The organism is Streptomyces tropicalis (assembly GCF_029269835.1).
In the GTDB taxonomy this organism is placed as follows: domain Bacteria; phylum Actinomycetota; class Actinomycetes; order Streptomycetales; family Streptomycetaceae; genus Streptomyces; species Streptomyces tropicalis.
Genome location: NZ_JARJBB010000012.1, coordinates 112,340 through 169,515, shown reverse-complemented (window position 1 = coordinate 169,515; position 57,176 = coordinate 112,340). Strand labels below are relative to the sequence as shown.

46 protein-coding genes and 3 pseudogenes (2 of these 49 running past the window's edge) are annotated in these 57,176 nt (G+C 74.7%); 26 read left to right on the top strand and 23 right to left on the bottom strand.

The window, feature by feature from the left end; genetic code table 11:
* Positions 1-373 carry the final stretch of a GNAT family N-acetyltransferase gene (locus tag P3H78_RS22670; protein ID WP_276110932.1) on the top strand. 401 nt of this gene lie to the left of the window's left edge, so only the last 373 of its 774 coding nucleotides appear in the window; the start codon falls outside the window, past its left edge; the stop codon is at positions 371-373.
* Between the two features lie 79 nt (positions 374-452).
* Here P3H78_RS22670 and P3H78_RS22665 read toward each other — a convergent pair whose 3' ends face one another.
* The gene (locus P3H78_RS22665; protein WP_438828016.1) at positions 453-923 is read right to left on the bottom strand and encodes a MarR family winged helix-turn-helix transcriptional regulator; all 471 of its coding nucleotides are present in this window, start codon (positions 921-923) and stop codon (positions 453-455) included.
* Between the two features lie 81 nt (positions 924-1,004).
* On the opposite strand from P3H78_RS22665, the gene P3H78_RS22660 reads away from it, so the two are divergent.
* Positions 1,005-2,111 (top strand): ABC-2 transporter permease, encoded by a 1,107-nt coding sequence (locus tag P3H78_RS22660; protein ID WP_276110931.1) that lies wholly within the window; start codon positions 1,005-1,007, stop codon positions 2,109-2,111.
* Positions 2,112-2,305: 194 nt separating this feature from the next.
* Positions 2,306-3,187, top strand: a complete 882-nt coding sequence (locus P3H78_RS22655) for a putative protein N(5)-glutamine methyltransferase (protein ID WP_276110930.1) — start codon at positions 2,306-2,308, stop codon at positions 3,185-3,187.
* Positions 3,188-3,248: 61 nt separating this feature from the next.
* On the opposite strand, the gene P3H78_RS22650 is transcribed toward P3H78_RS22655, so the two are convergent.
* Complete coding sequence (locus P3H78_RS22650) at positions 3,249-5,339, bottom strand: SpoIIE family protein phosphatase (protein WP_276110929.1); 2,091 nt, start codon at positions 5,337-5,339, stop codon at positions 3,249-3,251.
* Between the two features lie 343 nt (positions 5,340-5,682).
* On the opposite strand from P3H78_RS22650, the gene P3H78_RS22645 reads away from it, so the two are divergent.
* From P3H78_RS22645 to P3H78_RS22635, 3 genes are all read left to right on the top strand, one after another.
* On the top strand, positions 5,683-6,054 hold the full coding sequence (locus P3H78_RS22645; RefSeq protein WP_276110928.1) for a hypothetical protein: 372 nt from the start codon (positions 5,683-5,685) through the stop codon (positions 6,052-6,054).
* Between the two features lie 130 nt (positions 6,055-6,184).
* On the top strand, positions 6,185-8,200 hold the full coding sequence (locus P3H78_RS22640) for an NADPH-dependent 2,4-dienoyl-CoA reductase (protein ID WP_276110927.1): 2,016 nt from the start codon (positions 6,185-6,187) through the stop codon (positions 8,198-8,200).
* Between the two features lie 54 nt (positions 8,201-8,254).
* Positions 8,255-8,806, top strand: coding sequence for a PadR family transcriptional regulator (locus P3H78_RS22635; protein WP_276110926.1), 552 nt, complete (start codon positions 8,255-8,257; stop codon positions 8,804-8,806).
* A gap of 33 nt (positions 8,807-8,839) precedes the next feature.
* On the opposite strand, the gene P3H78_RS22630 is transcribed toward P3H78_RS22635, so the two are convergent.
* The 5 genes from P3H78_RS22630 to P3H78_RS22610 form a co-directional block, all read right to left on the bottom strand.
* The gene (locus P3H78_RS22630; RefSeq protein WP_276110925.1) at positions 8,840-9,781 is read right to left on the bottom strand and encodes a LysR family transcriptional regulator; all 942 of its coding nucleotides are present in this window, start codon (positions 9,779-9,781) and stop codon (positions 8,840-8,842) included.
* Positions 9,782-10,090: 309 nt separating this feature from the next.
* Positions 10,091-10,501 carry a PTS-dependent dihydroxyacetone kinase phosphotransferase subunit DhaM gene (locus P3H78_RS22625; protein WP_276110924.1) on the bottom strand — a complete coding sequence of 137 codons (411 nt, stop codon included), beginning with the start codon at positions 10,499-10,501 and terminating at the stop codon, positions 10,091-10,093.
* Positions 10,494-11,102 carry a dihydroxyacetone kinase subunit DhaL gene (dhaL, locus tag P3H78_RS22620; protein WP_276110923.1) on the bottom strand — a complete coding sequence of 203 codons (609 nt, stop codon included), beginning with the start codon at positions 11,100-11,102 and terminating at the stop codon, positions 10,494-10,496. Before dhaL ends, P3H78_RS22625 begins: the two co-directional genes overlap by 8 nt.
* Positions 11,103-11,167: 65 nt before the next feature.
* Positions 11,168-12,160, bottom strand: coding sequence for a dihydroxyacetone kinase subunit DhaK (dhaK, locus tag P3H78_RS22615; RefSeq protein ID WP_276110922.1), 993 nt, complete (start codon positions 12,158-12,160; stop codon positions 11,168-11,170).
* 403 nt (positions 12,161-12,563) lie between these two features.
* On the bottom strand, positions 12,564-13,172 hold the full coding sequence (locus P3H78_RS22610; protein WP_276110920.1) for a maltokinase N-terminal cap-like domain-containing protein: 609 nt from the start codon (positions 13,170-13,172) through the stop codon (positions 12,564-12,566).
* Between the two features lie 239 nt (positions 13,173-13,411).
* Here P3H78_RS22610 and P3H78_RS22605 point away from each other — a divergent pair, with 239 nt between their 5' ends.
* Entirely contained in the window at positions 13,412-14,050 is a 639-nt protein-coding gene (locus tag P3H78_RS22605; RefSeq protein ID WP_276110919.1) for a methyltransferase family protein, read from the top strand.
* Positions 14,051-14,115: 65 nt separating this feature from the next.
* Here the strand turns inward: P3H78_RS22605 and P3H78_RS22600 are convergent.
* Positions 14,116-15,544 (bottom strand): annotated as a pseudogene (locus P3H78_RS22600) (aldehyde dehydrogenase family protein).
* A gap of 31 nt (positions 15,545-15,575) precedes the next feature.
* On the opposite strand from P3H78_RS22600, the gene P3H78_RS22595 reads away from it, so the two are divergent.
* Positions 15,576-15,770, top strand: coding sequence for a hypothetical protein (locus P3H78_RS22595; RefSeq protein WP_276110918.1), 195 nt, complete (start codon positions 15,576-15,578; stop codon positions 15,768-15,770).
* Positions 15,771-15,810: 40 nt separating this feature from the next.
* Here P3H78_RS22595 and P3H78_RS22590 read toward each other — a convergent pair whose 3' ends face one another.
* The gene (locus P3H78_RS22590) at positions 15,811-16,707 is read right to left on the bottom strand and encodes a ribonuclease BN (RefSeq protein WP_438828015.1); all 897 of its coding nucleotides are present in this window, start codon (positions 16,705-16,707) and stop codon (positions 15,811-15,813) included.
* Between the two features lie 264 nt (positions 16,708-16,971).
* Here P3H78_RS22590 and P3H78_RS22585 point away from each other — a divergent pair, with 264 nt between their 5' ends.
* A complete protein-coding gene (locus P3H78_RS22585) occupies positions 16,972-17,355 on the top strand; it encodes a four-helix bundle copper-binding protein (protein WP_276110917.1) in 384 nt (127 codons plus the stop codon).
* A 97-nt stretch (positions 17,356-17,452) separates the two neighbouring features.
* Positions 17,453-19,045 carry a phytoene desaturase family protein gene (locus tag P3H78_RS22580; RefSeq protein ID WP_276110916.1) on the top strand — a complete coding sequence of 531 codons (1,593 nt, stop codon included), beginning with the start codon at positions 17,453-17,455 and terminating at the stop codon, positions 19,043-19,045.
* Between the two features lie 22 nt (positions 19,046-19,067).
* Here P3H78_RS22580 and P3H78_RS22575 read toward each other — a convergent pair whose 3' ends face one another.
* The 6 genes and pseudogenes from P3H78_RS22575 to P3H78_RS22550 all read right to left on the bottom strand — a co-directional run.
* The gene (locus P3H78_RS22575; RefSeq protein WP_276110915.1) at positions 19,068-21,113 is read right to left on the bottom strand and encodes a serine/threonine-protein kinase; all 2,046 of its coding nucleotides are present in this window, start codon (positions 21,111-21,113) and stop codon (positions 19,068-19,070) included.
* A gap of 58 nt (positions 21,114-21,171) precedes the next feature.
* Positions 21,172-22,755, bottom strand: coding sequence for a vWA domain-containing protein (locus P3H78_RS22570; RefSeq protein ID WP_276110913.1), 1,584 nt, complete (start codon positions 22,753-22,755; stop codon positions 21,172-21,174).
* A 93-nt stretch (positions 22,756-22,848) separates the two neighbouring features.
* On the bottom strand, positions 22,849-25,458 hold the full coding sequence (locus tag P3H78_RS22565; protein WP_276110912.1) for a hypothetical protein: 2,610 nt from the start codon (positions 25,456-25,458) through the stop codon (positions 22,849-22,851).
* A gap of 33 nt (positions 25,459-25,491) precedes the next feature.
* Entirely contained in the window at positions 25,492-26,913 is a 1,422-nt protein-coding gene (locus P3H78_RS22560) for a hypothetical protein (protein WP_276110911.1), read from the bottom strand.
* A 105-nt stretch (positions 26,914-27,018) separates the two neighbouring features.
* Positions 27,019-28,257, bottom strand: a complete 1,239-nt coding sequence (locus P3H78_RS22555; RefSeq protein WP_276110910.1) for a vWA domain-containing protein — start codon at positions 28,255-28,257, stop codon at positions 27,019-27,021.
* 17 nt (positions 28,258-28,274) lie between these two features.
* Positions 28,275-28,721, bottom strand: a pseudogene (locus tag P3H78_RS22550) (serine hydrolase); the annotation flags it as partial.
* Positions 28,722-29,006: 285 nt separating this feature from the next.
* Between P3H78_RS22550 and P3H78_RS22545 the strand changes: the two are divergent.
* Together P3H78_RS22545 and P3H78_RS22540 are read left to right on the top strand one after the other, a co-directional pair.
* Entirely contained in the window at positions 29,007-30,506 is a 1,500-nt protein-coding gene (locus P3H78_RS22545) for an acyl-CoA synthetase (protein ID WP_276110909.1), read from the top strand.
* A 4-nt stretch (positions 30,507-30,510) separates the two neighbouring features.
* Entirely contained in the window at positions 30,511-31,245 is a 735-nt protein-coding gene (locus tag P3H78_RS22540) for a GNAT family N-acetyltransferase (protein WP_276110908.1), read from the top strand.
* Here the strand turns inward: P3H78_RS22540 and paaK are convergent.
* Positions 31,217-32,509, bottom strand: a complete 1,293-nt coding sequence (gene paaK, locus P3H78_RS22535; protein WP_276110907.1) for a phenylacetate--CoA ligase PaaK — start codon at positions 32,507-32,509, stop codon at positions 31,217-31,219. The two genes, P3H78_RS22540 and paaK, sit on opposite strands and share 29 nt — an antisense overlap.
* A gap of 255 nt (positions 32,510-32,764) precedes the next feature.
* On the opposite strand from paaK, the gene P3H78_RS22530 reads away from it, so the two are divergent.
* From P3H78_RS22530 to P3H78_RS22520, 3 genes are all read left to right on the top strand, one after another.
* Positions 32,765-33,574: an alpha/beta fold hydrolase gene (locus P3H78_RS22530; RefSeq protein WP_276110906.1), complete on the top strand. Its 810-nt coding sequence runs from the start codon at positions 32,765-32,767 to the stop codon at positions 33,572-33,574.
* A 229-nt stretch (positions 33,575-33,803) separates the two neighbouring features.
* Entirely contained in the window at positions 33,804-34,046 is a 243-nt protein-coding gene (locus tag P3H78_RS22525; RefSeq protein ID WP_276110905.1) for a DUF397 domain-containing protein, read from the top strand.
* A gap of 515 nt (positions 34,047-34,561) precedes the next feature.
* On the top strand, positions 34,562-35,059 hold the full coding sequence (locus P3H78_RS22520; protein WP_276110904.1) for a hypothetical protein: 498 nt from the start codon (positions 34,562-34,564) through the stop codon (positions 35,057-35,059).
* A 91-nt stretch (positions 35,060-35,150) separates the two neighbouring features.
* Here the strand turns inward: P3H78_RS22520 and P3H78_RS22515 are convergent, their stop codons facing one another.
* Positions 35,151-37,145, bottom strand: a complete 1,995-nt coding sequence (locus P3H78_RS22515) for an N-acetylmuramoyl-L-alanine amidase (protein ID WP_276110903.1) — start codon at positions 37,143-37,145, stop codon at positions 35,151-35,153.
* Positions 37,146-37,415: 270 nt separating this feature from the next.
* The gene (locus P3H78_RS22510) at positions 37,416-38,558 is read right to left on the bottom strand and encodes an aminoglycoside phosphotransferase family protein (protein ID WP_276110902.1); all 1,143 of its coding nucleotides are present in this window, start codon (positions 38,556-38,558) and stop codon (positions 37,416-37,418) included.
* Between the two features lie 234 nt (positions 38,559-38,792).
* On the opposite strand from P3H78_RS22510, the gene P3H78_RS22505 reads away from it, so the two are divergent.
* Complete coding sequence (locus P3H78_RS22505; RefSeq protein WP_276110901.1) at positions 38,793-40,283, top strand: DNA-binding protein NsdB; 1,491 nt, start codon at positions 38,793-38,795, stop codon at positions 40,281-40,283.
* A gap of 66 nt (positions 40,284-40,349) precedes the next feature.
* Here P3H78_RS22505 and P3H78_RS22500 read toward each other — a convergent pair whose 3' ends face one another.
* Complete coding sequence (locus P3H78_RS22500; RefSeq protein WP_276110900.1) at positions 40,350-41,780, bottom strand: PP2C family protein-serine/threonine phosphatase; 1,431 nt, start codon at positions 41,778-41,780, stop codon at positions 40,350-40,352.
* 411 nt (positions 41,781-42,191) lie between these two features.
* Here P3H78_RS22500 and P3H78_RS22495 point away from each other — a divergent pair, with 411 nt between their 5' ends.
* From P3H78_RS22495 to P3H78_RS22475, 5 genes are all read left to right on the top strand, one after another.
* On the top strand, positions 42,192-42,605 hold the full coding sequence (locus tag P3H78_RS22495) for an SsgA family sporulation/cell division regulator (protein WP_276110899.1): 414 nt from the start codon (positions 42,192-42,194) through the stop codon (positions 42,603-42,605).
* A 202-nt stretch (positions 42,606-42,807) separates the two neighbouring features.
* Entirely contained in the window at positions 42,808-43,326 is a 519-nt protein-coding gene (locus P3H78_RS22490) for a hypothetical protein (protein ID WP_276110898.1), read from the top strand.
* A 77-nt stretch (positions 43,327-43,403) separates the two neighbouring features.
* Entirely contained in the window at positions 43,404-44,246 is an 843-nt protein-coding gene (locus tag P3H78_RS22485; RefSeq protein WP_276110897.1) for a DUF4097 family beta strand repeat-containing protein, read from the top strand.
* 75 nt (positions 44,247-44,321) lie between these two features.
* On the top strand, positions 44,322-45,320 hold the full coding sequence (locus tag P3H78_RS22480) for an ATP-binding cassette domain-containing protein (protein WP_276110896.1): 999 nt from the start codon (positions 44,322-44,324) through the stop codon (positions 45,318-45,320).
* On the top strand, positions 45,317-46,099 hold the full coding sequence (locus P3H78_RS22475; RefSeq protein ID WP_276110895.1) for an ABC transporter permease: 783 nt from the start codon (positions 45,317-45,319) through the stop codon (positions 46,097-46,099). Before P3H78_RS22480 ends, P3H78_RS22475 begins: the two co-directional genes overlap by 4 nt.
* Positions 46,100-46,204: 105 nt before the next feature.
* Here P3H78_RS22475 and P3H78_RS22470 read toward each other — a convergent pair whose 3' ends face one another.
* Together P3H78_RS22470 and P3H78_RS22465 are read right to left on the bottom strand one after the other, a co-directional pair.
* Positions 46,205-47,230 (bottom strand): Gfo/Idh/MocA family protein, encoded by a 1,026-nt coding sequence (locus P3H78_RS22470; protein WP_276110894.1) that lies wholly within the window; start codon positions 47,228-47,230, stop codon positions 46,205-46,207.
* Between the two features lie 78 nt (positions 47,231-47,308).
* The gene (locus P3H78_RS22465) at positions 47,309-48,409 is read right to left on the bottom strand and encodes a baeRF3 domain-containing protein (protein ID WP_276110893.1); all 1,101 of its coding nucleotides are present in this window, start codon (positions 48,407-48,409) and stop codon (positions 47,309-47,311) included.
* Positions 48,410-48,817: 408 nt separating this feature from the next.
* On the opposite strand from P3H78_RS22465, the gene asnB reads away from it, so the two are divergent.
* Positions 48,818-50,659, top strand: a complete 1,842-nt coding sequence (asnB, locus tag P3H78_RS22460) for an asparagine synthase (glutamine-hydrolyzing) (protein ID WP_276110892.1) — start codon at positions 48,818-48,820, stop codon at positions 50,657-50,659.
* Between the two features lie 281 nt (positions 50,660-50,940).
* Here the strand turns inward: asnB and P3H78_RS22455 are convergent, their stop codons facing one another.
* Positions 50,941-52,554 carry an alpha/beta hydrolase gene (locus tag P3H78_RS22455; RefSeq protein WP_276110951.1) on the bottom strand — a complete coding sequence of 538 codons (1,614 nt, stop codon included), beginning with the start codon at positions 52,552-52,554 and terminating at the stop codon, positions 50,941-50,943.
* Between the two features lie 307 nt (positions 52,555-52,861).
* On the opposite strand from P3H78_RS22455, the gene P3H78_RS22450 reads away from it, so the two are divergent.
* From P3H78_RS22450 to P3H78_RS22440, 3 genes are all read left to right on the top strand, one after another.
* On the top strand, positions 52,862-53,572 hold the full coding sequence (locus P3H78_RS22450) for a chaplin (RefSeq protein ID WP_276110891.1): 711 nt from the start codon (positions 52,862-52,864) through the stop codon (positions 53,570-53,572).
* Between the two features lie 275 nt (positions 53,573-53,847).
* The gene (locus P3H78_RS22445) at positions 53,848-54,705 is read left to right on the top strand and encodes a GNAT family N-acetyltransferase (RefSeq protein WP_276110890.1); all 858 of its coding nucleotides are present in this window, start codon (positions 53,848-53,850) and stop codon (positions 54,703-54,705) included.
* Between the two features lie 82 nt (positions 54,706-54,787).
* Positions 54,788-55,564 carry a GNAT family N-acetyltransferase gene (locus P3H78_RS22440; RefSeq protein WP_276110889.1) on the top strand — a complete coding sequence of 259 codons (777 nt, stop codon included), beginning with the start codon at positions 54,788-54,790 and terminating at the stop codon, positions 55,562-55,564.
* Positions 55,565-55,930: 366 nt separating this feature from the next.
* Here the strand turns inward: P3H78_RS22440 and P3H78_RS22435 are convergent.
* Positions 55,931-56,185: pseudogene (locus P3H78_RS22435) on the bottom strand (GlsB/YeaQ/YmgE family stress response membrane protein); the annotation flags it as partial.
* A gap of 212 nt (positions 56,186-56,397) precedes the next feature.
* On the opposite strand from P3H78_RS22435, the gene P3H78_RS22430 reads away from it, so the two are divergent.
* Positions 56,398-57,176, top strand: the 5' portion of a protein-coding gene (locus P3H78_RS22430) for a M6 family metallopeptidase (protein WP_276110888.1). The gene runs 670 nt beyond the window's last position; 779 of the gene's 1,449 nt are visible here — the first part of the coding sequence; its start codon is at positions 56,398-56,400; the stop codon falls past the right edge of the window.

The following is a 57,176-nucleotide window of genomic DNA, read 5'->3' as shown; positions in this document are numbered from 1 at the left end:
GCCCGGCCCGTTCCTGCCCCGCACCGTCGAGCTGGGCACGTACCTGGGGATCCGGCGGGACGGCGAGCTGGTCGCCATGGCGGGGGAGCGGCTGCACCCGCCGGGCTGGACCGAGATCAGCGCGGTGTGCACGGCCCCCTCCGTGCGCGGCGAGGGCCTGGCCTCGCGGCTGATCCTCGCTGTGGCCCACGGCATCCGCGCCCGCGGCGAGACCCCGTTCCTGCACACCGGCGCCGCGAACTCGGGCGCCATCCGGCTCTACGAGTCCCTCGGCTTCCGGCTCCGCCGCCGCACCGCCTTCCTCGGGGCTCGCGCCCCGCAGCACCTGGCGGAGGGCCGCACCGAGGAGCCGGCCGTCCGGGTCCCGTCGTGACGCGGGGATCCGAGGGAGGCCGAAGGGCGGGCCGCGACGCCCCGCACGCCCCCGGCCGGCCCGTGGCGGCGGTGCGGTGTCACCTGTTCCAGCCGTTGTACCGGGTGAGGTAGGCCGCGAACCGCTCAAGGTCCTCGGCCGACCAGTCGGCCAGCCGCTCCCGGAAGGCCGCCCGGCGGCTCTCGGTGACCTGGGCGAGGATCCGCCGGCCCGCGTCCGTCAGATGCAGCACCTGGACCCGGTGGTCCTCCGGGTCCAGCCGCCGCTCGATCAGCTCGGCACGCTCCAGTGCCGACACCTGGCGGCTGACCGTGGACTTGTCCAGCGCGTAGTGCGCCGCCAGGTCGGTGGCGCGGCAGCCGCCCAGGTCCTCCAGGTGCCCGAGCAGCGAGAACGACACGAGGGAGAGCTCGGGGTGCATGCGGCCCGCGGAGGCGCGGGCCCGGCGCGCGAAGGCCGTCATCTCGCGCTGGATCGTCTCCACGGCGGTCTCCCCGTCCGCCGCCGCGCGCGTGATCCCGGTCTCTTCCGGCCCCTGGGCTGCTGTCACGGAATGCCTCCCTCATGATTCTGGTTGTATAGTACAACCGAAGTGAGAGTTGTAAATACCACCCTTTGGAGGTCGTGAGCGATGAGGTCACCGGCGCTGCGCCATGTGCTCACCCACCTGATCACCCCGCTGCTGATGTGCCTGGGCATGGGGCTCGCGTACATGGGCGCCTTCGTGACCCCGGAGCCGCACCATCTGCCCGTCGCGGTCGTCGGCGAGGGCCCGCGGACCAAGGTGCTCGCCCAGACGGTCAAGGACCGGGCCGGCGACAAGCTGGACGTCCGCACCGTCGCCACCCGCTCCGAAGCCGTGGACCTGCTGAAGTCCCGCGACATCACCGGCGCCTACGTGCCCGGCGCCAGGACACCGGAGCTGCTGGTCGCCAGCGCCGGGTCCGACATGGGCGCCACCGCCGTCGAGAAGGTCTTCACGCCCGTCGCCGAGCAGCAGGGCGTGCCGCTGAAGGTGACCGACGTGGCGCGTCCGGTCTCCGACGACCCGACCGGCCAGGGCCTGTTCTTCCTGCTGATCGCGGTCAGCATCGGCTCCTACGCCTCCGTGGCCGCGCTGGGCGCCGCCGGCGCCGCGCTGCCCATGCGCGTCCGCGCGCTGCTCGCCCTCGGCGTGTCCGCCGCGGTGGGCGGCATCGGCGCACTGCTCGCCGGACCCGTCTTCCACCTGGCCCACCACGACCTCGCGGGCGTGTGGGGCATGGCCTGGACCTACTCCGCGGGCATCCTCCTGATCGGCGTGGGACTGCACACCTTCCTGAAGCGCTGGACCACGCTCACCATGATGGTGCTGTTCGTGATGCTGAACTTCACCAGCTCCGGCGGCCTGTTCCGCCCCGAGCTGCAGAACGGCTTCTTCGGCACCCTGCATGCCTTCTGGAACGGTGCGGGCTTCGTCGAGGGCGCGCGCAGCCTGCTGTACTTCTCCGGCGACGGCCTCGGCCGCGACGTGTGGACGCTGGTGGGCTGGCTGGTCGCCGGACTCGCCGTCACCGCGGTCGCCGCGCTGTCCGAGCGGGCCACCGCCCGGGCCCTGCCCGCCCGCCCGGACCGCGCCGACCGCACGGGTCACGGCGACGACGGCGGTCGCACCGGGAACGCCGGCGACACCGACCGGGACGATACCGCCCGCGCGGCCGCCGAGGAGGAGGAGCTCGAAGAGAGCGTGGGCGTCTGATCGTTGGGGTAGGGTGGCCGTCCCGTCGCGACCGTCGCGGCCGGACGCGGTGCCGAGGAGGTGAGCCCCATTACCGCTGTGTCAGCGCGGGTGCTCCCGTCCCGGGACGGCGCGGGTCGCCGGGCCTAGGCGACCCACCGGTCCCAGGTGACCGCGGGAGCGCCCCACGGCTCTCCGAAAGGCTCCCGGCCTCCATGCCCCCTCTGTCTTCTCCGCCGCCCTCGTCCGCCGACGTCCCCTCGTCCCCGGACGGCTCCCGTTCCCCCTCCTCGCTCCCGCCCGTGGTGCCCGCCTCCCCGGCGCCGCGGGCCGACGTCGCCGCCGCGCTGCGCGCCGCGGGCTGCGTCTTCGCCGAGGACGAGGCCGACCTGATCCTCGCCACCGCCCGGACGGCGGACGAGACCGCCGAACTGGTCCGCCGGCGCGCCGCCGGACTGCCCCTGGAGCAGGTCGTCGGCTGGGCCCGCTTCCACGGCCTGCGCATCAGCGTCGAACCGGACGTCTTCGTGCCCCGGCGCCGCACCGAGTTCCTGGTCGAGCAGGCCGTGGCCGCGGCGCCGGAGCGTGCCGTGGTGGTCGACCTGTGCTGCGGCTCCGGCGCGGTCGGGGCCGCGCTGGCCGACGCGCTCGACCCCGCGGAACTGCACGCCGCCGACATCGACCCGGCCGCGGTCCGCTGCGCCCGGCGCAACGTGGCCCCCTTCGCCGGACAGGTGCACACCGGCGACCTCTTCGACGCGCTCCCGCCCGCCCTGCGCGGCCGGATCGACGTGCTCGCCGCCAACGTCCCCTACGTGCCCACCGGCGAGGTCGGCCTCCTGCCCGCCGAGGCACGCGACCACGAACCCCTGGTCGCCCTGGACGGCGGATCCGACGGCCTCGACGTGCTGCGCCGCGTCACCGCCGACGCGCCGCGGTGGCTCGCCCGCGGCGGGCGGCTCCTGTCCGAGACGAGCGAACGGCAGGCACCGGCCGCGCTGGAGGCGCTCCGCCGGGCCGGACTCCACCCGCGCCTCGCCGTGTCGGAGGAGCTGCACGCCACCGTGGTGATCGGGGAGCTGCCCGGCCGACGGTGAGCGGCACGCCGTCCCGGCCCACGGCCGGCCGGGCACGCCCGGGGCCCGACCGCCCCGGGCACTAGTCCAGTGCCTGCGCGCGGGCGATGAGCAGCGCCACGTCGTCGTGGTTGTCCGGCTGGTGCAGGGTCCGCAGCAGCAGGTCGCAGACCTCCTCCAGCGCACGCGCCGGGTCGTCGAGCAGGGCCAGCAGCTCCGCGAGGCGCTCGTCCAGCGGCTGGTGGCGGGTCTCGACCAGCCCGTCCGTGTACAGGATCAGCTGGTCGCCCGGTTCGAGGTCGACGGTGGTGGTGGAGAACTCCACCCCGCCCACCCCGAGCGGGGCCCCGGTGGGCAGGTCCAGCAGCTCCGGCGGGCGGCCCAGCCGGACGCGGGCGGCCGGCAGGTGCCCGGCGTTCGCGATGCGGCACTGCCGACGCCGGGGGTCGTGGACGACGTAGAGGCAGGTGGCGATGGCCTGGTCCAGCTGGTCGGTGATCCGGTCGAGGTGTTCGAGCACCCGCGCCGGGTCCAGGTCGAGGACCGCCAGCGTGTTCGTCGCGGTGCGCAGCCGGCCCATCGCGGCGGCCGCGTCGATCCCGCTGCCCATGACGTCGCCCACGACCAGCGCCGTCTTCTCGTCCTCCAGCGGGATCACGTCGAACCAGTCGCCGCCCACCTCGATCGTCGCCCCCGCGGGCTGGTAGCGGGAGGCGACCTCCAGGCCGCCGGTGACGGACGGATGGCTGGGCAGCAGGCTGCGCTGCAGGGTGAGGGCGGTGTCGCGGGCGTTCTGGTACCAGCGGGCGTTGTCGATCTGGACGGCCGCGCGGGCCGCCAGCTCCCGTGCCAGCAGCACGTCGTCCGCACTGAACGGCAGCGGATTGCGGGTGCGTTTGAGGTCCAGGGCGCCCAGCACCTCTCCGCGCGCGATCAGCGGTACCGCCAGGTAGGAGTGCACGCCCGCGCGGTCCAGCAGCACGGCCGCCTCCGGGGACCGGGCGATCCTCGGCAGGTCCTCGTCCTTCACCTGCTCCACCAGCACCGGCTGCGCGCTGCGCACGCACTCCGTGACCAGCCGGTCGGGTCCGTAGCGGGCGATCCGGCCCGGCGGGTCGGCGGCCGCCAGCGCGTCCGGGGCGTCGTCCGCCTTCACGGCCAGCGCCCGGATGACCGCGGCCTCCGCGGGGCCCAGGCTGGTGCGGCGGCCGCTCACGACCGCCTCCAGCAGGTCCACCGCGGCGACGTCGGCCAGCTCGGGCACGGCGACGTCGGCGAGCTCCAGTGCGGTGCGGTCCAGGTCGAGGGTGGTGCCGATGCGTGCCGAGGCGTCCGCGATCAGCGCCAGGCGGCGGCGCGCGGCCTCCGTCTCGATGCCCGCGCGGTACTGCACGGTGGTGTCCACGACCGACGCGGCCACCCCGAGCACCCGGCCGAGCGCGTCCTCCAGGCGGTACAGGGACAGCGACCAGGCGTGGTCCTCGTCCGGGTCGGCCGGGGTGCGGCCCACGCTCGACAGGTCGACGAGCGGCAGTCCGGTCTCCAGTACGCCCCGCACCGCGTCCTCCAGTGCGTCGGCGTCCCACTGCGGGAGCACCTCGTGGACCGTTCGCCCCAGGTGCTCGGCGGCCGGTATGCCGTCGATCCGCTCCATGGCCGGGTTCACCGACACGAACCGCAGGCCGGTGTCGAGAACGGCCAGCCCGATCGGCGACTGCGAGACGATCCGGGTCGACAGCGCGACGTCCCGCTCCAGGCGCTGCACGGTCGACTGGTCCGCGGCGAGCCCCAGCGCGTAGATGTCGCCGTGGTCGTCCAGCAGCCGCATGTTGCGGAACTCCACCAACCGGGTGGTGCCGTCCTTGCGCCGGATCGGGAAGGCGCCCGCCCAGCCCTCGCCGGTGGTGAGCACATCGGCGAACAGCTTCACGACCAGGTCGAGGTACTGCTCGTGGACCATGATCCGGGCCGCGAACTCGCCCAGCGCCTCGCGCGCGGTGTAGCCGAACAGCTCCTCGGCCTGCGGGCTCCACAGCACGATGCGCCCCTGCGCGTCGAGGACCACGGAGGCGACGCCCAGCACGTCGAGCAGCCCGCTCGCCCGCACCGGCCCCCGCACCGGCCCGCGCACCGGCTCCTCGCCCTCGGCCAAGGGAGCCCCGGCTGCAGTCATCCCACGCACCGCCTTCGCCCGTCCACGCGGTCCACCGTCCCCGGTGCCGACCCACCCTGTTCTACAGCGCCCGCGCCCGTCTCCGAGACGGTCCGGCGCCTCCCTCCACCATCCCTCAACACATCGGCCGCCGTCCCCCCGGACCTGGCCGGGGGGACAGGGTACGGCGAGCGGGCCGCCCCTGTACCCCTGCCGACGGCGGTCCCGTACATTCCGGATTCCCCGACCGGGCCCGAGGATGTGCGCCGGCGCCGCTGGTGCTCTCCTGGGAGGGGGTGCTTTGCTGCGGTTCCGCGGGGAGCCCCCGTGGTACCGCGGCGACGCCACGAGAGGAGCGATCACGATGGACAGCGAGCGACCGCACCCGGAGCCCGTCTCGGTGGAGCTGAGCGGGTGCACCAAGGAGGACGCCCGGGTCGTGTTCGACAGCCTGTGCGCCTGCTTCTCGTCCGACCGGTGCGCCGAGGACGTGCCCCGGGACTTCCACGAGGTGCGCCCGACCGTCTGGCTCGGCACCTTCGACGTGGCGGACGCGCACCGGGGCGGCGGGACACCCGCCCACCTCGACGCCGCCGTCGTCGCCGACGTCCAGGGCGGCTACTGGGCGATCGACCGGTTCCGCATCACCCTGAACTCCCTGTTCGCCGTCCAGGACCTGACCACGGTCTCCGGCGACCAGGAACGCGAGCTGCACGTCCGGCTCGAGAACCGCTGACCGCCGACCGCGGGCGCGGCGGCCCGGGCGGGCGGTGGGCGTCTTCGCCCTCTGTTTGTGCAACAAGTTGCATAACGAGCTCCCAGTCCTCTACAACTACAGGGACGACACCTGTGCACGGAGGGGCCCGATGAGCCGTTACCCGCATCTGCTGAGCCCGCTGGACCTGGGCTTCACCACTCTTCCCAACCGCGTCCTGATGGGCTCCATGCACGTCGGACTGGAGGAGGCCGAGCGCGGATTCGAGCGCATGGCCGCGTTCTACGCCGCCCGCGCCCGCGGCGGAGTGGGCCTCATCGTCACCGGCGGCATCGCCCCCAACGACGAGGGTCGCCCCTACCCGGGCGGCGCCAGGCTCACCACCGAGGAGGAGGCCGCCCAGCACGAGCCCGTCACCGCCGCCGTGCACCGCGAGGGCGGCCGGATCGCCCTCCAGATCCTGCACTTCGGCCGCTACGCCTACCACGAGGAGCTGGTCGCGCCGAGCCCCCTGCAGGCGCCGATCAGCCCCTTCGTGCCGCGGGAGCTGTCCGACGCCGACGTCGAGCGCACCATCGGGGACTACGCCCGCACCGCCCGCCTCGCCCAGCAGGCCGGCTACGACGGCGTCGAGATCATGGGCTCCGAGGGCTACCTCGTCAACGAGTTCATCGCCGGGCAGACCAACCGGCGCACCGACCGCTGGGGCGGCTCCTACGAGAACCGGATGCGCTTCCCGGTCGAGATCGTGCGCCGGGTGCGCGAGGCCGTCGGCGAGAACTTCATCGTCATCTACCGGCTGTCGATGCTGGACCTCGTCCCGGGCGGCTCGTCCCTGGAGGAGGTGGTCACGCTCGCCCGCGCCGTCGAGGCCGCCGGGGCCACCCTCATCAACACCGGCATCGGCTGGCACGAGGCCCGCATCCCCACCATCGCCACCTCCGTGCCGCGCGGCGCCTACACCTGGGTCACCAAGAAGCTCATGGGCGCGGTCGGCATCCCCCTCGTCACCACCAACCGCATCAACACCCCCGAACTCGCCGAGCAGCTGCTCGCCGACGGGCACGCCGACATGGTGTCGATGGCCCGCCCGATGCTCGCCGACCCCGACTTCGTCGCCAAGGCCGCCGACGGCCGCTCCGAGGCCATCAACACCTGCATCGGCTGCAACCAGGCCTGCCTCGACCACACCTTCAGCGGGCAGATCACCTCCTGCCTGGTCAACCCGCGCGCCTGCCACGAGACCGAACTGGTGCTGTCCCCGACCCGGCTGCGCAAGCGGATCGCCGTCGTCGGCGCCGGACCCGCCGGCCTCGCCTGCGCGGTGTCCGCCGCCGAGCGCGGCCACGCGGTCACCCTGTTCGACGCGGCGGCCGAGATCGGCGGCCAGCTCAACGTCGCCCGCAAGGTGCCCGGCAAGCAGGAGTTCGACGAGACGCTGCGCTACTTCCGCCACCAGCTGGAGCAGCACGGTGTGGACGTACGGCTCGGCGAGCGGGTCGCCGCCGGCGACCTCGGCGGCTTCGACGACGTCGTGGTGGCCACCGGCGTCACCCCGCGCACCCCCGACATCCCCGGCATCGACCACCCCAGCGTCGTCGGCTACCTGGACGTGCTGCGCGACGGCGCCCCCGTCGGCGAGCGCGTGGCGATCCTCGGCGCCGGCGGCATCGGCTTCGACGTCGCCGAGTACCTCACCGACGGCGGCGACAAGGCGCACGAGGACCCGGCGGCGTACTTCCGCGCCTGGGGCGTCGACATGGACTACCGCGCGCCCGGCGGCCTCGCCGCCCCCGAGCGCCCCGCCCCGCCGCGCACCGTGCACCTGCTCCAGCGCAAGACCAGCAAGGTCGGCGCGGGCCTCGGCAGGACCACCGGCTGGATCCACCGCACCGAACTGAAGCACCGCGGGGTGACCATGGTGCCGGGCGTGCGGTACGACCGGATCGACGACGCGGGCCTGCACATCACCGTCGACGGCGACGGAACCGTGCTGGAGGTCGACACCGTCGTCCTGTGCACCGGACAGGACCCGCGCCGGGACCTGTACGACGAGCTGGTCGCCGCCGGACGCGCCGCGCACCTCATCGGCGGGGCGGACGTGGCCGCCGAACTGGACGCCAAGCGTGCCATCAAGCAGGGCACGGAGCTGGCGGCGGCGCTCTAGTGGAGGGCGGGCCGCGCGGGCCGGTCCCGCACGGCCCGTCCCTAGGATGACCCCATGTCACTCCCGCACGCGATCCTCACCGCCCTGCTCGAGAAGCCGTCGTCGGGGCTCGATCTGACGCGCCGCTTCGACCGGTCGATCGGCTACTTCTGGTCGGCGACGCACCAGCAGATCTACCGCGAGCTGGGGCGGCTGGAGGCAGAGGGACTGATCCGCGCCCTGCCCCCCGAGCAGCCGGCCCGCGGCCAGCGCAAGAGCTACGAGGTGCTGCCCGCGGGCCGTGCCGAACTGGCCCGCTGGACCGCGGCCGCGCAGGAGCCGAAGCCGCAGCGCAACGCCCTGCTGCTGCGGCTCCGAGCCGCCGCCGTCGTCGGCACGGAGGGCCTGGAGGAGGACCTCCGGCGCCATCTGGAGCTGCACGAGGAGCAACTGGCGGAGTACCGCGAGATCGAGGAGCGCGACTTCCCGCCCGGCAGGGACGGCCCCCAGGACCGGCTGCGTCACCTGGTGCTGCGGGCCGGCATCGACCTGGAGACCTTCTGGACGCAGTGGTTGCGGCACGCGCTGGCGGAGTTCGCCGAACTGCCCGGCTCCGACCCGGCCTGACGCACCGGCGGCGGGAGCCGGTCGGCGCAGGTCTCACCAGGTGCGTGCGGCCTGGAGCAGCCGTTCCCGGACGAGGGCGAGATGCGGATGCTCCGGGACCCCCGGACGCTGGGCGAGGTAGGCGGTGTTGATCGGGGGGTCGTCCGGCGAGAGCAGCGGCACCAGCGTGCCGGAGGCCAGTTCGGCCCGGCACAGGTAGCGCGGGAGCACCGTGACGCCCGCCCCCGCGGCCACGGCGGACAGCACGCCGCGCAGGTCCGGCACGGTGATCGCGGCCTGCCCGGTCAGCCGGGTGCCGAAGACGTGCCGCCAGTAGCGGCGGGCGATCGGCAGGTCCTCGGCGTAGGTGACCAGGGGCGCCCCGGCGAGCGCGGCGGGCCCCTCGACGCCGAGCCGGGCGTGATCGATGCGCTCCGCCCACGAGGGCGCCGCCACCAGGACGAAGTCCTCGTCCATCAGTGGTACCCAGCTCAGCGTGCGCCCGCGCGGCCGGGCGGTGGCGATCACCAGGTCGTGGTGACCGGCCCGCAGCTCGGCCAGCAGGTCGTCGGTGAGTCCGGTGCCGACCCGCAGCCGCACGCCCTGCTCGACGAGCGGCGCCAGCGCGGGCAGCGCCCGCGTGCACAACAGCTCCGCCGGACCGGCCAGATGCACCGGCTCCGGCGGCTGGTCGGCGCCGAGGCCGCCGGGGTTGGCGACGGCGGCGAGCGCGTCCAGCGGCGCCGCGACCCGCCCGGCCAGCTGGTCCGCCACCGGCGTGGGCGTCACGCCCCGGGACCCGCGCTCGAACAGCTCCCGCCCGAGCTGCACCTCCAGGGTCCGCATCTGCGCGGTCACGGTCGGCTGCGCGAGCCCGAGCAGCCGGGCCGCGGCCGTGAACGAACCGGCGCGGTGCACGGCCAGGAAGGTCCGCAGCAGGGACAGGTCGAGAGGCGCCGGCGACCCGGACCGGCCATCGGTATTCCTATGGGGCATGGAGGCGATCCTACGGTCGCTCTATGCCGCCCGGGGGACCGCCCCCGGCCGGGTGGCCCGCGCTTCCCCGCCGACGGCTGCACCGGCCCCCTCGACCTGCCGCCCCTGTCGCCACCGTCCGCTCCGGAGTCCGGCCGCCCCCCTCCCGTCCGGCAGCCCGGCCCGCAGCCGGCCGCGGCACCGACGCGCGGGGACCCGGCGACCCGGCCGGGGGCGGAGTCCTCGACCGCCGGGACCGGAGACGGAGAGGGCCCGTGGCGCCGTCCCGAAGACGGCACCACGGGCCCCGGACCGGACACCCCTGCGATCTCACGACTTGCGGTAGCCGTACGCCTCCACCGCCGCCGCCTCCACCGCGTCCAGACCGGCCCCGGTCGCCGCCGTGACCACCGCGGCCACCGCGCCCTCGACGAACGGGGCGTCCACCAGGCGTGTCCCGTCCGGCAGTTCGTCACCCTCCGTCAGCAGCGCCTTCACGGTGAGCACCGCACTGCCCAGGTCCGTGAGCACCGCCACGCCCGCCCCCCGGTCCACCGAGGCGGCCGCCGCCACCACCAGTTCGGCGCTCGTGCCGAGCCCGCCGCCCGTCCGGCCGCCCGCCGGGGCCACCGGCACCGTGGTGCCGCTGCCCGACAGACCCTGGGCGAGCCGGGCCACCGACTCGGCCACCTCCGCGCTGTGCGACACCAGCACGATCCCGACCAGCTTGTCGTCACTCATCCGCCGCCTCCGCGGCCTCGGTGAGCGCGGCCACGAGGAGGGCCGAGGAGGTGGCGCCGGGGTCCTGGTGCCCGATGCTGCGCTCCCCGAGATAGCTGGCCCTGCCCTTGCGGGCCAGCATGGGCGTCGTCGCCTCCGCGCCCTCCTCGGCCGCGGTCCGGGCGGCGGCGAAACCGGCGGAGAGCGCCTCCACGGCGGGGACCAGTGCGTCCACCATCGTCTTGTCGCCCGGCTTCGCCCCACCCAGCGTCATGACCCCGTCCAGACCGGCGTGCAGCGCGTCGGCGAGCTGTGCCTCACTGACCTCGCCGGCGTCCCCGAGGGCCTTCCCGGCCCGGCGCAGCAGCGTTCCGTACAGCGGACCGGACGCCCCGCCGACCGTGGAGATCAGCTGCTTCCCGGCGAGGGTGAGCACCCCGCCCGGCGTGTCCGGCGTCTCCTTCTCCAGGGTGGTCCGTACGGCCGCGAACCCGCGCTTCATGTTGATGCCGTGGTCGGCGTCGCCGATGGGTGAGTCGAGCGCGGTGAGACGGTCGGCCTCGCGGTCGACGGACATGGCGGTCGCCGCCATCCAACGGCGGAAGAAGTCGGCGTCGAGCACTGGATCTCCTTGCGTGGTAGGTGGGACGGCGTCTGCCGGGGCGAGGGCCGGTGACGGCGCGGGAGTCACATTCCCCAGCGCAGCCCCGGCGTCCTCACCGGCGCGTCCCACAGCCGCAGCAGTTCCTCGTCGATCTGGCACAGCGTGACCGAGACGCCGGCCATGTCCAGGGAGGTGACGTAGTTTCCGACGAGTGTCCGGGCGACGGCCACGCCGCGGTCGGCGAGCACCCGGTGCACCTCCGCGCCGAAGCCGTACAACTCCAGCAGCGGTGTCGCGCCCATGCCGTTGACCAGCAGCAGGACGGGGTTGCGCGGGGGCATGTCCTCCAGGAGCGCGTGCACCGTGAAGTCGGCGATCTCGCCGGACGTCATCATCGCCCGCCGCTCCCGGCCGGGCTCGCCGTGGATGCCGATGCCGAGTTCCAGCTCGCCCGGGGGCAGATCGAAGGTGGGGCTGCCCTTGGCCGGGGTGGTGCAGGCGCTCAGGGCGACGCCGAAGGTGCGGGAGTTCTCGTTGACCTGGCGGCCGATCGCCTCGACCTGCTCCAGCGGCCGGCCCTCCTCGGCGGCGGCGCCCGCGATCTTCTCCACGAACAGCGTCGCGCCGGTGCCGCGCCGCCCGGCGGTGTACAGGCTGTCGGTGACCGCCACGTCGTCGTTGACCAGGACCTTGGCGATCTGGACGCCCTCGTCCTCGGCGAGTTCGGCCGCCATGTCGAAGTTGAGCACGTCACCGGTGTAGTTCTTCACGATGAAGAGCACACCCGCACCGCTGTCCACGGCCGCCGCCGCCCGCAGCATCTGGTCGGGCACGGGCGAGGTGAAGACCTCTCCCGGACAGGCCGCCGACAGCATGCCGGGACCGACGAAACCGCCGTGCAGGGGTTCGTGCCCGGAGCCGCCGCCGGAGACCAGCGCGACCTTCCCGGCCACCGGCGCGTCACGCCGTACGATCACCCGGTTCTCGACGTCCACGGTGAGGTCCGGGTGGGCGGCCGCCATTCCGCGCAGCGCGTCCGCGACCACGGTCTCCGCGACGTTGATGAGCATCTTCATGGATACCTCCTACTGAGACGGACAGACAGGGCCCCGGCCTGCTTTTCTGCTGGTCAGAAGCTGTACGGGCGGTGGCCGGAGTGGGTGGTCCACGAGGGCCGGACCCGGTCGGCGGCGGGGCGGTCGGCCGCTGGCTGATGCCTTTCCTGACGGGCCGTCGGATCCGTCGGCCGGGTGGACGCGAGGAGTCCGGAGCGCTCCTACCGGAAGTATCGACCTTGTGACACCGAAGGTCACGTGCGGCGCCCGCTCAGGGGAACGGGCGCCGCACCGGCCGCCGACCGTGCCGAGGCGCGGCCGGTGGCCGGTGCGGCGCCGCGCCGTCGCGGATCGGCGTCGCCGCCGGCCGTGGGCAGCCGCCTCCGCACCCGGGCCTGCCTCTCCCCGCCGCCCGGCCCGCCCCCTACCGTGCCTCGTCGGTGGCGAAGACGCCCCGTGCGGCCGTGCCGTCCGGCCAGGTCCACCCGGCCACGACACTCCCCGCCCCGACACTCCCCGCCCCGACGCTCCCGGACGGTTCGTCCGTGGCCTGCACCGGCCGCAGGACGCGGTGGACCAGGACCCCGGAACCGCCGCCCCGTCCGGCACCGTGCACGGTCACGCTCGGGTCGGGCGTGTCGCTCCTGCTCCGGTGCTGCGGCGCCGCCTCCCCCCGCAGGAGCGCGCTCAACTGCGCCGTCACCACCGGATCGTGGACGCCGTCGTAGATCCACCGGGTCCCGAGCACACCGTGCTCGCAGGTCCCGATCAGCGCATCGGCCGGTACGCCCTCCAGCGCCGCGGCGCGGTACCCCATCGGCACCAGGTACGCCACCGGCTCCCGGGCCCCGGTGTCCACCACGACCATGAACTCGATCCCGACCTCGCCCTCCGGATCGTCCAGCCGGAATCCCCCTGCCCTCACCAGCTCCGGCGCCCCCGAACCGCCCGCGTACCAGCTCTGCTTCGGCAGCCAGCCGGCGAGCAGTTCCAGCTTGGTCGGCGTCATGGTGGTCTGGTGGATGAAGGACATACGAGTTCCCTTGCACGTGGTCCGGACCCGCCCTGCACGGGACGTTCCAAAACCTATAGGAGTGGGGCGAGTTCGTGCGTGCGGAGCGTTGACCGGCGGCTCCGGCGACGGGGGCACGCCGGACCGAGGCCCCGAGGCCGTGCCGCAGGGCAGCCACCGCGTCTCCCCCCACGGGTGGAGACGTCTCCATCGGCCCGTGGGTGCTGGTGGTGGGACGCCGGGCGGTGGAGCCTTGAGGCATGAGTTCTCTGCACTCGGCACTCGTCGTTCTCGTCGCCGTGTGCGTCGCGGTCTTCCTCGTGGCCTGGATCGCGGGCGCACTCTATTTCGGTCTGAAGAGCGCGGCCGGCCCGCAGGACTGGGCGCGCGGGCTGCGCCGGAGCCTGCCGCGCCGGATCCTGCTGATCGCCGGCGTCTACGCGTTCTCCCTGCTCGTCGGCCACTTCCGGGGGTTCTGGCGGCACCTGCAGTACTGGCAGCCGGAGCTGGCTGTCCTGGGCGGGCTGCTCGCGGTCGCCTCCACGGGACTGCTGCTGTGGGCGCGCTGGGTGCTGGGCACGATGTGGGCCAGTGTGCCGACCGTCCGGGAGCACCACGAGCTGCGGACCGACGGTCCCTACCGCCTGGTCCGCCACCCCATATACACCGGCCTGCTCGGCCTGACCGCCGGCGCCATGCTGGCCTGCGGCTTCGGGGTCTGGACGGCCGCCCTGGCCGTGGTCGTGCCCTGGCTGCTGGCCCGGGTCCGGACCGAGGACGCCCTGATGGCCGGACGGTTCGGACCGGCCTACGACGCCTACCGGGCGCGGGTCCCGGCACTGATGCCCTGGACGCGTGCCGCCGGAGCCGGCCGCCGCCCGGCCGGCAGCCACCGGTAGGCGGGTGCCGGCCGGACACCGGGCGGGCGGCACGGCCGGGGCCCGGTGTCCGGCCGGAGCGCCGGTCAGAGCATGACGTGCTTGACCTGGGTGTAGTCGAGCAGCCCGGTGAGGGAGAGGTCGCTGCCGTAGCCGGAGTGCCGCACCCCGCCGTGCGGCATCTCGGACACCGTCGTGCCGTGGGTGTTGACCCAGACGATGCCGGTGTGCAGCGCCCGGCTGGCCCGCATGGCGCGGTCGTGGTCGCGGGTCCAGACGCTCGCGGCGAGGCCCTGCGGGACGGCGTTGGCCATGCGGTGGGCCTCCGCCTCGTCGCCGAACGGCTGGACGGTGACGACCGGGCCGAAGATCTCCCCGGAGACGATCTCGTCCTCCTGCCGGGCTCCGGCGACCACCGTCGCCGAGTGGAAGTGGCCGGGGCGGTCGGGGGACGTCCCTCCGGCGACCGCCTCGGCGTGCGCCGGGAGGCGTTCCAGCAGGCCGCGGACGGAGGCGAGCTGCGCGGCGGTGGTGAGCGGGCCGAAGTCGGCGCCGGGCTCGTCGGGGGCACCGGGCCGCAGTCGCGCGGCCCGGTCGGCGAAGGCATCCAGGAAGGCGTCGTGGACGCGGCGGTGCACCAGGATCCTGGTCGCGGCCGTGCAGTCCTGGCCGGCGTTGTAGAAGGACAGCGACGACAACTGCTCCACGGCGTCCGCCAGATCGGCGTCCTCGTGGATCAGCACCGGGGCGTTGCCGCCGAGTTCGAGGTGCAGCCGCTTGAGGTCGGCGGCCGTGGCGGCGGCGATCTCCCGGCCCGCGCGGACACTGCCGGTGACCGCGACCATGCGGGCGAGCGGATGGTCCACGAGGTGCCGGCCGGTGCCGCGGTCGCCGCGCACCAGGTTGAGCACCCCGGGCGGCAGGTGCTCGCCGGCCAGCCGGCAGCGCGGCCGAGGAGGGAGTGGTGTCGGACGGCTTCAGGACGACGGTGTTGCCCGCGGCGATCGCCGGGGCGATTTTCCACACCGCCATCATCAGCGGGTAGTTCCAGGGGGTGATCTGCGCGCACACACCGACCGGCTCCCGGCGCAGTACGGAGGTCCGGCCCGGGGTGTACTCGGCCGCCGCGGCCCCCGGCAGGTTGCGGGCCGCGCCGGCGAAGTACCGCAGCACGTCGACGACGGCGAGCAGTTCGTCCGCGAGGAACAGGGCGCGCGGTTTGCCCGTGTCGGTCACCTCGGCGCCGGTCAGCGCCCCGGCGTGCCCCTCCAGGGCGTCGGCGATGCGCAGCAGCGCGGTCTGCCGCTGTGCCGGGGTGGTGGCCGACCAGCCGTCGAAGGCCGCGTGCGCCGCCCGGCAGGCCGCGTCCACGTCGTCGGCGCCGGACAGCGGCGCCGTGCCGTGCGGAAGCCCCGTGGCGGGGCCGGTCAGGGGCAGGGTGGCACCGGAGACGGCGGGGCGGTCCGTGCCGTCGACGTGGTTCAGGACGGTGGTGGGGCGGGCGGGGTCAGCCACGGCGCAGTGCCTCCCCCCCTCGCCGGCCCCGGTGACGGCGACGGACCGCAGCGGCCCCACGGGCAGCGCGCTCACCACGGCCCCACTCGTGCTGTCCCTGAGCGACGGCTGCGGCATCCGCCTCATGCTGCGCGACCCGACGGCCACCCTCGACGCCGCCCTCGCGCCCATATGGCGCCATGTGGCGGCCGCGCTGGGCCTGCCGGAGGCGCTGCCGGTGGAGTGACGGGCGACGCGCCCGCCGCGCGGGGAGCGCCCCGGCGTGCTCAGCGGGCCCCGCCGCCCGGGGTGCCGTGCCCGCCGTCGCCGGTGCCGCCGTGGTCGTCGTGGCCGTCGTGCGCGTCGTGGTCGTACGCGTCGCCCTCGTCGTTCTCCTCGTGTTCCAGCAGGTGCCCCATCCGGTCGCAGAAGAGATGCCCGAGCAGCGCGCCGCCGTGGACCACGAACCCGGCTCCGACCAGCCAGGACTCCACCACGAGGACCGTGCCGACCGCGCCGTAGCTCACCGCGTTCGTCACGATCAGCGGTGTGAAGACCAGGTACGAGAAGGCGCGCAGGCCGACCAGGCCCAGCATGGTGGCGATGGCGCCCGGAAGGAGGAGCCGCCGCCGCACCTGGTGGCCGAGCAGGAAGTGCGGACCCCACCAGAAGAACACCACCCCGATCCCCAGGCTGAGCACCAGCCGGTACGAGCCCGCGAGCACGGTACGGGTCTGCACCTGCACGTACAGGTACGTCATCAGCGCGAGCAGCCAGACGGCCTGCCGCCACACCCGGTGCCACGGGCCGGCGGGCAGCCGCCACACCCGCTCGTACCCGTTCTGGACGCTGGAGGCGAACGAGAGGCCGAAGAAGGCGAGCAGCACACCGCCCCACACGCTGGTCGTGCCGACCACCTTGCGCGGCGGGCTGAAGACCTCCGACAGCACGTGCGACGACCGGCCGGACAGGTCCATGCCGTCCACCAGCCACAGCGCGAACCCGCCGTGGTGCAGGGGATCCGCCGCGGCGACCACGATCAGCAGCGGCGCCAGGGTCACCAGGGCGAGCGTGGCGAACCCCAGGGCCCGGTGCATGAGCTCCAGTTCCTTGCCGCGCAGATAGAGCTCGACGATCCAGGAGAGGTGTGCCGTCGGGCGGTCGGAGGAGACCCGGCCGGTCAACGCCGCCGCCGCGGGTGCCCGCCGCCCCGGACGGGGGGCGCCGGTGTCGGGCGGGACGGGCGTGACATGCCGACGGCGCCTCCTCTCGGGGCCCGGCCGAACCGGCCGGATGCGCGGCCGCGCATCCCCATCATCCCGGCGCCGCCGGGCCGCCGCACCCGGGGCACCCCGCGCGGACCGCGGACCGGCGCGCACCGCCGCGCCCGTCGCGGAACCTCGTCCGGGCGGGGTTTGACGGGGCGCGGCACCGGCAACCCGCGCGGTGTGGGTACATCGCCGTCGACGACGTCGCAACAGGAACTCGTCCGCTTCCTGGAGGACCGATTCGCCTGCGCCCAGGCGTGCTCGGAGTGCGCCCGCGCCTGTGCGCTGCGGGCGAGCGCGGTGGATCCGGGCGGCGACGGCCGTCCGGAACTGGTCCGCCGCAAGGGCATCCTGTGCGCGGAGGTGTGCGACGCGACCTGCCGGTTGCTCTCCGAGCAGAACGACCAGGACGAGGGCGCCGTCCGTGTCCAGCTGGAGTGGTGCAGGAGTGTGTGCCTGGAGACCGCCCAGGTCCTCGACGGCTTCCCGGGCGCCGAGCAGACGGCCCGGTCCTGCCGGGCCTGCGCGCGTGCCTGCACGGACTTCATGTCCACGCTGACCTGACGCCGTCCCGGTTCGGAGCGGGCGGCGGCCGGCCCGCAGCGGAACCCGCTCCCGCCGACCCCTGGCCGACCTAGATCATCACGTGTTACCAAGGACCATGACCGCACTTCAGGGACACGGGACGTACGACGCCGTCATCGTCGGCGGTGGGCACAACGGGCTGGTCGCGGCCGCCTACCTGGCACGCGCCGGCCGGTCGGTGCTGGTGCTGGAACGGCTGGACCACACCGGCGGCGCCGCGATCTCCACCCGGCCCTTCGCCGGCGTGGACGCCCGGCTGTCCCGGTACTCCTACCTGGTCAGCCTGCTGCCGCAGAAGATCGTGCGGGACCTGGACCTGGACATCCGGCTCAGCAGCCGCACCGTCTCCTCGTACACGCCCGTGGAGCGGGCCGGCCGCGCCACCGGACTGCTCGTCGGCCGCGGCGAGGAGCGCACCCGCGAGGCCTTCGCCCGGCTGACCGGATCCGACCGCGAGTACGAGTCCTGGCAGCGCTTCTACGGCATGACCGGCCGACTCGCCCGCCGGGTCTTCCCCACCCTCACCGAACCCCTGCCCACGCGTGAGGAACTGCGCCGCCGCGTCGACGACGAGGACGCCTGGCGGATCCTGTTCGAGGAGCCCATCGGCGCCGCCGTCGAGGACCGCTTCGCCGACGACCTCGTGCGCGGGGTCGTCCTCACCGACGCGCTCATCGGCACCTTCGCCGACGCCCACGACCCCTCCCTGGAGCAGAACCGCTGCTTCCTCTACCACGTCATCGGCGGCGGCACCGGTGACTGGGACGTGCCCGTGGGCGGCATGGGCGCCGTCACCGACGCCCTCGCGGACGCCGCCCGCCGGGCCGGTGCCGTGCTCGCCACCGGCCACGAGGCGGTCCGCATCGCCACCGACGGCGACACCGCCGAGGTGACCTACCGGACCGGGGACACCGAGGCCACCGTCGGCGCGCGGCACGTCCTGGTGAACGCCTCGCCGCAGGCGCTGGCCGAGCTCACCGGCGCCGCACCCCCGCAGCCCGCCGAGGGCGCCCAGCTCAAGGTGAACATGCTGCTCAAGAGGCTGCCCCGGCTGCGGGACACCTCCGTCGACCCGCGCGACGCGTTCGCCGGCACCTTCCACATCGCCGAGGGCTACGAGCAGTTGGCCGCCGCGCACGCGCAGGCCGCCGCCGGCGCGCTGCCCTCCGCACCGCCGTCCGAGATCTACTGCCACTCACTGACCGACCCCAGCATCCTCGGCCCCGACCTGGTGGAGCAGGGCTACCAGACGCTGACCCTCTTCGGCCTGCACGCCCCCGCCCGGCTCTTCGCGCGCGACAACGACGGTGCGCGGGAGGAACTGCTGAAGGCGACCCTGGCGCAGCTCGAGGTCCACCTCGCCGAGCCGCTCGCCGACTGCCTGGCGACCGACGCGGACGGCCGGCCCTGCATCGAGGCCAAGACCCCGCTGGACCTGGAGCGGGACCTGCGACTGCCCGGCGGCAACATCTTCCACCGCGCGCTGAGCTGGCCGTACGCCTCCGAGGACACCGGCCGCTGGGGCGTGGAGACGGCTCAGCGCAACGTCCTGCTCTGTGGCGCGGGCGCGGTCCGCGGCGGCGGCGTCAGCGGGGTGCCGGGGCACAACGCGGCCATGGCCGTGCTCGGGGCCCCGGCCGCCGGGGGAGCGGCCGGCCAGGACGGCTGACGGGACCCGCGCCGTCCACGGCTCACGGCCCCGGCCCCGGCCGCTCCGGGCTGTCCGGGCCGGACGGCGGGCCCGCGGCCGGGGCCGTGGTGGCCGGAGCCCCGGCCGCCGGTGGGACGGTGGCCGGGGCGGCGGCGGCCGGCAGCGCGTGCAGGGTGCCGCCGGACGACGCGGCGAGCACGGCCCGGCCGCCCGGGGCGGCGGCCACGGCGAGGATCTGCCCGCCGAGGTCGAAGCTCTGCAGCGACGTCCCGCCCCGGGCGTCGAGCAGTTGCAGCCGTCCGCTCCACCCGCCCGCGTAGACCGTCGTGCCGTCGGCGCAGAGGGCGAAGAACTCCTCGTGCGTGCCGTACGGGGCCCGCCAGATCCGCTCGCCGGTCGCGGCCGCGTGGCAGTGCACGGTGCCCGCCGTGTCCGCCACGACCACCGTGCCGGACACCCGCACCGGCGCTGCCGCCACGGGTGCGCCGAGCACCGCCTCCCACAGCACGGAGCCGTCGGCCGCCGCCAGGCGGCGCAGCCCGCCGTCGCCGTCCGCGACCACCACCGCGTCGTCCAGCGGCAGCGGCGGCGCGAGGACCGGCGCCGGCAGCCGCGCGGGCTTCTCCCAGCACACCGCCCCGTCCTCCTCGTCGACGGCGAGCAGTTCCAGGCCCCGTGCGGCCGACAGGTACACGTGCCGGGCCCCCGCGGCGACGGGCACCGCGGGGGCCCCCGAGGCGTCGGTGACCGGTGCGGAGTGCCACCAGACGCGGCGGGTGACCGCGTCGAAGTGGTGCAGCCGTCCGGCGTCGTCGCCGAGGAAGACGCTCTGCCCGCGCAGCAGCACCCCCGCTCCGGTGAGACTGCCGGCGGCCGCCGCCCACCACGGCTTCCGCTCCCGGGCGTCCCACGACTCCAGCCGCCCCGCCGCGTCGCACACCAGCAGCACGCCCCCGTCCGCGCGCAGCCGCACCGGCGCCGTGAAGCCGGGGCGGCGGTCCAGCTCCCGGCCGGAGCCCGGGTCCAGCCAGCGCACCGTGCCGTCGCCGTCGGCGGTCACCACCGGACCCTCCTCGACGGCCACGACGCTCTGCGGCCAGTCCCCGACGTCCGCGCTCCAGCTGCGCCGCCCGGGCCGGAAGGGCACCGTGAGATCGGCGGCGTCACCCGCCCCGGCCAGCAGGTCCCGCAGCCCCGCGCGGTGGCCGGCGAGCAGGCGAACGACGTCGTCGGGCAGCCGCAGCGCGCCGGGCCGTCCGAGGCCCTCGGCGACCTCGTCCAGACGGGGGCGGTCGGCCGGATCCTCCGCGAGGCAGGAGCGCAGCAGCCGGCCCAGCGGGTCGTCCGGCAGCCGGGACAGGTCGGGTCCGCCTCCGGAGACCCGGCGCATCAGCATGGCGCGGGCGTCGCTCGCCCCGGTGTACGGCGGGTGCCCGGTGAGGGCGTGGAGCACGATGCCGGCGATGCCGAACACGTCGGTCGCGGAACCCGTCCTGGCCAGGCCGCGGATCTGCTCCGGGGCGCAGAAGTGCGGATGCCCGATGACCGTGTCCAGGGTCAGCGTCACCCGCTGGCCGCGGATGCGGGTCAGCCCGAAGTCGATGATCCACGGCCCGTCCTGGGTCAGCAGGATGTTGCCCGGGTGCAGGTCCCGGTGCAGCAGGCCCTTGTGGTGCGCGGTGTTGAGGGTGTCGACCAGTTCGGCCGCGACGGTGTGCACCGTGTCCCGCGGCAGCGCACCGCCGTGGGCCTCCAGGACGCGGTAGAGCGACAGTCCGGGGATGAAGCGGGTGGCCAGCGTGGGCTGCCGCCCGGCCCCGAAGTCCAGGGCGAGCAGCTCGGGGATGCGGGCCCCCTTGCAGCGTTCCAGTGCCTTGCTCTCCTGATGGAAGCGCTGCATGTGCTGGGCGTCCTCGGTGAACTCGCGCTTGAGGAGCTTCACGGCGGCCAGGGTGTCGGGCCCGTGCCGGTCGCCCGGGCGTCTGCCGAGGTAGACCGTGCCGAAACCGCCGGTGCCCAGTCTGCTCAGCAGCCTGAATCCCGCGGCCTCCGGCGGGTCGACGGCCGGATCCAGCGGCGTGACCATGGCGGCGTCCTCTCCGTACGGCGGTCTCGGTGTGTCGCTGTGTCGGTCTGTCGGCATGTCACCGCAGCACGGCGGACTGACTCTCCGTCTCGTGCGAGAAGCCGATGCCGCACAGCACGGTCGACTTGCCGAGCTCGCACGTGCCGGAGTCCCTCAGCCGCTCGCCGCCCGGCCGGGGGGCCTCACGGTCGCACCGCAGGACCAGCACCAGGCGTCCCGCCTCCTGCCGGCCGCACACCGTGACGCGGGCCCGCACCTCGCCCGCGTCCGTGTCCTGGACGACCTCCCGGCCGCGCAGCGGCATCGTCTGCCGCTCGCCGGACCGCAGGTCGGTGACGACCAGGAACCCGGACAGCTCCGGGTGGCGCCGCCGGTGGGCGGCCCGGGCCGCCGCACCGCCCAGCAGCAGGACCAGCAGCACCAGCGGGTACAGCCAGCCGGGAGTGCGGCCGGGCACCGTCCCGCGCAGGTCGAGAAGGGTGACGGTGGACCGGCCCGGGGAGAACGCCGCGTCGCCGAGGGAGCCGCGCACGGTGGACGTCCACGGGGACCCGACCACGGTCCGGACGCCCACGCCGGCGCGGAAGTCGCCGTCGCCGGGGATCAGCGCGAACTCCGGGTCCTGCTGCCAGGTCAGCGTCACCCGCACGGTGCGGCTGCGCCCCGGCTCCAGTGTCACCGGCCCGCCCGGTGCCGTCAGGGTCGCTCCGGAGGCGTCGGCGGACGTCAGACGCACCGTCAGCGGGACGTGCCGTGCCCGCGAGGTCAGGGTGACCTCCAGGGTCCGGGTGCGGGTGCCGGTGCCGCCGCCGGTCGCGACGCCGACGTGCCCGTCGCGGGCCGCACCCACCCCCGCACCGGCGACCGTGACGCCGACGGCCGCGTTCCGGTCGGCGCGCAGCAGCGTCAGGGCCTTCTGCGTGCGGACCTGGTCCTTGGCGGCGCTGAGCTGGGAGCCGAGCGCGGTGGGGTCGACGGGGAGGATGCGGGGGGCGCCGAAGGCGCTGCCGAGCACCTCGGAGACGCCGGTGCCCTGGGCGAGCGGCAGCCCGTAACCCATCAGCCTGCGGTGCGAACCCAGCGTGTCGAAGCGCTGCTTGAGCTGCTTCCAGGCGGGGCTGCCGAGCCGGGCGTACGGGCTGCCCGGCGCGTTGACCGCGCCGTCGGTGAGCATCAGGACCGCGCCGACGGGTGCCGTGCTGCGGTCGAGCTGGTCGGCGGCGGCGTCCAGGGCTGCCCCGTGATCGCTCGCCGACTCCCCTGCGGAGGAGGGGAGTTCCTTGGCGAACAGGTCGCCGGTGCGGTTCGCCGGGGACATCGGGTGCACGACACTGGTCGCCCGCCCGAACGTCACCACGGCCACCTGGTCCGCGGGCGTCAGCGACGTCAGGAAGTCGGCGAGCCGCCTCTTCACGGTCGTGTAGAGCGGTACGCCGTCGGGGCCGCGGTCCTGCATGGAACTGGACACGTCGACGAGGACGACGTAGGCGGCCGGCACGTCGTCGACCTTGAGCGAGCGGTAGACCGTGTCGCGTGACACCGGCGGGTCCGCGGCGACGGCGGGCGGGGCGGCGCAGACGGCGAACAGGACGGTGAGGGTGAGCAGCACGGCGCGGTGCGCCGCCGCCCGGATGGTGAGCATGGGTGTCGGTCCCCCTGGAAGGTGCGTGAGCGGGCTGCGGGCCGCGGCGGGCCGCCGGGCCGGGAGCGGGGCGTGGGGTGCGGTGCCCGCCCCTCAGGTGCGGGCGCGGGCGTGGGCGGTGGCGTGGTCGAGCCGGCGCAGACGGTCGATCTCCCGGTCGCACTGCGACCGTTCGCTCTGCAGCGCGTCGATCTTCAGGGTGCAGTCCGCCCGCCGCGCGGACAGCTCCCGGACGGCGTGGTCGCGGTAGTCGAGCCAGGCATCGGGGGCGGCGCCGTGGGCGAACGCCAGCTCCAGGTGATCCCGTTCCTCGTCCGCGCGGCCCCGGCCGGTGTACGACTCCCAGGTCCGGTGGTAGGCGTCGAGGAGGGCGAGAATGCGGCCGCCGGGCTCGGCGCGCGCCGCCCACGGGGCGAGGGCCGCGCACAGCGCGTCGTCCCCGGCGCCGGCCCGGCGGGCCTCGTACGCCCCGGCGGCCAGGCTCCGGCACTCCTCGCGTGTGCCTCCGGCGTGGGCGGCGGCGCGGTGCACCGCGCGGACGGCGAGCGCGGGCCGCAGGGACGGCAGGCGCTGCGCCAGCCGTGCGAGCCACCGCTGGTCCGCCTCGGTCTCCTTCCAGTGCGGGGTGCCGGTGGCGAGGCGGTCCACCGCCTCGCGGACGATCCGCGCGTACGGCTCGCGCCCGTCGAGGAGGTGGTGGGTGAGGTCCCGTGCGGCCTGGTCGGGTCCGGCGCCGGTCTCCGTGTCCACCGACAGCAGGTCCTGCAGCAGAAGTTCCGCGACGGACTCGCGGTGCCGGCGCAGCGGGCGGGACTCGAGTGCCGCGCTGAGGACCGCGGCGTAGGCGCCGACGCGGCCGTTCGTGCCGCCGGATCCCGGCAGTTCCGGCAGGGTGGCCAGGGTGAGGAAGCCGGTCGGCGGCAGTCCGGCCAGCGCGCACAGCACGTCCCAGCGGGCCGCGGAGTCCGGCTGCACCGGTCCGGGCGACCGGTCCAGGGCCCGGCGCAGCAGCTCCTGCGCCGGGTCCCCGGCCGGGTCCGCCCCGGCGGACCGCGCCACGCAGGCAACGAGCCCGTGGAACAGCTCGGGCTCCCGCAGGAGAGGGTGCGCGTGCCCGCAGGCGGCCGCCGCCGCGAGCAGCCGTGCGGCCGTCTCCGGGTGGTGCTCGGCCCACTTGCGGTCCACCTCGGGCGGGCAGGCCCCCAGGCTCAGCAGCCGGGACAGCGGCGCCAGTTCCGGGCTCCCCTCGGCCTCGGGGGCCGCGCCGTCACCGAGCCAACGCAGCCAGGCGAGGACCGGCCCGGCCGGGTCCGGACCGGCGTACAGGGCCTGGAGCAGGCGGTCGGCGAGGCCGGGCACGGTGCGCAGCAGGGACAGCGTGAAGTCGTTCATCGTCCCCTCCGTGAACGGGGCGACGGAGGGCAGCAGTTGCCCGGTCACCGGCTCCGGGCCGTCCTGGGCGGAGTGGTCCAGGATCTCGGTGACGACGAAGGCGAGCACCTCGTCCAGGGGCCGCAGTCCCGCCCGGGTGTCCGGAGTCGCCTCGCGCAGGCTCTCGAAGGCCGCCCGGGCCGCGTCGGTCCGCCCGGCGAGGAGATCCTCGATGAGCCGGGCGCGCACGGGCTGCGACACCTCGGGCGCCCCGAGGTGGGCCGCCAGGGCGCCCATGTCGCCGGAGCCCTCCGCGATCCTGCGCCCGGCGAGCACGGCGACGGACCCGGGGTCGATCCCCGGCCGGCGCAGCGCCAGGTCGATCCGTTCACGGTCCACCTCGCGCCCCTCCCGGACCTCCTGGACGGTCGCGAGGCCGGGATCGAGCCGGGTGAGCACGTCCACGGCCCGCGCGTGCGCGTCCGGCGCGGTGACGTCCAGGGGTTCCCGGGCCTCGGCCAGGTGGCGCAGGACGGCAGGTCCCCCGTGCTGCGTCCAGTTCCCGACGAGCAGATCGTGATAGGTGCGGGCGGGCGCGGACAGCGCGCCCAGGTCCGGGAGTTCGCCGTTCCAGGCGAGGCTCGCCACACCCGGGGAGTCGTCCGTGCCCCAGTACAGGCGCATCGGCACCTCGGAGCCGGAGGAGGTGCTCGTGGCGGCGGACAGCGAGTGGCGCATCCCGTACGGCAGCAGGGCCGCCACGCAGTCCAGGACCTCCAGCAGCTCCAGCGCCTCGTAGTGGTCGCCGGTCACCGCCACCGGACCGTCCAGCAGATGGGCCGCGGCGGCCGCGAGCCAGTGGGTGCCCTTGGACACCCTGGCCGTGACCTGTCTCCCGACGCGGGTGAGCAGCAGGTCGTCGGCGTCGAGGACCAGTTCGGCGGGTGCGGCCCCGGTCTCCGTGAGCCGGCCGGCCGCGTCGAGGGCCGCCCGGGCCAGACCGTACCAGCCGACGCCGGCCGCGCCGGCGTCCGCGACGGGCACGGCGAAGTGGCTGATCCGGTAGATCGTGCGGTGGGTGTGGTCGACGGCCGGCGTGTCGTCGAGGAGGAACACCCCGACGGTGCCGGTCCCGTCCGGGGTCCGCCCGCAGCCGATGGTGATCCACGGGAGCCGGTCGCCTGGCGTCGGGGTGCCCGGCGACCAGTGGAGGATGGCGGTGTTGAACTCGTCGCCGCGGTCGGGCGGGCATGCGGCGAGGATCCGGTATCCGCTGGTGCTGCGGGGTTCCTTGCCCCACAGCGCCCAGTCGGCGAGCAGCCGCGATGCCATGGCGGTCCTCTCTGGTGCGGAGTCGGTGCCGGGTCAGGAGCGGGCCGGGCCGAAGCCCCGCAGGAAGAGGAACGGTTCGAGGATGTTCACCGGCTGCGGCGGCGCGACGAAGCGGACGTCGTCCTCGACGGGGTTCACCAGGGACGGGTTCTCGAAGTCGAACCCGCGCTCGGGGTCGACCCAGAACCCGACCGCGGAGCACACGAAGTAGCCGACGCGCTCGGGAGCGAAGAACAGCTCGATCTGCTGCTGGATCTCCCGCAGGCTGCCGTGCGGGAACGCCTGGCAGAGCCCGTCGAAGAGCCGCTTGGCGTCCATCACCTCGGGCTGCCCGGTGCGCGGGTTGAGGCGCACGTTGCCCTGCTCACAGGCGAACCGGAAGACGCGGTCGTCGTCGAACTTCGCCAGGCACACGGCGATGCTGTGCGGCAGCAGGTTGCCTTCGCGCTCGCCCCGCATGTGGATCTCGGTGGCCACCCCTGCGAGGACGTCGGTGAAGAAGTCGGCGTTCTGGCGGGCGTCCGGGCCCACCGGCCCGTCGTCGCCGTTGACCTGCCACTCGCGCACGGGGTCGACGACGTAGACCATGGCCCGTGACGCACCGAGGTCCTTGACGAGCTTGCCGCCGAGGGCCGCCCCGGTCCGCGAGTGCAGGTCGAACGCCTCGCCGGGCAGGTCGCGCACGGTCACCTTGAACTCGGTCAGGTCGCGCCCGCGGTCGGTGCCGCGCCGCCACCGTCTGCGCCCCGCCCGGGAGAACCGGGTGCCGGTGAGGTCCCCGGCCAGGGTGAAGCGCACCGGTCGCTGCTCGGTGAGGGTGGCGTTGGGGAACGTCCGGTCGCGGTGGAGGATGCGGGCCAGGTCGCGGAGGAACGTGTGCGAGGCGTGGTCCTCCGGCCAGATGCTCCACTTCCCGTACGCCGGGTCCTGCACGGCGCGCGAGAGCGCGGCCAGCAGGGTGGACTTCCCGCTGCCCATGCCGCCCCACAGGGTGACCGTCGACTCCGGTGCCGCAGGCCGGCCCTCCTGCTCCGGACGGGGCGTCTCCTGCTCCTCGGAGCGCGCCGCCTTCGCGCCCGTCTTCGCGGTCCTGTCGGGGCGCGGCGGCGCACCGGCCTCCCCGGCCTTCTCCAGGACGATGCCCGGCAGATCGTCCGCCGGGGGCGCGGCCGGGGCCGGCAGGGACGGGGCCCGCTGCTCCTTCTCCCCTGCGGTCCGCGGTCCTGCGGTCCTCGGCCGCGGCGGCGCGGAACCGTTCGCGGCGGCCGGGGGCGCGGTGGGCGGTGGCGGCAGGGCCGCCCGGCCGACGAGCGTGGACGGGTCCCACACCGCGAACGGCCCCTCCGCCCCGCGGTCGTCGCTCCTCCGCTCCTTCGGCCGGTCCCTGGTGCGCTCCCTGGGCCGGTCCGGGCTGTCGTTCCTGCCGCGCTCGCGCCGTGCGTCGTCGTCGGCCATGGTGGGCTCCCCCTGGAGGGGCGGCGGACCTCGTCCGCCGCACGTGGTGTGGGTGGTGGTGCGGTGCGCGCGGGCGGCGCGCGTCCGCCGGCCGTCCGGTCCGTGTCAGCCGGCGGCCGGGTGCTGCCAGTCCCCGGCCGCGCCGTCGGCGACGACCAGCCGGATCGGGGCGCCGTCCGCGGGCCGGCACAGGGCGGGTGCGGCGACCGCGGAGGCGATCAGCCGCGGGTCGTGGCCCGCGGTGAAGCGGCCCTCGGCGCCGAAGGCCTCCCAGGCATGGTCCGCCCACTGCGCGAGGTGGGGTTCGCCCTGGAGGTCGTCCATCCAGTGCGGCTCGTCGACGACGGCGACGCACGCCACGCGTTCGTAGTGCCGTGCCGCGTCCAGTTCGTCCCGCCACTCCAGCCGGTCGGGGCAGATGCGGACGGCCGCGCCGCGCCGCAGCACCCGGGGCGGCCGGGCCCGCGGATGGGGAGGGCGCGAGCCGAACACCAGGAGCACCCGGTGGCTGTCGCCGCGCCACAGGTGCCGCCGGTCGGCCAGTTCGCGGGGGACGTGCTCCAGGCCGGTGGCGAAGTCGTGCCGCAGCGGATGCGGGCGCCAGCCGGCGAGGGCCCGCTCGGCGTCGGGCGCCGCGGACAGTTCGACCCGGTGCACCACCGGGTCCCGGTCGTGCGGCCGGTCCAGCGGCGCGTGGTCCCGGTAGCCGATCAGACCGACCCGCAACGTGTCCTCGCCGCCCACCGCGTCCCGTACGGCGGTCACGACGGCCGCCGCCTCCTGCAGCCGCTCCTCCACGGCGGTGCCCCCGTCGGCCTGCGGCCCGGCGACCTCGACGGCCACCACGAGGTCGACCGGGCGGGGTCGGGACAGCTGCCGCGGCGCCTGCGACGCGAGCGCAGTCCAGGAGGACGGCTCCGGCTCGTGCGGGCCGTCGTGGTGCAGGTCCACCCGGCCGCGGCCGCGCAGTGTGTAGGACAGGGTGGCCCGCCTGCCGGGCGGGAGCGCGATCCGGTCCAGGCGCAGAGGACGCCATCGCGACGGAGGCTCGCCGGGGCCGCCGCAGACCACGGCGGCGACGCTCTCGCCGGTGGTCGCCCCGCGGGGCGGCGCCGTCACCGGCACGCCGGCGACGGGCCCGGCGGAGCCGCGTCCGTCCGGGCGGCTCCCCGCCGGGAACAGCGGGCGGCGCACCAGTCCGACCGTGCCCGAGGCTCCGTCGACATGCGCGGCGGCCAGCCACACCGTGCTGCGCAGCGGGGCCGACGCCGTCAGGTCGTCCGGGCTCCCCGGCCAGTGCGCGGACAGCCGCAGGCCGAGGAGGGCCCCCGTGTCCCGCCGCACGGCCTCGGCGGCCTGTTGGACACGGAGGCGAGGTCGTAGACGGTGTCCCGGGTGGCGGGGATCCGCAGGCCGGCGGGGAACTCGACGCCGGTGTCGGTCTTCTCGTCGTAGGCGCAGTAGCGCACCGCCGTGCCGATCGGCTCGTGCAGGGCCACGGTGCCGCCGCGCCCGGCGAGCAGGACGGCGCTCGCGTACCAGGGATGCCGCGGGGTGGGACCGAGGAACGCCTCGGCGTCGGTCACCAGGCGCCGCAGCGGGTCGGCCAGCAGTCCCGCCCGTTCGGGCGACCCGTGCCGCAGAGTGGGGTGCCCACCGCCGGGTGCGCCCGGTGCGCCGGACGCCGCGGCGGCCGCCACCGGCAGCGGGCCGAGGGCCAGCGCACCGCCCAACGCCAGCGTGGTCCGGCCCAGTCCGCGCCGTGTGAGCCCGTGCCCGTCGCCTCTGCCCGCTGCGCCGTCGGTCATCCGGAGGCCTCCCGCCGTACCGTCTGAAAGAATCTTTCGGGACGTGTCGTGCGGGGTGAAACTTTCCTGTCAGGGGCCGTCCGTGTCAACGGGGCGTGCGGGGCGGGCGGATCCCGCGGAGCACCGGAAGCGGCCGCCGGGCGAGGGCGGTCCGGCCGCCGGGCGCGCGGTGCCGACCCCCCGCCCCGGCGCGGCGGGGGCGCTGCCACGGCGGTCCCCGCCGCCCGCACGCGCCCGGCGACCGCGACTTGACCGGGCCGCGCCGTCGGCCGAAGATCTGGGGTCATGACGCCCGGACACGGCAGCACCGTCGACGGGGTGCTGCGCCGCAGCGCCCGGCGCACCCCGGCCCGCGTCGCCGTCGAGTACGGCGACCGCTCCTGGACCTACGGCGAACTGGACGACGCCGTCTCCCGCGCGGCGCGCGTGCTGCTCGACCACGGCCTCGCCCCCGGCGAGCGCGTCGCCGCCTTCGGCCACAACTCGGACGCCTACCTCATCGCCTTCCTCGCCTGCGCCCGCGCCGGCCTGGTCCACGTCCCCGTCAACCAGAGCCTCACCGGCGACGACCTCGCGTACATCGTCGGCCAGTCCGGCAGCTCCCTCGTCCTCACCGACCCCGACCTCGCCGACCGGCTCCCGCCCGGCACCCCGTCGTCGGCACTGCGCGACGCAGACGGCTCGCTGCTCGCCCGGCTGCCGGACGCCGTCCCCTACGCAGGACCCGAGCCCCGCTCCGAGGACCTGGTCCAGCTCCTCTACACCTCCGGCACCACGGCCCTGCCCAAGGGCGCGATGATGACCCACCGCGCCCTGGTGCACGCCTACCTCAGCGCCATCACGGCCCTCGACCTCAGCGCCGGGGACCGGCCCGTGCACGCGCTGCCGCTCTACCACTCGGCGCAGATGCACGTGTTCCTGCTGCCCTACCTCGCCGTCGGCGCCACCAGCATCCTCCTCGATGCGCCCGACGGGGACCGGCTGTTCGACCTGGTCGAGGCCGGGCGCGCGGACAGCCTGTTCGCCCCGCCCACGGTGTGGATCGGGCTGGCGGGTCGTCCCGACTTCGTCACCCGCGACCTCGACGGCCTGCGCAAGGCCTACTACGGCGCCTCCGTCATGCCGGTCCCCGTCCTGGAGCGCCTGCGCGACCGGCTGCCCTCGCTCGCCTTCTACAACTGCTTCGGGCAGAGCGAGATCGGCCCCCTCGCCATGGTGCTGGGCCCCGACGAGCACAAGGGCCGCATGGATGCGTGCGGCAGGCCCGTGCTGTTCGTGGACGCCCGCGTGACCGACGAGGACGGCGCGGACGTGCCCGACGGCACCCCTGGCGAAATCGTCTACCGCTCACCGCAGTTGTGCGAGGGGTACTGGGAGCGCCCGGAGGAGACCGCCGAGGCCTTCCGCGACGGCTGGTTCCGCTCCGGGGACCTCGCCGTTCGCGACGCGCACGGCTACTACACCGTCGTCGACCGGGTGAAGGACGTCATCAACTCCGGCGGTGTGCTGGTGGCCTCGCGCCAGGTCGAGGACGTGCTCTACACGCACGAGCGGGTGGCCGAGGCCGCGGTCGTGGGGCTCCCCGACGACCGGTGGATCGAGGCCGTCACCGCCGTCGTCGTCCCGCGCGGCGAGGTCACCGAGGCCGACCTCGTCGCCCACGCCCGCGACCGGCTCGCGCCCTTCAAGGTCCCCAAGCGGGTGGTGTTCGTCGACGCACTCCCGCGCAACGCCAGCGGGAAGATCCTCAAGCGGGACCTGCGGGACCGGTTCGGAGGGCGGTAGGACGATGACCTCACCGCACCGCGGGGACGCCGGTCGCCCGCACCGCGCGCCGATCGACGGGCGGCCCGCGCCGGAACCCCCGCTGTCGGACCGGGCCGAAGGCCCCGCGGGTCCGGCGCCCGCGGCGAGCGGGCAGCCGTGGCCGGCCGGTGGCGTGCGGCTCGTCGCCGCGGCCACCGCCGCGGCCCCGGCCCTGCTCCTGCGTCCCTGGCGGGCCGCCGACGCGGAGGAACTGGCCGGGCTGTACCGGGACGGACTGCTGCGCCGGTGGACGAACGCGGTCGTCGAGGATCCGGCCGGCGCGGCGCGCTGGATCGAGGACCAGCGGCGGGCCTGGGAGGACGGGGAGCGGTACGCCTTCGCCGTCCTGGAGGACCACCGGGCACGGGAGGGCGGCCGGCTGGCGGGGCACGTGGTGCTCAAACGGTCCGGATCCGCCCCCACCCGGGCCGAGGTGGGTTATTGGACCGCGGCCCACGCACGCGGCCGCGGGGTGGCGCCCCGCGCGCTGGCCGCCCTCACCGCCTGGGCCTTCGCCGGGCCCACCGGCCCCGGTGGCCCGGGCCTCCTCCGGCTGGAGCTCCTGCACCAGGTGGACAACACCGCCTCGTGCCGGGTGGCGCGGAAGTGCGGCTACGCGCTCGCCGCCACCCTGCCCGCGGCGCCCCCGGAGTTCCCGGGGGAGGGGCATCGACACGTCCGCACCCGGATCAGGACCGCAGATCCACGATCCGCCTGATCTTGCCCACCGAGCGTTCCAGGGACTCGGGTTCGACGACCTCCACCGCCACCGACACCCCGATGCCGTCCTTCACCGCCGCCGCGATCGACCGCGCGGCCGCCTCGCGCACCTCCGGGCCCGCCCCCGGCCGCGCCTCGGCCCGTACGGTCAGGGCGTCGAGGCGGCCCTCCCGGGTGAGCCGGAGCTGGAAGTGCGGCGCCACACCCGGGGTGCGCAGCACGATCTCCTCGACCTGGGTGGGGAACAGGTTCACCCCGCGCAGGATCACCATGTCGTCGCTGCGGCCGGTGATCTTCTCCATCCGCCGGAAGACCCGCGCTGTGCCCGGCAGCAGCCGGGTCAGGTCCCGTGTCCGGTAGCGGATCACCGGCATGGCCTCCTTGGTCAGCGAGGTGAAGACCAGTTCCCCCTCCTCGCCCTCCGGCAGCACCTCGCCGGTGATCGGATCCACGACCTCCGGGAAGAAGTGGTCCTCCCAGATGTGCAGCCCGTCCTTGGTCTCCACGCACTCCTGCGCCACGCCGGGGCCGATGACCTCCGACAGGCCGTAGATGTCGACGGCGTCGATGGCGAACCGCTCCTCGATCTCCCGCCGCATCTCCTGCGTCCACGGCTCCGCCCCGAAGATGCCGACGCGCAGGGAGGTGCTCCGCGGGTCCACGCCCTGCCGCTCGAACTCGTCGAGCAGGGTGAGCATGTACGACGGGGTCACCATGACGATCCGGGGCCGGAGGTCCTGGATGAGCTGGACCTGGCGGGACGTCATGCCCCCGGACGCGGGCACCACCGTGCAGCCGAGCCGCTCGGCCCCGTAGTGGGCGCCGAGACCGCCGGTGAACAGGCCGTACCCGTACGCGATGTGCACCACGTCGCCGGGCCGGCCGCCCGCGGCCCGGATCGAGCGGGCCACCAGGTCCGCCCACAGCGACAGATCCGCGTCGGTGTACCCGACGACCGTCGGACGGCCGGTGGTGCCGCTGGAGGCGTGCAGCCGGCGGATGCGGTCCCGCGGCACGGCGAACATCCCGTACGGGTAGTTCTCGCGCAGGTCCGCCTTGGTGGTGAAGGGGAAGCGGGCGAGGTCCTCCAGCGACCGGCAGTCCTCCGGGCGGACGCCCGCCGTGTCGAAGGACTCCCGGTAGAACGGCACGTGGTCGTAGGCGTGGCGCAGCGACGCCCGCAGCCGCTCCAGCTGGAGCGTGCGCAGCCCCTCCGCGTCGAGCCGTTCGCCCGCGTCCAGCAGCTCCGCCGCGTCGGTCATCGGAACTCTCCCTCACCAACCATGTCAATCCGGACGACCGATCATTCGGTCGAGGTGCTGGGGATCAGTAATCCAGGCGCCCCGGCCCCAGGCAAGACTCCGGCGCGGATTTTCTCCGTCCCGGCACCCCGGCCCCGCCCGCGCGCGAGGCGGGTTCTCCACACCGGCCCCGCCCGCACCCGACGGCACGGGGCACCGCTCTGCCCTCGGCAGAGCCCGCGCACGCGTCCCGCGCCACCGGCTAGCGTCCCGGGCATGGGAACCGCACCGCGCACCGTCGCAGCCAACGGCATCACCCTGGCCTACCGCGCCTGGGGCCCCGAGGGCGCACCCCCCGTCCTGCTGCTGCACTGCCGGGGCGCCGACGGGGCCGACTGGACGGCCGTGGCGCAGCGGCTGGCCGCCGGACGGCACCCGCGGCGGGTGTACGCCCCGGACCTGCGCGGCCACGGCCGCAGCGACTGGCCCGGCACCGCGCCGGGTGCCGGGCCGGACGCCTATGCCTGCACGGCCCTGCGCGACGACGTCCGCGCGTTCCTCGCCGTCCTGGGCGTCGACCGCACCGACGTCGTGGGGCACTCCCTGGGCGGGCTGGTGGCCTGTCTGCTGGCGCAGAGGGAACCGGGCGTCGTCCGCAGGCTCGTCCTGGAGGACGTACCCGCACCGCTCTCGCTGGACCCGCCCCGGCCGCCCGCCGAACGCCCCGCGGGCGACCTGCCGTTCGACTGGGCCATGGTGCGCGCCACCGACGAGCAGCGGAACGCGCCCGACCCCGCCTGGTGGGACGGCATGGCCCGGATCGAGGCGCCCACGCTGCTCGTCGGGGGCGGTCCGGACAGCCCGATCCCGCAGGACCAGATCGCCGCCCTGTCCGGCCGGCTCGCCGACGCCCGCACGGTGACGATCGACGCGGGGCATCTGGTGCACGCGGCCCGGCCGGACGAGTTCCTGGCAGCCGTCGAGTCCTTCCTGGCGGGCGGGGACGACGCGGGCGCGGGCGACGTGGACGCCGGGGCCCTGGAAGCGGACGGCGTGGTCGCCGCCCCGTCGCGCCGCCCGCGCTGACCGGAGCCCGTCCCGGGTCCTGTCCCGGCCCCGTCCACACCGCGGAGCCGGGCCTCGCCCTCGAAAACGAGTCCGAGTGCGACGCGGTGCGGGGCCCCCAGGTGTCGCCGCCTGTGGCGGAGGGGATCCGGTCGGACCGGCTCCCGAAAGGGAGCGCCCACGTGGCCTGTTGGCGGTCAGGCCCGGTCGCTAGGCTGACCGCGGACGACGAACCGGGAGGAGCACGGACGTGGCCGAGACCACCACCCAGCAGCACCCGCTCGCGGGATGGGACAAGCCGGAGCTGGACCTCAGCAAAGCCGAGTGGCAGTCCAGCAGCCGGGGCCAGGGGGATGTCCAGATCGCCTTCGTCGAGGGATTCATCGCGATGCGCAACAGCGACCGCCCGCAGAGTCCCTCGCTGATCTTCACCCCCGCCGAGTGGGGTGCGTTCGTGTCGGGCGCCCGGGAGGGGGAGTTCGACCTCACGTGACCGGGGGGCTCGCGCCCCGGCACTCCCGCGCGGGCGCTCCCGGCCGCGACGGGCCACCCCCCGGCGCGGCGCGCTTGACGGGTCACGGCGCCGGAGGGGCACCGGCGCAGGGACGGGCCGTCGTGCCCCGGACGGGCCGTCGTCCCCGCCGCACGGTCACCGCCCCGGACGGCCGCCACCCGTTCGCCGTTCGACCCGCCACCCGGGGGTGTCCGCCACCCCATGCGTCCGGCTGCCCCACTCGGCCGGCCGCCCCGTCCGGCCCGCCGTCCGGACGGCCGGCACGCAGTGCGGGGCGACTCCCGGACCGCGCCGCTCCCGGACCGCGCCGCTCCCCGGGGAGCGGCCACACCCCGCCCGGGCCCTGGACCCCGGCGGCCCGGCCGGTCCCGGCGTGACGCCGATGCCGTCCCGCCCGACCGGCCGCGGAGTGCGTCGGCCGCCCGGGCGGCCGAGCGTCCGGTTGGCCGCCTCCCGCACGCCGCCCGGCAGGCCGGGGCACGTACCATGGCCGCATGTCGTTCCTCCGTCGCCGCAGCGCCACGCCCGCCGGGCCCGACTTCGACGTCCTGGCCATGGACCCGGGCGACTGGCCCGGCAACCTGGGAGCCGGGCTGCTGCCCGCCCCGGACGGCACCTGCCAGGGCGTGTTCCTGCGCTACGACCTGTTCGGCGGCCGGGGCACCGCGATGATCATCGGCAACCTCCCCGAGGGGTCCCCGGCCCGCACGGTGGGCGACGGAGAGATCCCCTTCGAGGTGGCGCAGCTGCTGCTCGCCCTGGAGAACGACGAGGAGGTCGCCGTCGTCGGTGTCGAGGACATGCCGGTGCTGCAGGGCGACAACCTGATGATCGTGCGCCGCCTCAAGCTCTCCGAGAGCCGGATCTCCTGCGTGCAGTTCGACCGCAGCGACGGCGTCCTGGTGACCATCGCCGCCTGGGACCGCCCGATCACCGACGACCTCTACGCGCTGCTCAAGCCGCTGCCCGCCGAGCTGTTCCAGCAGGGCTGACCGGCCGGCACGGCAGGAACGGCGGAACGCGTACGGGACGGGCCCGCCCCCTCGGGGGCGGGCCCGTCCCGTACGCGTTCCGCCGCCGGTCCTACGAGCCCGACTGCGCCACCCGCACGTCCGCGGCCCGTACGAACGCCACCCGGTGACCGAACTGGATCTCGTAGTAGAGGTCCTTGCCGACCACCACGCGGTGTGAGTCCGTGGTGAAGGTGACCGAGTAGTCGTACTCACCCGGCACCTCACCGCCGACCACGTACTTCTGCCCCGCGAGCAGCTTGTACGGCAGCGGCGACACCGACTGCGCGGGCACGCCCGACGGGTAGGCCGACGCCTCCGGGTACGCCCGCCCGTACACCGGCACGCTCGCCACCCCGGCGCGCGGCGTCACCACACGGCCCGCCGCGTCGACCGCCGTGGGCTTCTTCGCCGGGTTCTGGAACCAGGCCTTCTGCCCCAGGTACCAGATCGCCGTCCAGTCGCCCCTGCGCTCGGCGACCGCGTACTGCTGCCCCGTCTCCACGCGGGAGGCGGTGTCGTTCACGTCGATCGTGGAGGCTCCGCCGCCGGGGCGCAGACCGATGTCCTTGACCAGCGGCGACGACGTGGCGGGCTGCGTGTACAGCCGCATCTCCTGCGAGCCGTGCGCCGGGCACAGTGCGCCGGGGGAGGTGCAGCCGGTGTACTGCGGCCGGTTCGTGGCGTAGTCGGGGCGGATCGTGACCAGCCCGCTGTTCTTGCCGGCCGTGGGGGCGAAGGGGTGGCCCAGCAGCTCGAAGTAGTGCCGCCAGTCCCAGTACGGGCCCGGGTCGGTGTGCATGCCGGGGACGGTCGACGTGGTCGGGCCCGGCACGGTGTCGTGGCCGAGGATGTGCTGCCGGTCCAGCGGGACGCCGTACTTCTCCGCGAGGTACTTCACCAGCCGCGCCGAGGACCGGTACATCGCCTCCGTGTACCAGGCGTCCGGGGAGGCGAGGAAGCCCTCGTGCTCCAGCCCGACGGAGGCGGCGTTGATGTACCAGTTGCCCGCGTGCCAGGCGACGTCCTTGGCCTTGACGTGCTGGGCGATCAGCCCGTCCGTGGAGCGCAGGGTGTAGTTCCACGACACGTAGGTCGGGTCCTGGACCAGGTTCAGGACGCCGTCCCAGGTGCCCTCGGTGTCGTGGACGACGATGTACCGGATGCGCTGCGAGGCCGGCCGGTTGCCCAGGTCGTGGTTCCCGTAGTCGCCGTCGCCGAACTCCTCGTACGGCGCGGGCACCCACTGGCACGACACCGAGGCGGGGCACTCCGTGCCGGCCGCGGACCCGTGGCGCAGCCCGGTCCGGTCCAGCTGGGAGGTGCGGGGGGCCAGCCGCGGCCGGGCGGTCAGGACCATCCGCTGCCCGGCGTCGGTCGTACGCCGCTCACCGGACCGGATGACGTCGAAGACGTCGTCGGCGTACGCGGCCGCCGTCGCCGTGTCCTCCGCACCGGAGAAGCGGGCGACCGCGCCGTACCAGTCGGCCGGGTCCGCGCTGGGCGACTCGCCCAGCGACTTCTGCGCGGCGGCCAGCAGTGCCGCCCCGCCCGCGACGTTGGCGCCCTCGTCCGTACGCAGTCGCGCCGCGGGGATCCCGGACAACTCGGCGGCGCGGTCCAGGGTCTTCAGCCGGTCCGGGAGGGCCGATGCGGCGGGCACCCGGGTGTCCGGGTGCAGGGCGGCGCGGGCGCCGTCGCCCCGCGGGTCCTCGCTGCCCTCGCTGTGGTGCGGGGCACGGGCCAGCGCGGTGTGTGCGTCCGTCAGGTGCATCGGGCCGTAGCCGCCGGTGACGCTGGGGGCGCCGGCGTGGCCGTCCCAGCGGGACTGGAGGTAGGACACGCCCAGCAGCACGCTGAGCGGCACGTGGTACCTGGTGGCCGCGTTGCCGAAGGCACGTTGCAGCCTGCCTGCGTCGGACCCGGAGCCGCCGCCGGAGGGGGCGCCGGCGGACGGCGCGGCGCCCAGCAGCGGCAGCAGCAGTGCGGCGCAGGCGACGGCGCCGGCCGTCCTGCGGGTGCGGCGGCGGCCCGGCAGAGGTCTGGGGTCGAGGGCGGATCCTGACAATGCAGCCTCCTGGGGCACTCGGGCAGGGCGGGGCGTGCGGGGCCGGCGTGGGTCAGTGGTACCGGCTTGCAGACGATCCGTCAATCATGCCCACAGGTAGGCGATTTCCCATGTCAAACGGTGTTCCGGCGAGTTTCGCCCCGATGGTGCACAGGCCTGCGGGGCGTCAGTGGAGTACACCAATGGACGCGTCCCGGACCCCGTCGAACGGGCGACACGACACGGTCCGCGGTACGCCCCCTCGGGGCGTACCGCGGACCGTGGTCCCCGTCAGCGAGTGCCGACCGCCGCGCGCACGGCCCGGCGGGCCAGCTGGCAGTCGTCGTGCAGCCGCCGCAGCAACAGCCGCTGTTCCTCGCCGGACGGCGCGGCGCCCGGGTGGGCCGTGCCCGGTGCCGTCGGGGCCGAGTCGTGCATCGAACGCTGCACGGCCGTCTCGTAGGTGCGGATCTCCCGGGTCAGCACCAGCATCAGGTTGACCAGGAAGGCGTCCCGGGCGGCCGGGCCCGCGGCCTGGGCGAGCTGGCTGATCTGCCGGCGCGCCACCGGTGCGTCCCCGAGGACCGACCACAGGGTCGCCAGGTCGTAGCCGGGCAGATACCACCCGGCGTGCTCCCAGTCCACGAGCACCGGACCGGCGGGGGAGAGGAGCATGTTCGCGAGCAGCGCGTCGCCGTGGCAGAACTGGCCCATGCCCTGGCGGCCCGTCGCGTGGGCGATGCCGTGCAGCAGCTTCTGCAGGTCCCCCAGGTCGCGGTCGGTGAGCAGCCCCAGCTCGTGGTAGCGGGAGATGCGGGCGGCGTAGTCCAGCGGGGCGTCGAACGTGCCCGCCGGCGGCCGCCAGGCGTTCACCCGGCAGATGGCGCCCAGCGCGGCCCGGATGTCCGCCCGCGGCGGGGGCTCGGCGGGATGCCGCTGGAGCGCTGCCACCCGCCCCGCCATCCGCTCGATCACCAGGGTGCAGTTGTCCGGGTCCGCCGCGATCAGCCGGGGCACCCGTACCGGGGGGCGCTGCCGGACGAACGAGCGGTAGGCCGCTATCTCGTGCCGGTACCGCTCGACCCAGGCGGGGGAGTGGTCCAGTAAGCACTTGGCGACGGCCGTGCTGCGACCGGTCGTGCCGACCACGAGCACGGACCGTCCGCTGCGGCGCAGCACCTGCACCGGGGAGAACTCCGGGCAGATCCGGTGCACGGAGGCGATCGCCGTGCGCAGCTGCGCGCCCTGCGGGCCGGAGAGGTCGAGTCTCCCGCTGAGCGGGGGCGTGCCGAGCCCCGCGGGCCGCCGCGGCCGGCCCGCGCCCAGCACGGGGGCCGCACCCGGGCGGGCGGGGTCGAGGTAGGGGCCGCCGACGCCCGGTCGGGCTCGCAGCGGCCGGGGCGGGGCGGACACGGAGGACGATGCTGCGTACATGGGTGATACAGATCCCTTCGTGTACCTGCTGCTTCGGTGCGCCGCCCGGCCCGGGCGCCCGGGTGCACCCTGGGGAATGTCCCTCGGCGACCGGGTCGGGGTGGCGCGTTCCTACCTGACACCCGGTGCCCCGTGGCACACCATCTGGCGCACCCTGGCGAACCGTGGCGAATAGTCGCCCGGCAACTCTCGGCGGGTCTACTGTCAACTCAGCCGAGTACCTGGGGGCTTGACGTGAGCGGACATCCCAACACCCGCCTGGCGGACCTGTTCGGCCTGGCCGGCTGGTCCAAGGGCGAACTCGCGAGGCTGGTCAACCGGCAGGCGGCGGCCATGGGCCATCCCCAGCTGGCGACCGACACCTCGCGGGTGCGGCGGTGGATCGACACGGGAGAGATCCCGCGCGATCCGGTGCCGCGGGTGCTGGCGGCTCTGTTCACCGAGCGTCTCGGCCGTGTCGTGACCATCGAGGACCTCGGTCTGGTCAGGCACGGGCGTGCAGGGAAACGGCAGGGCGACGGGAATGCGGAACATCCCGACGGAGTGCCGTGGGCGCCCGAGCGGACTGCCGCGGTCCTCACCGAATTCACGGGAATGGACCTCATGCTCAACCGACGCGGCTTGGTGGGCGCGGGTGCCGCGCTCGCCGCGGGATCCGCACTCAGCAGCGCCATGTACGACTGGCTGCGCACCGATCCGACACTCAGGGCGGACGCTCCCCGCCCGAACGACCCCCTCGACGCCGATCCCGCCGGGTACGACCGCTACGAGGCCGCCCCGATCGGGTCGCAGGAGGTCGAGGAACTGGAGAACTCCGTCGAGGTGTTCCGGGCCTGGGACGCGGCCCGCGGCGGCGGGCTGCAGCGCAAGGCGGTGGTCGGCCAGCTCAACGAGGTGGGCGGCATGCTCTCCTACCACCACCCGCCGCACCTGCAACGGCGCCTGTGGGGCGTCGCCGCCAACCTGGCCGTCCTCGCGGGCTGGATGTCCCACGACGTGGGCCTCGAACCGACCGCCCAGAAGTACTTCGTCATCGCCGCCCACGCGGCCCGCGAGGGCGGCGACCGGCCCCGTGCCGGGGAGGCGCTCTCCCGCGCCGCGCGCCAGATGGTGCACCTCGGCCGGCCCGACGACGCACTGGACCTGATGAAGCTCGCCCGGGCGGGTTCCGGGGACGAGGTGCTGCCCCGCACCCAGGCCATGCTCTACACCATCGAGGCCTGGGCGCAGGCGTCGATGGGCAAGGGCCAGGCCATGCGGCGCACCCTCGGCCGGGCCGAGGACCTCTTCGTGTCGGACAAGGGCGACGTGCCGCCGCCGAGCTGGATGCAGACCTTCAAGGAGGAGGACCTGCTGGGCATGCAGGCCCTGGCGTACCGCACGCTGGCGGAGCACGACCCGGACGCGGCCGTGCACGCCCAGCACTACGCGGAGAAGGCCCTGGCCCTGCGCAACGACGGGAGGCAGCGGTCGAAGATCTTCGACTTCCTGTCGATGGCCTCCGCCTGCTTCATCGCCGACGACCCGGAACAGGCGGACCGCTACGCGCGGCTGGCCCTGGTGTCGATGGGGTCCAACTCCTCCCACCGCACCTGGGACCGGCTGCGCGAGATGTACCGGCTCACCGCGCAGTACTCCAACTCCCCGCGGATCAACGAGTTGCGGGAGGAGATCCGGCTGGCGCTGCCCAAGGTCAGGGACAAGGGCGGCAGCGCCCGGGCGTAGCGGCGCACCGGTCCGTGAGAGACCGACGCATGCCTGCGGCCGGTCGGGCGGCGGCCCGGCGGTCGGTCAGGAGGCGACCCGCGCGACGAGCACGCAGGCCTCGCCGGCACGCTCCGTCCCGCCGAACTCCTCCACCAGGGTGCGGACACCGTCTTGCGCGCTGCGCGCGGCCGTGAAGCGCGGGGCGAGTTCCAGGAGGCGCTGCACGGCGGCCGGTCCGGTGTGCCCGGGGACGAGTCCCTCGGTGGGCAGCACCAGAAGGTCGCCCGGCCGGAGGGTCTCCTCGGGCTGGGCGTAGGCGGTCCTGGTGGTCGCGCCGAGCAGGACCCCGCCGGGGGCGCCGAGAGCACGCCCCGTCCCGTCGCGGAACAGCAGCGGGGCGGGGTGTCCGGCCTGAGCCCATTCCAGGGTGCGGGTGCCGGGCCGGTATCGGCAGCACAGTGCGCTGCCGAGGGTGGGCTGCACGGTGCGGTCCAGCAACTGGTTGAGCCAATCCATGAGTTGGCCGGGTCCGGTGCCGGCCATCGCCATCCCGCGCACGGCGCCCAGCAGCATCGCCATGTCCGACGTGACGGCGGGGCCGTTCCCGGTGAGGCCGCCGACGCTCAGCAGCGTGCCGCCGTCGGGGAGTTCCAGCGCGTCGTACCAGTCGCCGCCGATCGGCAGGCCGGCCGGGGCGGGCAGGTGGTGGGCGGCCAGGTCGAGGGCCGGGCGTCCGCCGTGCGGGAGCCGGAGCCGTCCGCGCCAGGGCGGCAGTACGGCCTGCTGGAGCGCGACGGCGAACCGCTCCTCGGAGGGCTCCGGCCGGTCATGCTGCCGGAGCGGCTCGCGCGACTCGGTCACCGCCCGTTCGCTGCGCCGCAGTTCGCTGACGTCCCGCAGCACCGCCCACATCGACGCGGTGCCGCCGTCGGCGTCGAGCACGGGCTCGCCCATCATGTGCACGGCCCGTACGGAGCTGTCGGGCCGGAGGATCCGGAACTCCCCGTCGATGGGCTTGGCGTCCACCAGGCAGTCGGTGACCATCGAGGTCAGCCGGGGCCGGTCCTCGTCGAGCACCAGGGACGGCAGTTCGTCCAGGGTGAGCGGCTGGGTGGCCGGGTCGCGGCCGAGGATCTGGTACAGCTCGCCGGACCAGGTCGCCTCGTCCGTCAGCAGGTTCCACTCGGCGCTGCCGACCCGGCTGAGCAGGGGGCCCGCGGCGGAGCCGTCCGCCGGGGCGGGCACCGCTCCGCAGCGGCCGGCCTGTGCCGGGACGGGCGGGGGACCCTCCCGCAGCTGGGCCAAGTGTTCGTCCAGATCCCTCAGTTGGTGCAGCGCGAGGTCGCACAGTGCGCGCTCCCACCGGCTCCGCGCATCCGCCGCGCGCCCCTGCGCGTCCCGGCGTACGGCGTCCACCTCGCCCTTCAGGAGCCGCGCCTGGTGGATGAGTGCGTCGACCGGGCCGCGCCCGGACGGCTGTGCGGTGGGGCGGTCCGCGGAGAGATGGGACGGCATGACGCACTCCGATGGGGGATGGTACGGCCAGGGCGGAGAGGGACCGCTATGACTCTTGCACAGCCCGCGACGCTCTGTAAGGGATTTGGCAACACACGATACGGTGGTGCTTCCGGCATATGCCACCGTCTCCCCGGACCGTTCACGGACCATCTTCCCCCTAGGTGACGCATCCGCCAAGTCGTAGTCCTGCTACGCGATTTGACGATCGCGGCGGTGCATTCGCGCGAGTTTCACGCGGGTGTTCGACGACCGTTCGCCCCCTCTCCGCCCGCGGCCCGGGCCCCTCGCCGGAAAAGTGACGCAGGTCACATTCGGTATGGCCGGTTGTCGCGTAATGCAGACGGCATCTGTGTGCTCCTAACAGCACACGGCACAACCGGCCGCGCCGAGACCGCAGGGGGACCGCCCATGGACAGCATCCTCGAACAGCCCGTCCGCGCCCGTCTGATCACCGCGGACGACGGGGAGCTCCCCGTGCCCGCGACGCTCCGCTACTCCCGCACCGACCCCCTGGCCGTCCGCCTGGCCTTTCCGCCCGAGGTCTGCCTCGGAGGCGCCGCGGTCGTGTGGACCCTCGCACGCGCCCTGCTGGAGCAGGGGCTCCGGGGGCCGGCCGGGGCGGGGGACGTCCGCATCCGGCCCGGCGGCCCGGACCGCACGGTGGTGGAGCTGCACTCGTCGGCCGGGCTCGCCCTGCTCCGGTTCGACACCGCCGAGCTGAACAGCTTCCTGCTGCGTACCTACGGTGTGGTCCCGGACGGCGAGGAGGACGTCGCCGAGGCGATCGACCGCGGCCTGCATGCCTTGTTCGGCACCGTCTGAGCGCCGCACCGGGGGGTGGCACCGTGTAGTGCCATCCGGCGCCACGTTCCGCCCCGTGCGGCGCCCGGCGCGGCGTGTTGCTGCCATGGTCCGTGCTGGCCCCGTCTTCCTTCCCCGGTTCAGGGACGCTTTTCCTTGCTGGCCCCCTGCCTGGCGTCGTTCGCCCTTGCGTATGGCGCCAATGTGGCGCCATGATGGCGTCATGGACCTCACTCCGTATGTCGACACCCTGCGGCGCGAACTCGCGGTGGCCGCCGAGGCCGGCGGGAAGGACGCCCGCGAGCTGGCCGAGCGGCTCACCGCCCCCCTGGAGTCGGCGACACGCCTGACCATGCTCCATGTGCTCTCCGCCGCGATGGACGAGATCACCCGTGAACTCGCCCCCGGCTCGGTCGACGTACGACTGCGCGGACTGGACCCCGACTTCGTGGTGACGCCGCCGCCCGCCGGTGGTGCCCCCGCGCACGCGGCCCCCGCGCCCGTCGAGCCGCTTGCGGCGCAGCCGCCCGCCGAGGGCGACGAGGGCGGCACCGCCCGCGTCAACCTGCGCCTGCCGGCCCACCTCAAGGTGCGCGCCGAGGAGGCCGCCGGCCGCGCGGGCCTGTCGGTCAACGCCTGGCTGGTGCGGGCGGTGTCGGCCGCGGTCGACGGCGGCACGCAGCCGCGGACGGCGGAGAGGGCCCGCACCGTCGGACAGAACTTCACCGGCTGGGTGCGCTAGCCGCGCCCGGTCCCGTTTCACCCACACCACGTCCCACCAGCGGGGACACCCCGAGGACTCACGAGGACGGTACAGCCATGCCTTCTTTCGACACGCCCGAACCGATTTCGGTCACCGCCCAGGTGTTCGCCGGTTCCGTGCAGTTCACCGCGGGAGACCGCCTCGACACGGTCGTCGAGGTGCGGCCCCGCGACGCGAAGCGGGACAAGGACGTACGGGCCGCCGAGCAGACCGAGGTCGCGTGCGCGGGCGGCGTCCTGACCGTCAGGACGCCCAAGCGCGCCCTCGTCGGGCCCACCGGCTCCGTCGACGTGACGGTCGGCCTGCCCACGGGCTCGCACGTCGACGTGCTCGGCTCCTGGACCCAGGTGATCGGCGAGGGCCGACTCGGCGAGGTCCACGTGAAGACCTCCTCCGGTGACGTCCGCCTCGACGCGACCGGACCGCTCCGGCTGAACGCCTCGCACGGCTCGATCACCGTCGACCGGGTCGAGGGTGCGGCGGAGATCACCACCAGTTCCGGCAGCCTGCGCGTCGGCACCGTCGACGGCCCCGCCGTCCTGAAGAACTCGCACGGCGGCACGACCGTCGGCGCCGCCATCGGCGATCTGCGGGTGAGCGGCGCCAACGGCGACATCGACATCGTGCGCGCCGAGGGCTCGGTCACCGCCACCACCGCCCACGGAGCCCTGCGCGTCGCCGAAGTCGCCTCGGGAACGGTCCAGTTGGAGACCTCCTACGGCGCCATCGAGGTCGGCGTCCGTGAGGGCACCGCCGCCTGGCTCGACGTCAGCTCCGGCCACGGGCAGGTGCGCAACACGCTCGCCGCCTCCGAGGCCCCGGAGAGGTCCGAGGACACCGTCCAGGTCCGCGCCCGGACCCGCTACGGCAACATCGACGTACGCCGCGCCCGGACCTGACACCGGCACCGCCTGCTCGCCCGCTTCCCCGTCGCCCCAGCCCTCGAACGGGAGGACTCCATGCCCTCGTCTGTCATGCCCACGCCCAGACGGGCGGGTGGTCCGCAGCCGCTTGTCGCCGTCTCCGCCGTCGGTCTGCGCAAGTCGTACGGCGACAGGACCGTGCTGGACGGCCTCGACCTGCACATCCCGGCCGGGTCCGTGTACGCGCTGCTCGGGCCCAACGGCGCCGGCAAGACCACCACCGTGCAGATCCTGTCCACACTCGTCGCCGCCGACGGCGGGCAGGCCCGGGTCGCGGGCCACGACGTCGCCACGTCACCGGACGGGGTGCGCGCCGCGATCGGCGTCACCGGGCAGTTCGCCGCACTCGACGACCTGCTCACCGCCGAGGAGAACCTGCTCCTCATGGCCGATCTGCTGCACCTCGGCAAGCGTGAAGGGCGCACCCGTGCAAGGGAGTTGCTCCAACGCTTCGACATCGCGGACGTCGCGCACGAACGGGCCGCGACCTTCTCCGGCGGCATGCGGCGCCGGCTCGACCTCGCCATGACGCTGGTCGGCGACCCTCAGGTGATCTTCCTGGACGAGCCGACGACCGGGCTCGACCCCCGCAGCCGCCGCACCATGTGGGACACCGTGCGCTCACTGGTCGCGGGCGGCACCACCGTCCTCCTCACCACCCAGTACCTGGAGGAGGCGGACCAGCTGGCGGACCGGATCGCCGTGCTCGACGGCGGCCGGATCGTCGCCGAGGGCACGGCCGACGAGCTCAAGGCGCGGATCCCCGGCAGCCACGTACGGCTGCGGTTCACCGGGTCCGCCGCGTACGAGTGCGCGGCCGCCGCCCTCCCGCACGCGGCCCGGGACGACGAGAACCTCGCCCTGCGCGTGGCGGGCGACGGCGGCCCCGACGCGCTGCGCACCCTGCTCGACCGGCTCGACGCGGCCGGCGTCCGGGCCGCCGGCCTCTCCGTGCACACCCCCGACCTCGACGACGTGTTCCTCGCCCTGACCGGCCACGGCACCACCGGCGCCGGGACCTCGCTCCGGACCAAGGAGACCCTGCGATGAGCTCCCTCACCTTCGCCGTGCAGGACGCGACGACGATGCTGCGGCGCAACCTCAGACACGCGATCCGCTATCCGGCCGTGGGGCTCGGTAGCGCCCTGATGCCGATCCTCATGCTGCTGCTGTTCGTGTACGCCTTCGGAGACGCGATCGGCGCCGGAATGGGCGGCGGCCGGGACGCCTACCTGGAGTACCTGACGCCCGGCGTCGTCATCATGGGCGTGGCCGCCGGTTCCATGTCGACCTCCATCGCCGTCTGCTCCGACATGACCGGGGGCATCGTCAACCGCTTCCGCACCATGAACATCACCCGCTCGTCGTTCATGACGGGGCATGTCCTCGGCAGCGTCGTCCAGACGATGGCGTGCATGGTCCCGGTCGTCGGCGTCGCGCTCGCCCTCGGCTTCCGGTCCGGGGCGACCCCGCTGGAGTGGCTCGCCGCCGCCGGTCTCCTCACGGCCGTCGCGTTCGCGGTGACCTGGCTGTCGGTGGCGCTCGGCCTGATCTCCAAGACCGTCGAGTCCGCGAGCAACAAGCCGCTGCTGGTCCAGTTCCTGCCGTTCCTCGGCTCCGCGTTCGTGCCGGCCGGCTCGATGTCGCCGGGTCTGCGCTGGTTCGCCGAGAACCAGCCGTTCACACCGATGACCGAGACACTGCGCGGCCTGCTCTCCGGCTCGGAGATCGGCGACAACGGGTGGATCTCGCTCGCCTGGTGCGCCGGTATCGGCCTGGTCGGCTACGTCTGGTCGCGTGCGCTGTTCCGCAGCACCACCAAGCGCTGAGGGCCCGGCCCCCTCGGTCGGCCGCGGGGCCACACACACGGCGGAGGGCCCGGTGCAGACCGGGTCCTCCGCCCGTCGGCGCACTCCGGAGCCCGCGCGGAGCCGTCAGCGCCCCGCCCCGCCGTACAGCGCCGGGCGCGGGGCGAGGGCCACCGACGTTCGGCGGCCGGTCTCCAGCGCGCGCACGCCGGCCTCGGCGACCGTCGAGGCCGCGTAGCCGTCCCAGGCGCTCGGTCCCGTGACCCGACCGCCGCGGGTGGCGTCCACCCAGGTCTGCACCTCGCGGTCGTAGGCGTCGGCGAAGCGGACCAGACAGTCCTGCGGCACCTCCTGCCGGGCGCCGTCCCGGGTGGTGACGGACATCGCCTCCTCCTCGCCGATCCGGGCGCTGCCCGCCTCGCAGACGGCCTCGCAGCGCACCTGGTAGCCGAAGCCGCAGTTGACGAAGACCTCCACGTCCACCAGGGCACCCCGCTCGGTCTCGAGGAGCACGAACTGCGGGTCCGCCAGGCCCTCGGGTGCCCCGGCCGAGGGCGCCGGACGCAGCACGGTCACCGCGGTCAGCTCCTGCCCGAGCAGCCAGCGGGCCGCGTCGATCTCGTGCGACACCGAGCTGTTGACGAGCATGTGGCTGGTGAAGTGCGCCGGGGACGAGACGTTGCGGTGCGTGCAGTGCAGCATCAGGGGCCGCCCCAGACGGCCGCCGTCCAGCAGCGCCTTCAGACGCAGGTACCCGGCGTCGTAGCGGCGCATGAAGCCGATCTGCGCGAGCCTCCGCCCGAGCCGGGCCTCCGCCTCCACGACCCGCAGCGCCCCGGCCGGGTCGGGCACCATCGGCTTCTCGCACAGCACGGGCAGGCCGCGCGCGAACGCCGCGAGCAGCGCCTCCTCGTGCGCGGGCCCGGGCGAGGCGACGAGCACCGCGTCCACACCGGGGGCGTCGAGCGCGGCCGTCGCGTCCGCGTGCACCGAGACCCCCTCGATCCCGGCGGCGGTCTCCTCGGCGCGCGCCGTGTCCGGGTCGGCCACCGCGGCGACCCTGGCCCCGCTCACCACCCGGTCCAGCCGTCGTACGTGATCGGCTCCCATGTGCCCGGCACCCAGCACGGCCACACCCAGCAGTTCACCCACGCGTACGCTCCCCTCGCCACCGGCGGTCCTGCGCAGCGTAGGACCCCGCCGGGGGAGGGGAGCGTGCGCGGTGCCGTGTCAGTAGCGCAGGACGCCGGCGATGCCGCGGGCCTCGCCCAGGGCGCCGTCCGGTACGAAGCGGACCTCGGCGCCGGTCTCCAGGCACTGCTCGACGATCTCGTCCACGACGTCGTCGCGGGCCCGCAGGTCCCCGCTGTCGGCCGGGACCAGATGGTCGCCCGCGTCGGCGCGCATCCGCACGCGGTAGTTCTCCTCGACCGCCAGCAGGCGTATCCGGCCCTCGCGGGCGTTCTGCCAGACCTCGTCGACACCGGCCGCGAAGGCCCGGCGCCCCCGGGCCGCCTCCAGCTCGCGGGCCACCGCCGTCGCCCCGTCGCGGGCCTGCTCGTCCCGCAGCGGCCGCAGGGCGCGCAGCACGGCCTCGGGGCTGCCGTGCGCGAGTCCGCCGTGCGGGATGCGCACCGCGTCGTGCGCGACGTCGCCGACCTCGTCCAGCACGGCCAGCGCGGCCGGCTCGCCGGTGACGTACAACGGGCGCGGGTGCTCGCGCAGGACCGCGCGCAGCGCGCCGGCGGCCTCCCGGAGGAACCGGCGGGTGCCGTCGTCGCGGAACGTGCTGGGCAGGTCGCCGATGCGTTCCCGGCGCTCGGCGTCGAAGTTCTCCACGAGTGTCCTGGTCATCGGGAAGCCGCCCGTGCGGTCCTCCGTCACCCGGTCGACGCCGCCGTTCCACAGCGTGACGCGGTCGGCCGAGACGGACAGCACCCAGAACGGGCGCTCCGCGGTCTGCGCGGAGACCAGGTTGCGGGTCAGGAAGGTGTCGGAGAGCACCACGCGCTCCGGCACGGACCGGGCCAGCGACCACACCTGGTGCTCACCCGGCGCCGCGAAGATCACCAGGCCGTCCTCGGCGTAGGTCAGGTCGACCTCGGCGAGCGCCTGGTCGAGGTGGCGGACCACGTCGGCGCGCCGCTCGCGGCTGACCGACGGGTCGCTCTCCAGCTGTCTCTTGGCCTCGGCCACGACATTGCGCAGCCGGACCGGATCCTGGGCGTTGTCGGGCTCGCGGCGGTGCGTCGGCGTGAGGACCGACACCGCGGGATAGGGGCGCGGGCGCCGCAGCTCGGCGAGGGTGGCGGGACTCAGAACGTGCTCCATGACAGCACGATAGGACCGATCGGCCTATCAGGCATTTGGTGCAATCCGATTCGCCGTGCGCGGGCGGCCGCGGTAAGGGAAACCAGGTCCTCTGGCCTGCATCGCGGCGGGCGGGGAGCCGACTGGCGGCACCGCCGCGGACGTTGGGAGAATTTTTGCACTTGGCCGGTTCGCGGCGCTCGGCCGCCCGGCGGGGCCGATCCGGCGGCGTTCTGGGCGCACGGTCCGGCCGAAAGCGCAGCCCTCGCCCCGCCGGCCCGGTCGCGGCCGCGTTGACCGCCGGGCGCCGGTGCCACACGCTCGTGACATAGATGCTCGATGCAACTGGTTCGCCGGAACGGGCTGCCGCACCCGCACGTGCGCAGGTGAGCGGCCCGGACCGGCCCACCGGACCGCGGGAGGTAGCACATGTGCGGCATCACCGGCTGGGTCTCCTACGACCGTGACCTGCGGAGCGAGGCCGCCGCCCTGGAGGCGATGACCGAGACGATGGCCTGCCGCGGCCCGGACGACCGGGGCACCTGGATCGACGGCCCGGCGGCCCTCGGACACCGCCGCCTCGCCATCATCGACCTGCCCGGCGGACGCCAGCCGATGGCGGCCGACACCCCGCGGGGCACGGTCGCGCTCGTGTACTCGGGGGAGACCTACAACTTCACGGAGCTCCGTCGCGACCTGGCCGCCCGCGGCCACCGCTTCACCACCGACTCCGACACCGAGGTCGTCCTGCACGGCTACCTCGAATGGGGCGACGCCGTCGCCGAGCGGCTCAACGGCATGTACGCGTTCGCCGTCTGGGACGGCCGCACGGACCAGCTCGTCATGATCCGCGACCGCATGGGGATCAAGCCCTTCTACTACCGTCCCACCCCGGACGGCGTCCTCTTCGGCTCCGAGCCCAAGGCGATCCTCGCCAACCCGCTGGCCGCCCGCCGGGTGTGCCTGGACGGGCTCCGCGAGCTGTTCACCTTCGTCAAGACCCCCGGTCACGCGGTGTGGGACGGCATGCACGAGGTGGAGCCGGGCACCGTCGTCACCGTGGACCGCTCGGGCCTGCGCACCCGCGCCTACTGGCAGCTCCGGACCCGCCCGCACACCGACGACCGCGACACCACCGTCGCCACCGTCCGCTCCCTGCTCGACGACATCGTGCGCCGCCAGCTCGTCGCCGACGTGCCGCGCTGCACCCTGCTCTCCGGCGGCCTCGACTCCTCCGCCATGACCGCGCTCGCGGCCCGCCAACTCGCCGAGCAGGGCGAGAAGGTGCGCAGCTTCGCCGTCGACTTCGTCGGCCAGAGCGACCACTTCGTCGCCGACGAACTGCGGGGCACGCCCGACGCGCCGTTCGTGCACGACGTGGCCCGCGCCGCGGCCACCGACCATCAGGACATCGTGCTCGACTCCCAGTCCCTCGCCGACCCGGAGATCCGGGCCAGGGTGGTCCGGGCCCGTGACGTGCCGGCCGGCTTCGGCGACATGGACGCCTCGCTGTACCTGCTCTTCCGCAGCATCCGCGAGCGCTCCACGGTCGCGCTGTCCGGCGAGTCCGCCGACGAGGTCTTCGGCGGCTACCTCCAGTTCTTCGACGAGGAGGCGCGTGCCGCCGACACCTTCCCCTGGCTGGTGCGCTTCGGCCGCGACTTCGGCGACGACACCGACGTCCTGCGCCCCGACCTCGCCGGCGCCCTCGACCTCGACTCCTACGTCGCCGACGGATACCGCACGGCCGTCGCCGGTATCACCCGCCTGGACGGCGAGAGCGACTTCGAGTACCGCATGCGGCGGATCTGCCACCTGCACCTGACCCGCTTCGTCCGCGTCCTGCTGGACCGCAAGGACCGGATGAGCATGGCGGTCGGCCTGGAGGTCCGGGTGCCCTTCTGCGACCACCGGCTCGTCGAGTACGTCTACAACACCCCCTGGGCCCTGAAGTCCTTCGACGGACGGGAGAAGAGCCTGCTGCGGGAGGCGGCCGCGGACCTGCTGCCGAAGTCCGTCTACGACCGGGTCAAGAGCCCCTACCCGTCCACCCAGGACCCGAAGTACGCGGTCGCCCTCCAGGACCACGCCAAGGACCTGCTCGCCCGGCCCGGCCACCCCGTCTTCGACCTCGTGGACCGGGAGCGCGTGCGCCGGCTCGCGCACCGCGACACCCCCGTCGTCACGCAGGCGGCCCGCCGGGGCCTGGAGAAGACCCTCGACCTGGCGCTGTGGCTCGACCTGTACCGGCCCGAGATCATCCTCGGCTGAGGCTGAGGCTGAGGCTGAGGCTGAGGCTGAGGCTGAGGCTGAGGCTGAGGCTGAGGTTCAGGTTCAGGCCCGGGCCCCGCACGGGCGGGCGGCCCCGCCGTGACCCGCGAGGGCGCCGGCCGGGCCGCCCGGGCGGCGTCGGCGCGGGGGCCGGGCGCCCGGCCCCCGCGTGCGTCCGGCTTCCCACGGTGCACGGGACCGGCCGGGCGGCCGGGGCGTGCCGCCCGGGTGGCGCGTCGGGCTGCTCCGCGGAAGTGGCGCCCGGGGCGTGGCGGAGGCCGTCAGTCGAGCTGCATCGACGGGTCGGCGCCGCACGAGCTGCCGCTGGGCGGCAGGGAGCCGTCGAGGAGGAAGTCGTTCACCTTGCGGTGCACACAGGTGGAGGAGCTGTAGCCGGTGTGCCCGTCGCCCCGGTTGTCCAGCACCACCGCCGGCGACCCGATCCGCCGCGCCGTCTCGACGGTCCAGCGGTACGGGGTGGCCGGGTCGCCCCGGGTGCCGACCAGCAGCATCTTCGCCGCGTCGAGGTTCTTCACCCGGTCGCGTATGTACGAGCTGCCCTTCGGCCTGCCGTAGCACATCAGCACCTCGGAGAGCTGGTACCGGCCGAAGACGGGCGAGGCCTCCTGGTACGCGGCGCGCAGCCGGCCGAGGTCCCGCGCGATCACGTCGGCGGGGGGCCGGTCGGGATCGTCCGCGCAGTTGATCGCCATCATCGCGGCCGGCAGGTTGTCCAGCGGGATGTCCGCCGTGGGGACCAGGCCCCCGCCGCCGTTCCGCCCGCTGTGCGGGTCCCGCCGCGGCGCCCCGGGCAGGGTGACCCCGCCCGCGGAGAACGCCTCGATGCCGCGGGTGTCGCCGTCCTGGACCAGTGAGGCGATCGCCCGCTCCAGGGAGGGCCACATCTGCTTGCTGTACAGGGCCTGGCTGATCGCGCCCACGAGGTCCTGGCCGGACATGCTGCCCCCGGACGGCGACGGCACCGGGTTCTCGTCGAGGGAGGCCACCAGCTTCTGGACCTGCGTCCCGGCCTGCCGGCGGTCCTGGCCGAAGGGGCAGGCGATGTCCTGCACGCACCAGTCGAGGAAGTCGTCGAGCGCCGTCTGCTGGCCCTCGGCGGCCACCCTGCCCTGCTCCGACAGCGGCTCGGTCAGCGTGTCCACGCCGTCCAGGACCATCCGCCCGACCCGGTCGGGGAACTCGGCGGCGTAGACCGCGCCGAGGCGGGTCCCGTAGGAGAAGCCCAGGTAGTTGAGCTTCCGGTCGCCCAGGGCCTGGCGTATGACGTCCATGTCGCGGGCCGAGTCGGCGGTGCCTATGTGGGGGAGCACCGGGCCGGAGTGCCGGGCGCACTGCACCGCCATCCGCTGCCAGACGGCCATGGCCGCCCGGGCGTCGTTCGGATCCGGGTTCCCTGTGGCGCCTCCGCCCGCGTCCGACGAGGTGTCCTCGCCGTCCGAGCCACAGGTGACGGGGGAGGACCGGCCGACGCCGCGGGGGTCGAAGCCGACCACGTCGTAGCCGTTGGTGAGGTCCATGAACTGCTTGCTGTCGGCTGCAAGCGCCGGGACCCCGGCCCCGCCGGGCCCGCCGAAGTTCAGCAGCACGGAGCCCCGGGACGGGCCTGTGGCGCGGAAGCGGGAGACGGCCAGGTCGAGGGTGGCCGTGGCGGGCCGGGTGTAGTCCACGGGCACGGTGACCTTGCCGCACTGCATGTCCTTCGGCATGTCCGGCTCGCACGCGGACCACGCCACCCGCTGCCGGTAGAACCGGCCCAGGTCGGGCCCGCTGCGGTCCGCGGCCACCGGCATGGCCGCACCGAGCAGGGCCAGCGTGACGACACCGACGCCCGCGCAACGCCGGGTCGCCGGCCGCCACGTCTGCTTGGCCTGCATCGATGCCTCCAGGGACACTGCGCTGCGGACCGGGGTCCTCACCTGAGCTCACCCTAAGCGGACCCCCTGGGGCGCGCCTCCCGGCGTGGGGCGGTGCAGCCGGGCCGTGCCGGGGGCCCGCGACCGGCGCGCTGCGTCGGGCCGATCGGACGCCTTTACTCACCGTTCGAAAATCAAGCCGCCCGAAAGGGTGAAAGACGGTCAAGCCATAACCGGAATCGTTCACCAGCGTTTTACCCGGTGCGGGCGAGCGCCCGCGACTGATTGAAAAGGCAGGGAGCCGATGAAACGGGTTACCCGAAACGGTGTGATCGCGGTCGCCGCCGCCTCCGGCGCGATGGCCATGGCGATGCCGGCATTCGCCGACTCCGCGGCGGACGGAGCCGCGGCGGGCTCGCCGGGGGTGATCTCCGGGAACACCATCCAGCTTCCGGTGCACGTGCCGGTGAACGCGTGCGGCAACACGGTGAACGTGGTGGGACTCCTCAATCCCGCCATGGGCAACCGGTGCGCCAACGAGTCCTCCGGTACGGGCACGTCGGGGGGCGCCACGGCGAAGGGATCGACGACCGGCTCGCCCGGTGTCGTCGCCGGCAACACCATCCAGGTGCCGGTGGACGTGCCGGTGAACGCGAGTGGCAACTCGGTCAACGTGGTGGGCGTGGGCAATCCCGTCTTCGGCGACACGTCGTCGAACGGCTCCACCCCCGTGACTCCGCCGGTGGTGACGCCTCCGGTGACTCCGCCGGTGGTGACGCCTCCGGTGGTGACGCCTCCCGTGACTCCGCCGGTGGTGACGCCTCCGGTGACTCCGCCCGTCACGCCTCCGGTGACGCCGCCCGTCCGGACGACGCCGCAGCAGGCGCCCGCCCCGGTGGTGGCGCCCGCGCCGCACATGGAGGGGTCGCTGGCCCACACCGGCGCCGACGGCACCGCGCCGGCCCTCGCCGCGAGCGCCGGGCTGATCCTCGGCGGAGCGGCGCTGTACCGCCGCTACCGCGCCGGCGCCTCGCGCTGACGAGGGGGGCACGAGTCCCCACATCGCAGGAGCTCAGGCTCGTGGGCCCGGAGGCCCGCGAGTCTGGGAACGGCCCCACCGGACCCCGTGACCGGTGGGGCCTCGTCGTATCCGGACGTCCGGAGGGCCGATGTCCGGAGCGCCGGGCTGCGCGGGCCCGGCGGCCGAAAGCGGACGGTCGACCGGGCGCGGCGGAGGTCCGGCATGGCGCCCGAACCCGGTGATCGGCAAGGATGCCTCCCACAGCCGACCACCCGCGGAACGGAGTGCAGCCGATGGCCTCTGCGGCCCCCGAAGACCTCGTCGTGACCCGGGCCTCGCTCCAGGACTGGCCGGTGATCGGCGGATGGGCCGCCGCCGAGGGGTGGAACCCGGGCCTCTCCGACGGTGCCGCCTTCTTCGCCCAGGACCCCGACGGCTTCTTCCTCGGCCGGGTCGACGGCGAACCGGTGTCGGCGATCTCGGTCGTCAACCACGGCCTCGAGTACGCCTTCCTGGGCTGCTACCTGGTCCGCCCCGACCGGCGCGGCCGAGGGCACGGGCTGACGACCTGGAAGACCGCCCTGGCGCACGCCGGGACCCGCACGATCGGCCTCGACGGCGTGGTGGCCCAGCAGGACAACTACCGCCGGTCCGGCTTCCGGCTCGCCCACCGCACCGTCCGCTACCGCGGCCCCGCGCCCGTCGCCGCGGCCCCGGCCGGGATCCGGCCCGTCCGGCCCGCCGACGTCGAGGCCGTCACCGCGTACGACGCCCTGTGCCACCCGGCCCCGCGCCCCCGCTTCCTCGCCCGGTGGCTGACCCTGCCCGGTCACCGCGCCCTCGTCCGCCGCTCGGACGGGGGCCGCGTCACCGGCTACGGCGTCCTGCGGCCGGGCCGCGACTGCCTGCGCGTCGGGCCGCTGTTCGCCGACACCGCCGAGGGCGCGCACGAGCTGTTCGCGGCGCTGACCGCGCCGGTGGCGGGCCGGGAGATCGCGATCGACGTGCCTCACACCCGGCCCGCGGGCATCGCCCTGGCCGAGGCGGCCGGCCTGACCCCGTCCTTCGAGACGGCCCGCATGTACACCGGCCCGGTCCCGCCGCACGCCCAGGACCGCGTCTTCGGCGTGACCACCCTCGAACTGGGCTGAAGCCTGCGGTCGCTCCCGTCGTCGGCGCGCGGGGCCCGATATCCCGTTGCCGTGGGCGGGTCCGCCCTGCTGGAGTGAGCGCATGGATCACGCCACTCTCCTCGCCCTGCACGACCGGGAGCTGCGCGAGGGCGCCCGGCCCGACGGACCCGGGGTGCGGGTCGAACGCTGCGCCGGTGTCGTCCGCCAGGTGGGCACGGCGCGGGACTGGAACGGGATCGTCTGGTCCTCGCCGGACGCGGCGGACGCGGACGCGGTGATCGCCGCACAGATCGACCACTTCACCGCGCTCGGCCTCCCCTTCGAGTGGAAGCTCTACGGGCACGACCGCCCCGGCGACCTCGGAGCGCGGCTCGCGGCCGCCGGGTTCACCGCCGAGCCGGCGGAGACGCTGATGGTCGGCGACCTGGACGCGCTGAGCCTCGACGCCGAACCCCCGGCGGGCGTGCGGCTGTCGGCCGTCACCGACAGCCACGGGGTCGACCTCCTCGTCGACGTGCACGACAGGGTGTTCGGCACCGACGGCGGCCGGCTGCGCCACCGCCTGCTGTCCCGGCTCGCGGCCGATCCGGACACCGTCGTCGCCGTCGTCGCGCTCGACGGGGAGGTGCCGGTCAGCGCGGCCCGGATGGAGCCGGTGCCGGGCACGGCGTTCGCCGGGCTCTGGGGCGGCGGCACCCTCCGCGAGTGGCGGGGCCGGGGTCTTTACCGCGCCCTCGTCGCGCACCGGGCCCGGGTCGCCGCCCGGCTCGGCCACCGCTACCTCCAGGTCGACGCCTCCGACGACAGCCGCCCCGTCCTGCAACGGCTCGGCTTCGTCCCCCTCACCACGACGACGCCGTACGTGTACACGCCCTGACCCGGGCGGCGGCGACCGCGCAGGGCGCCTGCGGGGCGGACCGTGGCCCACCGGGGCGTCGGTCCGCGTGACCCAGGGCGCAGGCGTCCGCCGGCAGGCCGACCTGGGCGGTCAGCAGGGTGCCCCCGTCGTGGCCCATGCCGGTGAACTGCCCCGACTCCTCCAGTCCGACCGCCCCGTGCACCTGGCTGGGGGCCAGGACGGCACCGGCCGGCAGCACGTCCTCCGCGCCGGCGGGCACCCCCTCCGTTCCGCCCGCCCACCCGGACACGGGCGTCCCCGGCGGCCCACCGCGTCGTCTGCTCCACCAGGCCCCGCACCGCGGGTGACGGCGCGGCCGCCGCGCAGCACGGCAGGAAGCGACCCGGCACGGCCGGCGCGCCGCACGGCGACGCCCACCGCGGCGAGCGCGATCTGGATGAGCCACTCGATCCAGTCGATGCCCTTGGTGTGCGCCACACCGAGGGCGGACGCGATGGCCGCGCCGACCAGGGCGGCCACGATGCCGACGAGGATCGTCCAGATGATGCCGATGTGCTGGCGGCCCGGCACGACGAGCCGGCCCAGGACACCGATGATGATGCCGATGACGATGGCGCTGATGATGCCCGTGATCTCCATCTTCGCCCCTTGGTGAGGTGGACGCTGCGCCGTTCGTGTGCCCGCTGGATTCCCGGCCACTCAACCCGTTTATTGCCGGGACTTTCTGTTCACCGTTCAGTCATGCCATGTACCTTTCAATTGCGTGATGCGCGTAGAACGCTCAACCCCGTTCTACGCGCGCAGATTTGGCGCCTGCACCGCTCCCTTCACCCCACTCGGAGGTTCGCCGGATGCTCGGATCCAGGACATCCCGCCGCAGACTCACCACCGCCCTCGCCGGTCTCGGGCTGTTCGTCGCCTCGGCCGCGCTCCAGGTCGGCACCAGCGCCACACCCGCCCACGCGGCCACCACCACCCACCGCGTCCTCTTCGACAACGCCCACGCCGAGACGGCCGGCAACGCCGACTGGATCATCTCCACCAGCCAGCCCGACCCGCTCGGCCAGAACCCCTCCCCGTCGGCCGAGACGGACTGGACCGGCGCACTGTCCTCCTGGGGTGTGGCGCTGCAGAAGGCGGGCGGCTACAGCCTGAAGACACTGCCCTCGGGCTCCGGCCTCTCCTACGGCGGATCGTCGTCGACCGACCTGTCGAACTTCGACACGCTCGTCCTGCCGGAACCGAACACGCTGTTCACCACCGCGGAGAAGACCGCCATCATGACGTTCGTGAAGAACGGCGGCGGCCTGTTCATGATCTCCGACCACACCGGTTCCGACCGCAACAACGACGGCAGCGACGCGGTCAAGATCCTCAACGATCTGATGACCAACAACAGCGTCGACTCCACCGACCCGTTCGGCTTCTCGATCGACTCGCTGAACATTTCCTCCGACCACCCGGCGGCGATCAGCGACAGCAGCGACCCCGTCCTGCACGGCTCCTTCGGCACCGTCACCAAGAGCCTGATCGCCAACGGAACGACCGCCACCCTCAAACCGGCGGACAACCCGAACGTCAAGGGGCTGCTCTACCGCACCGGTTACTCCGGCAACACCGGCGCCTTCTT

What these genes read in the sequence shown, in the direction of transcription:
- P3H78_RS22660 (WP_276110931.1), top strand. Translation starts at nt 1,005, where the DNA reads ATGAGGTCACCGGCGCTGCGCCATGTGCTCACCCACCTGATCACCCCG.
- P3H78_RS22655 (WP_276110930.1), top strand. Translation starts at nt 2,306, where the DNA reads ATGCCCCCTCTGTCTTCTCCGCCGCCCTCGTCCGCCGACGTCCCCTCG.
- P3H78_RS22650 (WP_276110929.1), bottom strand. Translation starts at nt 5,339, where the DNA reads ATGACTGCAGCCGGGGCTCCCTTGGCCGAGGGCGAGGAGCCGGTGCGC.
- P3H78_RS22645 (WP_276110928.1), top strand. Translation starts at nt 5,683, where the DNA reads ATGGACAGCGAGCGACCGCACCCGGAGCCCGTCTCGGTGGAGCTGAGC.
- P3H78_RS22640 (WP_276110927.1), top strand. Translation starts at nt 6,185, where the DNA reads ATGAGCCGTTACCCGCATCTGCTGAGCCCGCTGGACCTGGGCTTCACC.
- P3H78_RS22635 (WP_276110926.1), top strand. Translation starts at nt 8,255, where the DNA reads ATGTCACTCCCGCACGCGATCCTCACCGCCCTGCTCGAGAAGCCGTCG.
- P3H78_RS22630 (WP_276110925.1), bottom strand. Translation starts at nt 9,781, where the DNA reads ATGCCCCATAGGAATACCGATGGCCGGTCCGGGTCGCCGGCGCCTCTC.
- P3H78_RS22625 (WP_276110924.1), bottom strand. Translation starts at nt 10,501, where the DNA reads ATGAGTGACGACAAGCTGGTCGGGATCGTGCTGGTGTCGCACAGCGCG.
- dhaK (WP_276110922.1), bottom strand. Translation starts at nt 12,160, where the DNA reads ATGAAGATGCTCATCAACGTCGCGGAGACCGTGGTCGCGGACGCGCTG.
- P3H78_RS22610 (WP_276110920.1), bottom strand. Translation starts at nt 13,172, where the DNA reads ATGTCCTTCATCCACCAGACCACCATGACGCCGACCAAGCTGGAACTG.
- P3H78_RS22605 (WP_276110919.1), top strand. Translation starts at nt 13,412, where the DNA reads ATGAGTTCTCTGCACTCGGCACTCGTCGTTCTCGTCGCCGTGTGCGTC.
- P3H78_RS22580 (WP_276110916.1), top strand. Translation starts at nt 17,453, where the DNA reads ATGACCGCACTTCAGGGACACGGGACGTACGACGCCGTCATCGTCGGC.
- P3H78_RS22575 (WP_276110915.1), bottom strand. Translation starts at nt 21,113, where the DNA reads ATGGTCACGCCGCTGGATCCGGCCGTCGACCCGCCGGAGGCCGCGGGA.
- P3H78_RS22570 (WP_276110913.1), bottom strand. Translation starts at nt 22,755, where the DNA reads ATGCTCACCATCCGGGCGGCGGCGCACCGCGCCGTGCTGCTCACCCTC.
- P3H78_RS22565 (WP_276110912.1), bottom strand. Translation starts at nt 25,458, where the DNA reads ATGGCATCGCGGCTGCTCGCCGACTGGGCGCTGTGGGGCAAGGAACCC.
- P3H78_RS22560 (WP_276110911.1), bottom strand. Translation starts at nt 26,913, where the DNA reads ATGGCCGACGACGACGCACGGCGCGAGCGCGGCAGGAACGACAGCCCG.
- P3H78_RS22545 (WP_276110909.1), top strand. Translation starts at nt 29,007, where the DNA reads ATGACGCCCGGACACGGCAGCACCGTCGACGGGGTGCTGCGCCGCAGC.
- P3H78_RS22540 (WP_276110908.1), top strand. Translation starts at nt 30,511, where the DNA reads ATGACCTCACCGCACCGCGGGGACGCCGGTCGCCCGCACCGCGCGCCG.
- paaK (WP_276110907.1), bottom strand. Translation starts at nt 32,509, where the DNA reads ATGACCGACGCGGCGGAGCTGCTGGACGCGGGCGAACGGCTCGACGCG.
- P3H78_RS22530 (WP_276110906.1), top strand. Translation starts at nt 32,765, where the DNA reads ATGGGAACCGCACCGCGCACCGTCGCAGCCAACGGCATCACCCTGGCC.
- P3H78_RS22520 (WP_276110904.1), top strand. Translation starts at nt 34,562, where the DNA reads ATGTCGTTCCTCCGTCGCCGCAGCGCCACGCCCGCCGGGCCCGACTTC.
- P3H78_RS22510 (WP_276110902.1), bottom strand. Translation starts at nt 38,558, where the DNA reads ATGTACGCAGCATCGTCCTCCGTGTCCGCCCCGCCCCGGCCGCTGCGA.
- P3H78_RS22500 (WP_276110900.1), bottom strand. Translation starts at nt 41,780, where the DNA reads ATGCCGTCCCATCTCTCCGCGGACCGCCCCACCGCACAGCCGTCCGGG.
- P3H78_RS22495 (WP_276110899.1), top strand. Translation starts at nt 42,192, where the DNA reads ATGGACAGCATCCTCGAACAGCCCGTCCGCGCCCGTCTGATCACCGCG.
- P3H78_RS22490 (WP_276110898.1), top strand. Translation starts at nt 42,808, where the DNA reads ATGGACCTCACTCCGTATGTCGACACCCTGCGGCGCGAACTCGCGGTG.
- P3H78_RS22485 (WP_276110897.1), top strand. Translation starts at nt 43,404, where the DNA reads ATGCCTTCTTTCGACACGCCCGAACCGATTTCGGTCACCGCCCAGGTG.
- P3H78_RS22480 (WP_276110896.1), top strand. Translation starts at nt 44,322, where the DNA reads ATGCCCACGCCCAGACGGGCGGGTGGTCCGCAGCCGCTTGTCGCCGTC.
- P3H78_RS22475 (WP_276110895.1), top strand. Translation starts at nt 45,317, where the DNA reads ATGAGCTCCCTCACCTTCGCCGTGCAGGACGCGACGACGATGCTGCGG.
- P3H78_RS22465 (WP_276110893.1), bottom strand. Translation starts at nt 48,409, where the DNA reads ATGGAGCACGTTCTGAGTCCCGCCACCCTCGCCGAGCTGCGGCGCCCG.
- asnB (WP_276110892.1), top strand. Translation starts at nt 48,818, where the DNA reads ATGTGCGGCATCACCGGCTGGGTCTCCTACGACCGTGACCTGCGGAGC.
- P3H78_RS22455 (WP_276110951.1), bottom strand. Translation starts at nt 52,554, where the DNA reads ATGCAGGCCAAGCAGACGTGGCGGCCGGCGACCCGGCGTTGCGCGGGC.
- P3H78_RS22445 (WP_276110890.1), top strand. Translation starts at nt 53,848, where the DNA reads ATGGCCTCTGCGGCCCCCGAAGACCTCGTCGTGACCCGGGCCTCGCTC.
- P3H78_RS22440 (WP_276110889.1), top strand. Translation starts at nt 54,788, where the DNA reads ATGGATCACGCCACTCTCCTCGCCCTGCACGACCGGGAGCTGCGCGAG.